This is a genomic window from Bacillus sp. CPT56D-587-MTF (genome assembly GCF_058792335.1).
The window spans coordinates 4,462,732-4,520,402 of sequence record NZ_JBYTEF010000001.1; the positions used below are offsets into that span (position 1 = coordinate 4,462,732).

At 36.4% G+C, this 57,671-nt stretch carries 49 protein-coding genes and 2 pseudogenes (1 of these 51 running past the window's edge); 18 read left to right on the forward strand and 33 right to left on the reverse strand.

Going from position 1 to position 57,671, the window contains the following annotated elements; all coding sequences use genetic code 11:
* Positions 1–36 precede the first annotated feature (36 nt).
* The 8 genes from AC3WVZ_RS23060 to AC3WVZ_RS23095 all read right to left on the reverse strand — a co-directional run bounded on the left by AC3WVZ_RS23060 (position 37) and on the right by AC3WVZ_RS23095 (position 7,654).
* Positions 37–1,941, reverse strand: a complete 1,905-nt coding sequence (locus AC3WVZ_RS23060) for an ABC transporter permease (protein ID WP_233935457.1) — start codon at positions 1,939–1,941, stop codon at positions 37–39.
* Positions 1,928–2,698: an ABC transporter ATP-binding protein gene (locus AC3WVZ_RS23065; RefSeq protein ID WP_233935458.1), complete on the reverse strand. Its 771-nt coding sequence runs from the start codon at positions 2,696–2,698 to the stop codon at positions 1,928–1,930. Before AC3WVZ_RS23065 ends, AC3WVZ_RS23060 begins: the two co-directional genes overlap by 14 nt.
* 154 nt (positions 2,699–2,852) lie before the next feature.
* Positions 2,853–3,032 (reverse strand): hypothetical protein, encoded by a 180-nt coding sequence (locus AC3WVZ_RS23070; RefSeq protein ID WP_000924676.1) that lies wholly within the window; start codon positions 3,030–3,032, stop codon positions 2,853–2,855.
* Positions 3,033–3,108: 76 nt separating this feature from the next.
* Positions 3,109–3,456, reverse strand: coding sequence for a YxeA family protein (locus AC3WVZ_RS23075; RefSeq protein WP_000819387.1), 348 nt, complete (start codon positions 3,454–3,456; stop codon positions 3,109–3,111).
* Positions 3,457–3,626: 170 nt separating this feature from the next.
* The gene (locus AC3WVZ_RS23080; protein WP_000418945.1) at positions 3,627–4,226 is read right to left on the reverse strand and encodes a DedA family protein; all 600 of its coding nucleotides are present in this window, start codon (positions 4,224–4,226) and stop codon (positions 3,627–3,629) included.
* A complete protein-coding gene (locus tag AC3WVZ_RS23085) occupies positions 4,226–4,804 on the reverse strand; it encodes a class I SAM-dependent methyltransferase (RefSeq protein WP_001176064.1) in 579 nt (192 codons plus the stop codon). Before AC3WVZ_RS23085 ends, AC3WVZ_RS23080 begins: the two co-directional genes overlap by 1 nt.
* Positions 4,805–4,947: 143 nt before the next feature.
* Entirely contained in the window at positions 4,948–6,897 is a 1,950-nt protein-coding gene (locus tag AC3WVZ_RS23090) for an ABC transporter permease (protein WP_000176150.1), read from the reverse strand.
* A complete protein-coding gene (locus AC3WVZ_RS23095) occupies positions 6,884–7,654 on the reverse strand; it encodes an ABC transporter ATP-binding protein (RefSeq protein ID WP_000859655.1) in 771 nt (256 codons plus the stop codon). The genes AC3WVZ_RS23090 and AC3WVZ_RS23095 overlap by 14 nt, the downstream gene beginning before the upstream one ends.
* Positions 7,655–7,960: 306 nt before the next feature.
* Between AC3WVZ_RS23095 and AC3WVZ_RS23100 the strand changes: the two genes are divergently transcribed.
* Complete coding sequence (locus tag AC3WVZ_RS23100) at positions 7,961–8,833, forward strand: AraC family transcriptional regulator (protein WP_000377716.1); 873 nt, start codon at positions 7,961–7,963, stop codon at positions 8,831–8,833.
* Between the two features lie 136 nt (positions 8,834–8,969).
* On the opposite strand, the pseudogene AC3WVZ_RS23105 reads toward AC3WVZ_RS23100, so the two are convergent.
* The 3 genes and pseudogenes from AC3WVZ_RS23105 to AC3WVZ_RS23115 all read right to left on the reverse strand — a co-directional run.
* Positions 8,970–10,339, reverse strand: a pseudogene (locus AC3WVZ_RS23105) (IS1182-like element ISBth7 family transposase); the annotation flags it as partial.
* A 134-nt stretch (positions 10,340–10,473) separates the two neighbouring features.
* Positions 10,474–11,109: an SdpI family protein gene (locus AC3WVZ_RS23110; protein WP_065381954.1), complete on the reverse strand. Its 636-nt coding sequence runs from the start codon at positions 11,107–11,109 to the stop codon at positions 10,474–10,476.
* On the reverse strand, positions 11,106–11,378 hold the full coding sequence (locus AC3WVZ_RS23115) for an autorepressor SdpR family transcription factor (protein ID WP_001070523.1): 273 nt from the start codon (positions 11,376–11,378) through the stop codon (positions 11,106–11,108). Before AC3WVZ_RS23115 ends, AC3WVZ_RS23110 begins: the two co-directional genes overlap by 4 nt.
* A 209-nt stretch (positions 11,379–11,587) precedes the next feature.
* Here AC3WVZ_RS23115 and AC3WVZ_RS23120 point away from each other — a divergent pair, with 209 nt between their 5' ends.
* The 6 genes from AC3WVZ_RS23120 to AC3WVZ_RS23145 all read left to right on the forward strand — a co-directional run bounded on the left by AC3WVZ_RS23120 (position 11,588) and on the right by AC3WVZ_RS23145 (position 20,152).
* Positions 11,588–12,283 (forward strand): response regulator transcription factor, encoded by a 696-nt coding sequence (locus tag AC3WVZ_RS23120; RefSeq protein ID WP_000276738.1) that lies wholly within the window; start codon positions 11,588–11,590, stop codon positions 12,281–12,283.
* Positions 12,284–12,285: 2 nt separating this feature from the next.
* Positions 12,286–13,308, forward strand: a complete 1,023-nt coding sequence (locus tag AC3WVZ_RS23125; protein ID WP_000765341.1) for a sensor histidine kinase — start codon at positions 12,286–12,288, stop codon at positions 13,306–13,308.
* A gap of 94 nt (positions 13,309–13,402) precedes the next feature.
* Positions 13,403–15,382, forward strand: coding sequence for an ABC transporter permease (locus AC3WVZ_RS23130; RefSeq protein ID WP_000145051.1), 1,980 nt, complete (start codon positions 13,403–13,405; stop codon positions 15,380–15,382).
* Between the two features lie 68 nt (positions 15,383–15,450).
* Positions 15,451–17,406 carry an ABC transporter permease gene (locus AC3WVZ_RS23135; RefSeq protein WP_000145009.1) on the forward strand — a complete coding sequence of 652 codons (1,956 nt, stop codon included), beginning with the start codon at positions 15,451–15,453 and terminating at the stop codon, positions 17,404–17,406.
* Between the two features lie 20 nt (positions 17,407–17,426).
* Positions 17,427–18,179: an ABC transporter ATP-binding protein gene (locus AC3WVZ_RS23140; protein WP_000393250.1), complete on the forward strand. Its 753-nt coding sequence runs from the start codon at positions 17,427–17,429 to the stop codon at positions 18,177–18,179.
* Entirely contained in the window at positions 18,176–20,152 is a 1,977-nt protein-coding gene (locus tag AC3WVZ_RS23145) for an FtsX-like permease family protein (RefSeq protein ID WP_000144951.1), read from the forward strand. Before AC3WVZ_RS23140 ends, AC3WVZ_RS23145 begins: the two co-directional genes overlap by 4 nt.
* A 53-nt stretch (positions 20,153–20,205) precedes the next feature.
* Here the strand turns inward: AC3WVZ_RS23145 and AC3WVZ_RS23150 are convergent, their stop codons facing one another.
* Positions 20,206–20,397, reverse strand: a complete 192-nt coding sequence (locus tag AC3WVZ_RS23150) for a YjcZ family sporulation protein (protein WP_001290392.1) — start codon at positions 20,395–20,397, stop codon at positions 20,206–20,208.
* A 277-nt stretch (positions 20,398–20,674) separates the two neighbouring features.
* Between AC3WVZ_RS23150 and AC3WVZ_RS23155 the strand changes: the two genes are divergently transcribed.
* Both AC3WVZ_RS23155 and AC3WVZ_RS23160 read left to right on the forward strand, forming a co-directional pair.
* Positions 20,675–21,268, forward strand: a complete 594-nt coding sequence (locus AC3WVZ_RS23155; protein WP_000132248.1) for a TetR/AcrR family transcriptional regulator — start codon at positions 20,675–20,677, stop codon at positions 21,266–21,268.
* Between the two features lie 45 nt (positions 21,269–21,313).
* Positions 21,314–21,985, forward strand: a complete 672-nt coding sequence (locus AC3WVZ_RS23160) for a YqeB family protein (protein WP_233935460.1) — start codon at positions 21,314–21,316, stop codon at positions 21,983–21,985.
* 84 nt (positions 21,986–22,069) lie between these two features.
* Here the strand turns inward: AC3WVZ_RS23160 and gntP are convergent, their stop codons facing one another.
* The 15 genes from gntP to AC3WVZ_RS23235 form a co-directional block, all read right to left on the reverse strand.
* Entirely contained in the window at positions 22,070–23,395 is a 1,326-nt protein-coding gene (gene gntP / locus AC3WVZ_RS23165) for a gluconate permease GntP (RefSeq protein ID WP_233935462.1), read from the reverse strand.
* A gap of 48 nt (positions 23,396–23,443) precedes the next feature.
* A complete protein-coding gene (locus AC3WVZ_RS23170; RefSeq protein ID WP_000539278.1) occupies positions 23,444–24,169 on the reverse strand; it encodes a GntR family transcriptional regulator in 726 nt (241 codons plus the stop codon).
* Positions 24,169–25,185: a sugar kinase gene (locus tag AC3WVZ_RS23175; RefSeq protein WP_001227516.1), complete on the reverse strand. Its 1,017-nt coding sequence runs from the start codon at positions 25,183–25,185 to the stop codon at positions 24,169–24,171. Before AC3WVZ_RS23175 ends, AC3WVZ_RS23170 begins: the two co-directional genes overlap by 1 nt.
* Positions 25,178–25,933, reverse strand: coding sequence for a 2-dehydro-3-deoxy-phosphogluconate aldolase (gene dagF / locus AC3WVZ_RS23180; RefSeq protein WP_000181907.1), 756 nt, complete (start codon positions 25,931–25,933; stop codon positions 25,178–25,180). The genes AC3WVZ_RS23175 and dagF overlap by 8 nt, the downstream gene beginning before the upstream one ends.
* A gap of 1 nt (position 25,934) precedes the next feature.
* On the reverse strand, positions 25,935–27,038 hold the full coding sequence (locus AC3WVZ_RS23185; protein ID WP_000510099.1) for a DgaE family pyridoxal phosphate-dependent ammonia lyase: 1,104 nt from the start codon (positions 27,036–27,038) through the stop codon (positions 25,935–25,937).
* Positions 27,016–28,116, reverse strand: coding sequence for an amidohydrolase/deacetylase family metallohydrolase (locus tag AC3WVZ_RS23190; RefSeq protein WP_233935464.1), 1,101 nt, complete (start codon positions 28,114–28,116; stop codon positions 27,016–27,018). The genes AC3WVZ_RS23185 and AC3WVZ_RS23190 overlap by 23 nt, the downstream gene beginning before the upstream one ends.
* A gap of 359 nt (positions 28,117–28,475) precedes the next feature.
* Positions 28,476–29,336, reverse strand: a complete 861-nt coding sequence (locus AC3WVZ_RS23195) for a M15 family metallopeptidase (RefSeq protein WP_233935465.1) — start codon at positions 29,334–29,336, stop codon at positions 28,476–28,478.
* 82 nt (positions 29,337–29,418) lie between these two features.
* Positions 29,419–30,525 (reverse strand): sensor histidine kinase, encoded by a 1,107-nt coding sequence (locus tag AC3WVZ_RS23200; protein ID WP_000002604.1) that lies wholly within the window; start codon positions 30,523–30,525, stop codon positions 29,419–29,421.
* A complete protein-coding gene (locus AC3WVZ_RS23205) occupies positions 30,518–31,216 on the reverse strand; it encodes a response regulator transcription factor (protein ID WP_000822489.1) in 699 nt (232 codons plus the stop codon). The genes AC3WVZ_RS23200 and AC3WVZ_RS23205 overlap by 8 nt, the downstream gene beginning before the upstream one ends.
* A gap of 240 nt (positions 31,217–31,456) precedes the next feature.
* Positions 31,457–32,563: an o-succinylbenzoate synthase gene (menC, locus tag AC3WVZ_RS23210; protein WP_233935466.1), complete on the reverse strand. Its 1,107-nt coding sequence runs from the start codon at positions 32,561–32,563 to the stop codon at positions 31,457–31,459.
* Positions 32,564–34,009, reverse strand: a complete 1,446-nt coding sequence (locus tag AC3WVZ_RS23215) for an o-succinylbenzoate--CoA ligase (protein WP_233936595.1) — start codon at positions 34,007–34,009, stop codon at positions 32,564–32,566.
* Between the two features lie 245 nt (positions 34,010–34,254).
* Positions 34,255–35,073: a 1,4-dihydroxy-2-naphthoyl-CoA synthase gene (menB, locus tag AC3WVZ_RS23220; protein ID WP_000963881.1), complete on the reverse strand. Its 819-nt coding sequence runs from the start codon at positions 35,071–35,073 to the stop codon at positions 34,255–34,257.
* A 68-nt stretch (positions 35,074–35,141) separates the two neighbouring features.
* Positions 35,142–35,954 (reverse strand): 2-succinyl-6-hydroxy-2,4-cyclohexadiene-1-carboxylate synthase, encoded by an 813-nt coding sequence (gene menH, locus AC3WVZ_RS23225; protein ID WP_065382418.1) that lies wholly within the window; start codon positions 35,952–35,954, stop codon positions 35,142–35,144.
* Positions 35,951–37,705, reverse strand: a complete 1,755-nt coding sequence (menD, locus tag AC3WVZ_RS23230; RefSeq protein WP_033696567.1) for a 2-succinyl-5-enolpyruvyl-6-hydroxy-3-cyclohexene-1-carboxylic-acid synthase — start codon at positions 37,703–37,705, stop codon at positions 35,951–35,953. Before menD ends, menH begins: the two co-directional genes overlap by 4 nt.
* The gene (locus tag AC3WVZ_RS23235; protein WP_000616738.1) at positions 37,702–39,096 is read right to left on the reverse strand and encodes an isochorismate synthase; all 1,395 of its coding nucleotides are present in this window, start codon (positions 39,094–39,096) and stop codon (positions 37,702–37,704) included. The genes menD and AC3WVZ_RS23235 overlap by 4 nt, the downstream gene beginning before the upstream one ends.
* Positions 39,097–39,290: 194 nt before the next feature.
* Here AC3WVZ_RS23235 and AC3WVZ_RS23240 point away from each other — a divergent pair, with 194 nt between their 5' ends.
* Positions 39,291–40,244, forward strand: coding sequence for a 1,4-dihydroxy-2-naphthoate polyprenyltransferase (locus tag AC3WVZ_RS23240; RefSeq protein WP_000425766.1), 954 nt, complete (start codon positions 39,291–39,293; stop codon positions 40,242–40,244).
* 109 nt (positions 40,245–40,353) lie between these two features.
* Positions 40,354–41,085, forward strand: a complete 732-nt coding sequence (locus AC3WVZ_RS23245; RefSeq protein ID WP_000957396.1) for a yteA family sporulation protein — start codon at positions 40,354–40,356, stop codon at positions 41,083–41,085.
* A gap of 44 nt (positions 41,086–41,129) precedes the next feature.
* On the opposite strand, the gene cspD is transcribed toward AC3WVZ_RS23245, so the two are convergent.
* Complete coding sequence (gene cspD, locus AC3WVZ_RS23250; protein ID WP_001193054.1) at positions 41,130–41,330, reverse strand: cold-shock protein CspD; 201 nt, start codon at positions 41,328–41,330, stop codon at positions 41,130–41,132.
* A gap of 391 nt (positions 41,331–41,721) precedes the next feature.
* Between cspD and AC3WVZ_RS23255 the strand changes: the two genes are divergently transcribed.
* The 5 genes and pseudogenes from AC3WVZ_RS23255 to AC3WVZ_RS23275 all read left to right on the forward strand — a co-directional run.
* On the forward strand, positions 41,722–42,504 hold the full coding sequence (locus AC3WVZ_RS23255; protein ID WP_001201257.1) for a TIGR00266 family protein: 783 nt from the start codon (positions 41,722–41,724) through the stop codon (positions 42,502–42,504).
* Between the two features lie 214 nt (positions 42,505–42,718).
* A complete protein-coding gene (locus AC3WVZ_RS23260; RefSeq protein WP_000521639.1) occupies positions 42,719–42,868 on the forward strand; it encodes a hypothetical protein in 150 nt (49 codons plus the stop codon).
* 337 nt (positions 42,869–43,205) lie between these two features.
* On the forward strand, positions 43,206–43,928 hold the full coding sequence (locus AC3WVZ_RS23265) for a lipase family protein (protein WP_001260111.1): 723 nt from the start codon (positions 43,206–43,208) through the stop codon (positions 43,926–43,928).
* A gap of 76 nt (positions 43,929–44,004) precedes the next feature.
* A complete protein-coding gene (locus tag AC3WVZ_RS23270) occupies positions 44,005–44,139 on the forward strand; it encodes a hypothetical protein (RefSeq protein WP_000911075.1) in 135 nt (44 codons plus the stop codon).
* Positions 44,140–44,279: 140 nt separating this feature from the next.
* Positions 44,280–45,649: pseudogene (locus AC3WVZ_RS23275) on the forward strand (IS1182-like element ISBth7 family transposase); the annotation flags it as partial.
* A 183-nt stretch (positions 45,650–45,832) separates the two neighbouring features.
* On the opposite strand, the gene glgP reads toward AC3WVZ_RS23275, so the two are convergent.
* From glgP to glgB, 5 genes are all read right to left on the reverse strand, one after another.
* On the reverse strand, positions 45,833–48,241 hold the full coding sequence (gene glgP, locus AC3WVZ_RS23280; protein ID WP_065212165.1) for a glycogen phosphorylase: 2,409 nt from the start codon (positions 48,239–48,241) through the stop codon (positions 45,833–45,835).
* Between the two features lie 18 nt (positions 48,242–48,259).
* Positions 48,260–49,690: a glycogen synthase GlgA gene (glgA, locus tag AC3WVZ_RS23285; RefSeq protein WP_233936596.1), complete on the reverse strand. Its 1,431-nt coding sequence runs from the start codon at positions 49,688–49,690 to the stop codon at positions 48,260–48,262.
* A gap of 113 nt (positions 49,691–49,803) precedes the next feature.
* On the reverse strand, positions 49,804–50,838 hold the full coding sequence (glgD, locus tag AC3WVZ_RS23290; RefSeq protein WP_000504168.1) for a glucose-1-phosphate adenylyltransferase subunit GlgD: 1,035 nt from the start codon (positions 50,836–50,838) through the stop codon (positions 49,804–49,806).
* Between the two features lie 18 nt (positions 50,839–50,856).
* Positions 50,857–51,987, reverse strand: coding sequence for a glucose-1-phosphate adenylyltransferase (glgC, locus tag AC3WVZ_RS23295; protein ID WP_000057619.1), 1,131 nt, complete (start codon positions 51,985–51,987; stop codon positions 50,857–50,859).
* On the reverse strand, positions 51,935–53,872 hold the full coding sequence (gene glgB, locus AC3WVZ_RS23300) for a 1,4-alpha-glucan branching protein GlgB (protein ID WP_233935467.1): 1,938 nt from the start codon (positions 53,870–53,872) through the stop codon (positions 51,935–51,937). Before glgB ends, glgC begins: the two co-directional genes overlap by 53 nt.
* Positions 53,873–54,341: 469 nt before the next feature.
* On the opposite strand from glgB, the gene AC3WVZ_RS23305 reads away from it, so the two are divergent.
* Together AC3WVZ_RS23305 and AC3WVZ_RS23310 are read left to right on the forward strand one after the other, a co-directional pair.
* Entirely contained in the window at positions 54,342–54,947 is a 606-nt protein-coding gene (locus AC3WVZ_RS23305) for a CalY family protein (protein WP_063220423.1), read from the forward strand.
* A 33-nt stretch (positions 54,948–54,980) separates the two neighbouring features.
* Positions 54,981–57,671 carry the 5' portion of a S8 family serine peptidase gene (locus AC3WVZ_RS23310; protein WP_233935468.1) on the forward strand. 1,533 nt of this gene lie beyond the right edge of the window, so the window shows 2,691 of its 4,224 coding nt (coding positions 1–2,691); it begins with the start codon at positions 54,981–54,983; its stop codon lies off the right edge, out of view.

Sequence of the window (57,671 nt, forward strand, 5' to 3'; positions counted from 1 at the left end):
TCTCTTTCGCTTTTTCAAAAACTGTATACCTTATTTTCATTTACTAACAATCCTGAAATAAGAACGAACTGTTAAGCAATAATAACCAATATAAATAACACTATACACCCCGATGCTAATTAGTAACGGAACTGCAATTTCATATGGAATAACTGTCGCTAATCCTTTGAGCGCAAATAAAGTGTGTAATATACCAACTACTAAAGGAATAAAGAAGATAAATCTCATTTGCTTCGCAATGGCTTTTTTCATTTCTGTTTTCGTGACACCGAGTTTTCGAAGAACGATGTAACGTTCACGATCTGCATGTGCTTCTGTTAATTGTTTGAAATAAATAATAGAGCCTGTTGCAAGTAAAAATACAAGTCCTAAGAATATACCACTAAACATCATTAACCCTGACGTTTCAATACCGCTGCGGAATATTGTATAGAAGTCACTGAATTGCTCTCTTCCTTCTGCATCTTCTTCCGATATTACTTTCTTTAATTTCTCCGTTAATACTTTACTATTTCTTTCGTCTTTCACATCAATATTTTTCACAGTATGAGAGCCAATTGTCTTCTTTGCTTGCTCATACACTTCATCCGGAACGACAACTAGAAGTTCATATAAGTTTGTAATGTTTTTTGCTTGTACATCTTTCACTTGTACTGGTGCTACTTCTTCAATTGGGAAGGTAGCTTTTCGATTTTTATATACGCCACTATCTCTCTTACCTTCACTGTACATGCCATCAAATGCATACAATTCGTTCTTCTTTAAACCTAAAGTTTCTTCATTTAAATATTTTGCGATTGTATTAAATGATGATTGTGCGATAAGTTCTGTTGTTCTTGATTGTAATGAAGTGCCATCACTGTATTCTCCTACTACTTTTACCGTCTCTAATTCATATTGATGAATGACTTCATTCTGTCCTTCTTTTAAAATCTCATTTACTTTACGATCTAATTCCATATCTTTCTTTTCATAAGAATAACTAACTGGATGATATTTCTTCGCCTGCATATATGTGTTGTAATACATCGTTACAGAAGTTCCAACCGCCGTTAACGTTACTGCGCTTAATACGGCAATTGTTGCTAACGATTTTGCATTTCCTTTAATGCGGTATAGTAACTGAGACGTCGTAACCATTTTCATTCCGTTATAAAATGCGGATTTTTTATTTCGCACTCTTTTTAATACAAAAACGGTAAAGAACATAAATAATAAATACGTTCCAAGTACTGTCGCTAATAAAATGTAAAATGCAAGGGGCATAAAGTTATCACCGCTCACATTTTTTATAGCCGTTACTGACAAGAAATAACCTGATCCAATTAATAATAAAGAAATGAAAGCCATTATTTTCGAACCTTTTGGCATGACTTCGCCTTCGTTATCTGCACGGAATAGCTCGATTAACTTAAATTGATAAATAACGCGGTATCCTTTAAACGATGTGTATAAAATGATGAGACAAAAAATAACTGTTGTATCTATAACCGCTCCAACTGGTACTTCAAAATGAACATTTACATGTAGCTCTAACATATTTAAAAGTAGCTTTAGGAATCCTTTTGAAAGTAAACTACCTATTACAATTCCGATTACTAACGATGATAAACCCATTAACATGTTTTCATAAAAAAGCATTTTACCTATTTCTTTTTTTCGAATACCAAGTAAAGAATAAACACCTATTTCTTTCTTACGCTTTCGTGTAAAGAAATCATTCGAATATATAATAAATATTGCAACGAAAATAATAAGCATTACACTCGCAAGCTGGAATCCTCGGCCGATGTTATCTCCAGCTTCACTTATTTGTGAATTGTATTGAAGCGCCTTAAACGTAAAATAAATGACGATGCTAAAAATCATGGAAGCAAAGTATATAAAATAATCTTTAAAATTTCGTTTTATATTACGAAGGGCGATGCTAGATAAGCTCATTTGTCGCACCCCCAGAGATTGAAGACATCATATCAATAATTTGTTGGAAGAACTGTTTTCTTGTCATCTCTTTGCGATGTAATTCTTTATATAACTTTCCATCTTTAATAAATACAACTCGTTTACAATAACTTGCCGCAAACGCATCATGCGTTACCATTAAAATCGTTACAAGATCTTTTTCATTTAATGTCTTCATACTTTCTAATAAATCCGTCGCTGACTTCGAATCAAGCGCACCAGTTGGCTCATCTCCAAAAATCATACTTGGATTTGTTACAATCGCTCTTGATGCCGCGCAGCGTTGTTTTTGTCCGCCTGAAGCTTCATACGGATACTGATTTAAAATATGATCTATCCCAAACTTCTTTGCAATCTCCTCAACGCGAGATTCTACTTCTCTCGCCTTCACCTTTGATAAAGCAAGTGGCAATGCAATATTTTCTCGCACTGTTAACGTATCTAATAAGTTATAATCTTGAAAAATAAATCCTAAATGATTACGGCGAAAAAGTGCAAATTCATCATCATTCATCTTCACAATATCTTTTCCATCAATTAAAATCTCACCTTTTGAAGCCGTATCAATAGTAGAAAGTACATTCAAAAGTGTCGTCTTACCAGAACCAGACGGTCCCATAATACCGACAAACTCTCCTTCTTTCACTTGCAGTTGAATATCTTTCAACGCTTCAAACGTATTCCCGCCTGTATCATATATTTTCGAAATCCCTTTCGCTTCTAACATTGTTTTCATCTATTTGTACCTCCTGTTATAATTCGTGATGTTCTCTTTAAGCAACAGAATTCAGTATAGATACATTTTCTTAACAAATAGTGACGGGGTTTCTTAATATTTTCTTAAAAAGAAAAATCCAAAACCACATAAAGTGATTTTGGATTTAATATAGTTAAAATATTAAATTACATTTCGAACAAAAAGGAGCCGAATTCCCTTTTCTAATTTTCGCATCACATTTTGGGCAATATACATATCGCTCTTCTATCATTTGTCGCTCTATCATATGTAAGGATACTATTCTCATACTGCACATAATCCCAATTAATATAAGGCTAACAATGAGTAGCATACCTCTCGCCCTCCCCCTTTATCATTTTACCATAAAACAACAAACCCGATTCTCTCATCTAGAACCGGGTTTATACTTACAATCCTAACTTCACCTTCGCGCCATCAGGAATTATTTCTTCTTCTATTTGTACCTTATCGTGCACAGACTTTCCTCTCGTAATTACATGCCAGTAGGAACCTTTTTGCAATGTATCCACTCCATCAATTGTTATCTCTTTTTCGTTTCCATCCTTATCATATGTGTTCACTGTGTATGCACGGCCTTTATTTCCACCTAAATCTTTTCCATCGTTATCAATTACCGCATAACGATATTCTAATTTAAGAAACGGATTCATGGAATCTACTGTAGCACTCCCATTTAACAAATATGCCGCTCCTGCTATGATGACAAGTAATGATCCTAAAATAAATCTTTTCATCTATATTCCGCCTTTCATTATGTTTTTCTATAAGACCTTTCTAAGTATAGAGAGCATTTCTTAATAAAAACTCGTGCGGTTTCTTAACTTTTTCTTAATGTCACAGGGCTTTGCATCAGCACTTCGATAAATAAAGCCATATTAATAATAAAAGGAGGCTGCCGCCTCCTTTATTTACTCATCACTGTATTTCTTTTTTGTCTGTAAAAATAAAACACACTCACAATCAATGCAATACTCCCGCCAAAATACAAACCATACTCTATCGCAGCTGCTACAATCCTTTCAATATGTTGTCCAAATAAAGAACCGAGCACAAAATAAACGAGTGTCCAAACAAATCCTGTCGTATAAGAATACAATGCATACGTCTTAAATGACATGTTATTCATTCCAACTAAATACGGTACGATATGTCTTACAACTGGTATGAAATAGCTTGTAACTAACGCGTACTGTCCGTATTTATCAACCATTTCTTGTGATTTCATCAAATACTTCGCTTTTTTCTTTTTCACTAATTTATGGAGTACCTTCGTTCCAAAAACCTTCCCTAATATATATCCTAAAGAAAGCCCTGATACAACACCTAAATATGTTAATACGAATGAAGGAACAACACTTAATATACCTACTGAAGATACGAAACCACCACTCATAACAATCATTTCATCTGGAATTGGCATACCGATAATCCCTAACCATAAACAGAAAAATAAAGCCCAATAACCGTATTGTTCAATATAAGATAATAATTCATGTAATTCCATTATGCATATGCTCTCCTTAGTTCTTTTTTGCAACTAAAGACGTAGGCTGGCGGGAAATTGAGCCATACTTTTTCTAGTGTAATTTCAGGGAAGAAATGCTGTATAAACCCTTTTTTCACAAGTGAATATTGAAATGTAATGAACTCACCATTCTCATGTATCGCTTCCATCGCATTATTTAAAATGCGCTTTGAAACTTCTTCTGGTAAAGAAGTGAAAGGCAACCCTGATAAAACGTAATCAATGCATTCTATATTGAGCTCCTCCATATACTTCTTTATATTTTCAGCTGAACCGTGTACAACAATGACATTCTGCTCATCTTTAAACTTTCTTTTTAATTCTTTGAAAAATACTTCATTAATTTCAATAAGAAGAAATATCGTTTCCTTCTTTTTTCTCTTCATAATCTCTTTCGTAAAAACCCCTGTGCCAGGCCCTAACTCTACAATACATTTCGCTTTATTAAAATCAATTACATCGACCATTTTCTTTGCTAATATTTTTGAACTTGGCGCAATTGCACCAGTATGTTTTGGATGCTTTATAAATTCATGTAAAAATGTAATGAGCTGCATGTAAACCTCTCCTCATTCGTTCGATAGTTTTTAACTTGTGTCTAAGTATAACTATCGTTTCTTAATAAAAATTGAGGAAGTTTCTTAAGATTTTATGAAGAATAAAAAAAACAGCTATCGCGTGTAGCGATAGCTGCCCCTTATTACTTCGCACTCACGATCTTATAATAAGAACGAACCGTTAAGAAGTAATATCCAATATAGATGACACCGTATACTCCAATACTAATGAGAAGAGGAATCATAATTTCAAATGGTAATATATTTGATAAACCTTTTAGTGCAAATAAACTGTGTAAAATACCGATTACTAACGGAATAGCGAAGATAAAGCTTACTTGTTTTGCGATAGCTTTCTTCATTTCTTGCTTCGTTACACCAACTTTATGAAGGACAATGTAACGATCACGGTCAGCACTTGCTTCTGTTAATTGTTTAAAGTAAATGATTGAGCCTGTTGCTAATAGGAATACTAATCCTAAGAATAACCCAATAAACATCATTAAGCCTGTCGTTTCAAGCCCCATTTGGAATCCTGTATAGAAATCGTTAAATGGTTTTAAAACTTCTGATTCTCCAGCTGGCATAATGCTTGCTAATTTTGCTGTTAACTCTTTACTATTTCGCTCACCTTTTACATCAATATTTTTTACAGTACGCGTTTCGTTTACTTGTTTCACTTGCTCATATGTTTTATCAGGAACGATTACAAATAGTTCATTTAAATTTGTAAGGCTTCTATTATTTACACCTTTAATTTTTAATTCTTTTGACTCATTTCCAACAGGGAATACAGCTGTATTTCCTGTATAAAGAGGACCAAAATCAAGTTTCTCAATATATAAGCTATCATATACGAAAGCTTCATTCGCACTCAAATTTACAGGTTCTACATCTAAATGTTTCACATGTTTATTAAAGCTTGATTGAGAAATAAGCTGGTACTGATTCGTAACATTATAGTGTGTGTTCAGAACTTGATCAGCTCTTTCACCTTTAAATGTTCCTTTCACAGGAATCATTTCAACTTCTGATTCATATGTGACTGGGTGATTATTCTTCTCTCCAGCAAGTATTTCATTTACTTTTTTATCTAATGCTGCATCTTTTTTCTCATAGGAATAACTATACGGCGCAGCAACTTTTGATTGCGTAAATGTATTGTAATACATCGTAACTGACGTACCAACCGCTGTTAATGTAACTGCACTTAAAATAGCGATTGTCGCCAATGATTTCGCATTTCCTTTAATACGATATAGTAACTGCGATGTCGTTACCATATTCATACCATTATAAAATGCTGACTTATTATTTCTTGCACGTTTCAATACAAATACTGTGAAGAACATGAACAGTAAATAAGTCCCTGCTACTGTCGCTAATAAAATATATAATGCAACGACCATAAAGTCTGCATACATAACTGCTTTCATGTACATTAGCGCTAAAAAATAACCTGAACCGATTAAGAAAACTGAAATTAATGCCATGATGACAGATCCTTTTGGCATTGCTTCTCCTTCACGTTCTGCACGGAAAAGTTCAATTAACTTAAAGCGATAAATTAAACGATATCCTTGAAGTGATGTATATAAAATAATCACAAAGAAAATAATTGCTGTATCAATAATAGCAGCCATCGGTACTTCAAAATGAACATTTAAATTTAATCCCATCATATTTACTAATAACTCAAGGAATAATTTCGAAAGGACACTACCAATCGCAATCCCGATTACTAATGACATTAATCCCATTAACATATTTTCATAAAAGAGCATTTTACCAATTTGTCTTTTACGAATACCTAATAACGAATATAAGCCAACTTCTTTTTTACGTTTACGTGTAAAGAATCCGTTCGAATATATAATGAACACCGCTACGAAAATGATAAGCATCACACTGGAAACTTGGAACGCTCCGCTAATCTTTTTAGAAGCTTCTGCTGCTTTTTCCATTTGTGAATTATATTGCAGTGCTTTAAATGTAAAATAAATAACGATACTAAAAATCATAGATGCGAAATATACAAAGTAGTCTTTAAAGTTCCGCTGTATGTTGCGGAGGGCAATGCTAGATAAGGTCATCAGCCATACCTCCAGAAATAGAAGACATTACGTCAACAATTTTTTGGAAGAACTGTTTACGCGTCGATTCACCGCGGTGCAATTCTTTATATAGTTCACCATCTTTAATGAAAATAACTCGTTTACAATAACTTGCTGCAAATGCATCATGCGTTACCATTAAAATTGTTGAGTTATCATATTCATTTAATGACTTCATACTTTCAAGTAAATCTGTTGCAGATTTAGAATCAAGCGCTCCAGTTGGCTCATCCCCGAAAATCATACTTGGATTCGTAACGATTGCACGTGATGCTGCGCAGCGCTGCTTCTGTCCACCAGATACTTGATATGGGAACTGACTTAAAATATGATCAATGCCAAATTTCTTTGAGATTTCAAGAACGCGGCGATCAATCTCACTCGCTTTCACCTTTGATAACGCAAGTGGTAAAGCAATATTCTCTTTCACTGTTAATGTATCTAATAAGTTATAATCTTGGAAAATGAAGCCTAAATGATCGCGGCGGAATAATGCTAACTTATCATCATTCATTTTCACAATATCTTTTCCATCAATTAAAATTTCACCGTTCGTCGCATTATCAATTGTAGAAAGAACATTTAGTAAAGTCGTCTTACCAGAACCAGAAGGTCCCATAATTCCAACGAACTCACCTTCTTTTACTTGTAAGTTAATACCTTTTAACGCTGCAAATTTATTACCACCCGTGTCATATACTTTTTCAATATTTTTTGCTTCTAATACTGTTTTCATCTCGACATCCCTCATTTCTTCTATTCTCTATTTTCAACTATATACACTCTCTACTCTTGCCACTATCGATGTTTCTTACACAAACATGACAGTTATGTAAGGCACATAAGTAAAGAAATCAAAAAGTTAACGTAATGAATTAAAGTACTTTGTTACTATAACATTGGGATATCATACCATCCATTCATTCTCCTTACAGGAACATTACAATTTTGTAAGGTAAAAAATGCACCTACAAAGTTGTGCACGAAATGTCGGATGGAGCTATTTCGTTCCTGCTATTCTATGTACAGAGGAGGTCATAATATGGATTCACTTAAAAATATGAATGCTGCAATGCGCTATATTGAAGATAACCTTACGAATGAAATTGATTTTAAAGAAGTTGCGAGGCTAGCTCTTTGTTCTGAGTATCACTTTAAAAGAATGTTTTCGTTTTTAGCAGGTATATCACTATCTGATTATATTCGCTGTAGACGTCTTACTCTCGCTGCCTTTGAACTAAAAAACAGCAATGTAAAAGTCATTGATATCGCTATAAAATATGGATACAACTCACCAGATTCATTCGCTCGTGCATTTCAAAACTTGCACGGTATAACACCTTCAGAAGCCCGAAATAGTAGCCATTCTTTGAAGGCTTATTCACCAATGACCTTCCAATTATCCATTCAAGGAGGAAATGAAATGAATTATCGAATTGAAGAAAAAGAGCCATTTCGAATTATAGGTATTACAAAACGAGTACCAATCGTTTTTAACGGTGTAAATGAAGAAATTGCTTCTATGTGGAAAAGTTTAAACCCAGAGTCTATTCAAACATTAAAATCCCTTTCGAACATTGAACCTACTGGAATTATTAGTGCTTCTACTAATTTTTCTGAAGGAAGAATGGAGGAAAAAGGAGAACTTGATCACTATATTGGAGTAGCCACAACAAAGGATTGTCCAGAGCAATTCGCGCAACTTGAAGTCGCAGCTTCAACATGGGCTATATTTGAAGCTGTCGGTCTATTTCCTGATGCATTACAAAATGTGTGGGGGCGTATTTATTCTGAATGGTTCCCTTCTTCGAACTATGAACTAGCGGAAGGACCGGAAATATTGTGGAATGAACAGAAAGATATATCTTCTCCAAACTTTAAAAGTGAAATTTGGATACCGGTTTTGAAGAAGTGATAAAAAAAACAAAGCTGCTCTTCCCTAAAAGGAAAAGCAGCTTTCAGAGTGTTGGGAAACCCTTTAGGGTTCCCAACACTCTGGAATCTTTTTTGATTTTAGCGAATAAAAACAACATAAAATAATAGAATTTTAAAAAATAGCCCTCCACCTGACCCTTTTTGGTCAGGTGGAGGGCTATTTTTTTCATGTTTTGACAAGCTGCGGTGAGATAAGCTTGCATTTGGACAGACTTCAGCCCTCGAAACCGGGCATAGCGGTAGCCATGTAGTTCTTTGGCGTCTGCAAAGCTTCGCTCTATAGTGGAACAGCGTACTTTATACAACCTTTTCCCTGTAGCTGTTAGCTTGTTTTTTCTAGCAATATCCTTATATTTCTCCCACACATGATGAGTGATAACTTTTTGTTTTTGTTTCTTTGAAAAGCACACCTCACGTAACGGACAAACAGCGCAGTCTTCTGGATTCGATTTGTATTGACGGTATCCTTCACGATCAGTTGTTACATATTCTAGAATACATCCCATCGGACAAGCGAAAACATTCATTTCTTCTACATATTTAAATTGGCTTTTCGGTACTTCTTTATTCCGTTTTCCAAATCGGCGATACCCCATCACCATAAATATATTCCGTTCTGATAGTTTCTTACAGATATATCCTGTAAAATAGCCAGCATCAAGGGCAACAGCTTCTACTTTGAAGTCGAATTTATCAATCTGAGCTTGGAGGCGTGCTAAATACGGCTCGGAATCTGCCATATTTCCAGCCGTTACATAGGTATCTGTAATAATATTGTACTTCGCATCAGTCGTACGATGATCCAAGAAATGAAAACCATTTGGTTTTCCATCTCTCATTAAAAATCCACTATCTGGATCCGTTGTACTTATACGAGTTTTTTTGGTAGGGGTATCACTTTCCTTTCTAGGTTTTAATTCTTTTTTCCATGTACCTCACGATCTTCGATTACCGCAGCTTCTAGCTCGTCTATATAAAACTTTGCTTTTTCTTTTTTATATTTATGTACAAATTTATTTTTATTGGCATTGGCCTTAATATGTGTAGAATCTGTCATCAGTGCACGTCCTCCTACCATCCGGTGCTCCGTCGCTTGTCTCACAATCTCATCAAAAATTTCTTCGAAAATATTTGTATGAATAAAACGAGTACGACGATTCCAACTGATTGTAGAGTGATCCGGAATAGTATCCGATAGAGAAAACCCTAAAAACCAACGGTAGGCAATATTCGTTTTAATTTCCTTTTCCAATTGACGCTCAGAACGAATACCGTAAAAATATCCAATAAACATCATCTTAAATAAAACAATAGGATGAATGGACGGGCGTCCATTGTTTTCACAGTAATAAGGGCGTAACTTCTCTTCAATAAAATCAAAACTAATTGTCGCTTCAATTGCACGAAGGAAATGTTCTTGTGGAACCAACTCTTCTACAGAAACAGATACACGCTCATCACGATGATTTTTTAAAGCACCCATCATAAAAAATCTCTCCTTTTCCTCTTTTTTATCAGTGTTGACACATAAAAAGAGGTTCAGACACAAAAACAGGCTGTGGAGAAGACTTTCTCCACAGCCTGAAAGCTGCTCTTCCCTAAAAGGAAAAGCAGCTTTATTTACATTTTTAGTTCTTTTTTATAAGCAATATATGAATATCCCATCGTTAATCCTACTGCACCAATAATAATTCCAACCATTACGAAAGATTTCCACGCCACTGGTGCAAAAACACTTAAAATCATAATGATCCCCAATGCAACAAACACCTTTCCGCTAAAACGGTGCGTTTTTCTCCACACTTCTTCGTTACTTAATGTCCACGGTGTTTTTATACCTACAAAGTAGTTTGGTTTACATTGTGGTAAATAGTTTCCGATGGCTATAAATAAAATACCCACTAATAATTCCGGCACGCGATTAATGAATAAATTGTATCCTAATCCACTTGTAATAATATCTATATTCCCTACAAATAGTAGCAGTAGTATCCCGTTATTCATCATCATAAAAGCTTTAGAAAACTTCTCGTAGTTCGCTTTCTTTGGATCAATCTTTGGTAACACGTTTAGAAAAATATATAAAACAATCATAATTCCAACCATAGAAAGCATTCCATACAATTTAGAAGAATATCCATCTACTTTACCGCCGCTCCAATGCGTTGCAATTGTATCCGGTAAATGTGGCCAAGCAAACGCCCAAGCTAAACAAGTTATAACAATTAATAAGATTGCAAAAAGATGCTTTTTCATTTCCCCTCTTCCCCCTTATTCGTAAATGTAAACACCCAAGTCAATAAATCTTGAAAGACCGTTGTGTTTAAAGAGTACATAACGAATTGCCCTTTCTTTTCATCTTGAATAAGTTCAGCATTTTTAAGTGCATTTAAGTGGTGTGAAATACTTGGTTTTGTCATATTGAAATGTTCAGCAATCTCACCAGCGGTTAGATCGCCTTCTTTTAATAAGTCTAAAATTTTTCGCCTTGTTGGATCTGCTAATGCTTTGAATGCTTGATTCAATGTCTTTCTTCCTTTCGATAATTAGACATTTAGATATTTATCTAAATATTAAACCAATTACTGTTATTTGTCAATTTCATCCAGCGCCCTTTTTACTTTTCTCACTTTTAACCTATACTGTTTACTAGCTTATCTTTCAACATAATGAAAAGACTTGAAACACATGATACACTATAGCTACAATTGTTTTTTTGAGGAGGAATATACATATGTATAAAATTTTAATCGTTGAAGACGATCCAAATATTTCATCATTACTGCAATCTCACATTCAGAAGTACGGTTATGAGGCTGTGGTAGCGGAGAATTTCGATGATATTATGGAATCGTTTAACGCAGTGAAACCACATCTTGTTTTACTTGATGTAAACTTACCGAAATTCGATGGTTTCTACTGGTGCCGTCAAATTCGTCATGAATCTACTTGTCCAATTATTTTCATTTCAGCGCGTGCTGGTGAGATGGAACAAATTATGGCAATTGAAAGCGGTGCGGATGATTACATTACAAAACCATTCCACTACGACGTTGTAATGGCAAAAATTAAAGGACAATTACGCCGTATTTACGGTGATTATGCACCAAATATTTCTGAACGTATCGTTGAAGTAGAAGGTTTAAAACTATTCCCTGAACGTCCAGAAATTCATTTTGGATCTGAACAAGTTCTTTTAACGAAGAAAGAGGCAATTTTAGCAGAAATGTTATTATCTAAATTCCCTCGTACAGCGAGCCGTGAAGATTTATTAGCTGCGCTTTGGGATGACGAAAGTTTCGTTGAGGAAAATACATTAAACGTAAACATTACACGTCTTCGTAAAAAGTTTAATGAGCTTGGCATTGAGAACTCTATTGAAACAGTACGTGGACTTGGATATCGCTTTAACGCAACTTGGAGTGAATAAGCATGAAGCTATTTTTACGTGATCATTTTGCATTTTTTCTACTGTACGTATTAAACTTCGGTATCATTTTCGTTCTTTATGATGCAGTAGACGGATTTCAAAATAATAAATTTTACTTCGTCGTTTTAAGTTTATACTTATTTATTTGTTTCCTCGCTTATCGTTACGTTCGCAATCGTAGAATGTACCATAGATTAAGTGAGCAACCAGAAAAAATGGAAGATGCGTTTATTGAAAGAGCAACTGCTCCGATGCCTCACGGTGTCAATGAACTCGTACGTACGCAGTACCGTCTATTCCAAAAAGAACTACAATCGTATGAAGTAAAACAACAAGAACATCAATTATTCATTAACCATTGGGTACATCAAATGAAGACACCTGTTTCTGTTATGCAGCTTATGGTGCTAGAAATGGAAGACGAGCATTTAATTCCAAAGTTTAAAAAAGAATTAGAGCGTCTAAACCAAGGACTTGATATGGCTTTATACATGGCTAGGTTAAATAACTTCCATGAAGATTTCCATGTCGAGACGATTTCATTAAAAGATACGGTAACAAAAAATATTAACGGATTAAAAGAACTATTCATTCGTAATGGTGTCTTCCCTGTTTTAGAAGTCCATTCTGATTTAAAAGTTGCTTCTGATGCGAAATGGCTAAAATTTATCATCTATCAGTTAATGACAAATGCTGTTCGTTACTCTGGGGAACGCGGAAAGAAAGTATTCTTATCTGCTTACCGAAACGGAAAAGATATTATTTTAGAAGTTCGCGATGAAGGTGTTGGTATTCCACAAGAAGATATTCGAAGAGTATTTGAACCATTTTACACTGGGAAAAACGGTCGCGCATTCGGAGAATCTACTGGTATGGGCCTTTATATTGTAAGTAAAATTTGTGATTATTTAGGTCACTCTGTCAAACTAGATTCTGAAGTTGGTAAAGGAACGACGATTAAAATCATCTTCCACAACGCTGCAAATAATCAAGCAGAACATACGGAGAAGGTGACCGAAGCATGATCGTAACATATGCAAGCAAAATGTATGAGAACTCACTCTCATACATTTTTTGCAATACAACTACTTCTATATCTTCTAGCCGGAGGTATAATCTATGACATTTTGGCAATTTGCATTTAAAAACGTCACGCGCAACTCAAGAGCTTATTTTGCTTACTTTGTAAGTAGCTCCTTTTCCATTGCTGTGTTCTTTTCGTTTGCTGTTTACTTATTCCATCCGAAATTACAAAACTTTGACATGACCTCTGAAATTTCAGGATTAATGATATTTTCAGAAGTAGTAATTGTATTTTTCTCTTTCTTCTTTTTACTATATTCCATTGGTACTTTTTTAAAAGTTAGAAAAAAACAATTTGGTATTTTGACCATTTTAGGAATATCGAGAAAACAATTACATCGTCTTATTTTTATGGAGAATATGTTAATCGGGATTTTATCTATCTTTTTCGGCATGCAGTTTGGAGTTGTTTTTTCTCAATTTTTCTTATTAGTAACAGCCAAACTTACCCATGTTCCAGGAATATATTTATACGGGCCTACTAACGCGTTTATTTTAACAACCATTGTTTTCCTTAGTCTTTTTATCATTGTATCTGCATTCACACCAATGCTTATTCGTACAAAAAAAGCAGTACACCTTTTAAAAACAAATGGTGGAAAACAAAAAGAAAGAAAACCATCCATACTTGTTTCATTATTTGGTGCGATTTGTTTATTTGGTGGTTATGCGTTAGCTGGAAATCCTAAATATTTCGTATCAGTAAGCCCGCAAATCGGTGTTATATATATGGTTTCAAGTATTTTCGTCATTCCAACGCTCGTTACAATCGGAACATATTTTTTCTTTTCTCAAATTAGTTTCTTACTTATTTATATTTTAAAGAAAAGAAGAAAGTTTTATATGAAACGGATTAATATGCTTTGGATTTCGGATTTAGCGAGCCGTATTCGAACGAATATTAATATGCTGTTTATTGTAGCGATGCTATCTACAATTGCTTTCACAATGATTACGTTTCTATATGGATTCGGGAAATTTATTAAGCTAGAGGTGAATAGAACTTCTCCTTTTCCAATTTCTTATTTTTCTTATGATGCGAACCCTTTTGTTACAGAGCATTTAAATTGGCTTGAGCAACAATTACAAAAAGAGCATTTCCCCTATCAAAAAATAAAAGCTGATATATATGAAACACCACTAAAAGAAGATAAAGATATAGCTATTTATAATGACGTATACGCAATTAAGCAAAGTGACTATAACAAACTTGCAGATTCTTTACGAATGAAACAACTATTTATGGATGATAACGAAGCATATGTGCTAACAGGGACATCTTATAACACCATATTCAACGAATTTGAGCAAAGCTACAAAAGAGATTACATTACACTCTCTAGTACAAATACGAAATTACGAGTGAAAGGCTATGAGCATGTGAATGCAATTCCATCTGGCTTTTCATATCAAACGATAGTTTTGCCTGATGTTATCGTAAATAACTTACCTAGCACCGTAAAGCATATATCAGCATACAATTACAAAATTCAAAACTGGGAACAGACATATGAAATTGCTGATAATTTTATAGAAAAAGTGCAAAAAGATCGAAATAAATCCCAGTATGAAGGACCTCTTATTCGTTCCTTTGAATCAGCAGGATCGTTATACAAAATAACATCAGGCAGTGCTGCATTTTTCCTAATTGGGACCTTTTTAGGAGTTATTTTCTTCATTGGAGCTGGTAGCGTTCTTTACTTTAGAATGTATACGGATTTGACGAACGAACAAGAGAAATATATAACGATTTCTAAAATCGGTGTAACAGATACAGAGATGAAACGATCTGCAACCATTCAACTTAGTATTTTATTTTTCATTCCGTACATTATGGCATCCATTCATACAATGTTTGCAACAAAAATGCTACAAGATGTAATTGGTTTATCTCTGTTCAAAGAGGTTTCAGCCGTTCTTATTATTTTTGGATTCGTTGAAATCGTGTTTTTCATATTCATTCGTTCACTTTATATGCAAAAATTATCACAATACACGAGTGGACAAAATATTTAAAACAAAATTGATGAAAAGAGTATTTCTTATGCTCTTCTCATCTTCACCCTATCAGGAGGTTCAGGTGAATGACATTTTGGCAGTTTGCATTTAAAAACGTGACGCGGAACGCCAGAGCTTATTTCGCCTATTTTGTAAGCAGTGCGTTCTCCATCGCAATCTTTTTCTCATTTGCAGTTTATTTATTTCATCCTAAATTGCATATGACAGACGTGAATTATTCTCTGAACATATTAATGACAATTTCAGAAGTTGTCATTGTGTTCTTTTCATTTTTCTTTTTACTGTATTCAATCGGGACCTTTTTAAAAGTACGAAAAAAACAGTTCGGGATTTTAACAGTACTTGGCATATCTCAAAAACAATTAAAGCGACTCATATTTATAGAAAATATGTTAATTGGTGCTCTTTCTATATTTTTTGGCATTCAACTTGGAGTTGTCTTTTCACAGTTCTTTTTATTAGTTACCGCCAAAATTACACACGTACCTGGTTTATATTTATATCCGCCTACAAGTGCTATCGTTTTAACTATCATCATCTTTCTTGGGCTCTTCATTCTCGTATCATCTTTTACACCGATGCTCATTCGTACGAGAAAAGCCGTACGTCTTTTAAAAGAAGGAACACAACAAAAAGAAAGAAAAGCATCCGTGCTCATCTCTCTATTTGGTGCGACGTGTTTAATATGTGGATATGCGTTAGCCGCAAATCCGTTGTATTTTATGTCGCTAGGTGACATCATTGGGCTTTTATACGCCGTCTCTAGTATATTTGTCATCCCATCGCTTATTGCAGCTGGAACATACTTTTTCTTTTCACAAATTAGTTTTTTACTTATTCGTATTTTAAAAACGCGAAGAACGTTTTATATGAAACGAATTAATATGCTTTGGATTTCGGATTTAGCAGCGCGCATTCGGACAAACATTAACATGCTCTTTATTGTAGCGATGCTATCAACACTCGCTTTTACAATGATTACATTCTTATACGGTTTTGGGAAATTTACAAAGTTTGATGCAATTAGACAAAACCCTTTCCCGTTTACGTATTTATCGCATACTGAAAATACATTAGCTGATGAACATTTAAACTGGTTAGAGCAGAAATTTAATGAAGGGCACTTTACTTATACAAAATTTAAAACGGATATATATGAGGTATCTTCAGCTGAAGATAACACGCAGCTCTATTACGCAATTAAACAAAGTGACTATAATGTACTTGCTAAAGCATTAAATTTGGAAAAACTCACGGTAAATAAGAATGAATCTTATATTCTTATGAAAGACTTAGATGATCAAGTTATTGGAACACTTCACAATGAAGAAAAGAAAAATACTCTTACACTTACTCAAAACAATTTACAACTACAAGTGAAAGAATATAAAAGTTATAGCCCATTCCCAAACAGCTTAATATACCAATTACTCATACTATCTGATGAAAATGTAGAAGCCTTATCCACAGTTTCCAAACAAATGAGTGTATATAACTTCAAAGTTACAGATTGGGAAAAAGCACATAATATCGGTTCATCGTTTATAACAAAAATCCATAACGATAATGCAGCTATTCAAGCAGAGCACCCACCTTTCCATGCAAGTGAAGCGAGCGATTCTCTATATAAGAAAAAACTAAATGTTGCCTCATTCTTCTTAATTGGTACTTTCTTAGGTGTTATTTTCTTTATCGGTGCTGGTAGTGTTCTTTACTTCCGAATGTATACAGATTTAACAAATGAGCAAGAAAAATATATAACGATTACGAAAATTGGCTTAACTGAGACTGAAATGAAACGTTCAGCGACAATTCAGCTTGCGATTCTTTTCTTCGTGCCTTACATTATGGCATCAATCCATACGATGTTTGCGACAAAGATGCTACAAGAAATATTACATCTCTCGTTCTTCGCTGAAATTACAGTCGTACTTATGATTTTTGGAACAGTTGAAATTTTATTTTTCCTTTTAATTCGTTCCTTTTATATGCAAAAATTATCACAACACATTAAGTTTTAAAAAGTAGAAAGGTGATTACTATGGAAGAAGTATTACACATAAAAAACGTCTCAAAAGTATATGAGGGAAAAGTCCCTCATACTGCTTTAAAAAATATAAATTTACACGTGGATAAAGGTGAATTCGTTGCCATTATGGGACCATCTGGTAGCGGGAAATCTACATTTTTAAACGTTATCTCTACAATCGATTCTCCGACTTCTGGTGATGTCGTGATTAACGGAAAAAAACCGCACACATTTCGTAGAGAGAAGTTAGCTATTTTCCGCCGCCAAGAGTTAGGATTTGTTTTCCAAAACTTTAACCTACTAGATACACTAACAATCGGTGAAAATATCGTACTACCTTTAACATTAGATAATGTTCCATTAAAAGAAATGGATGAAAAGCTTGATAACATTTCAAAAAAGCTTGGAATTGATCATATTTTGGACAAGCGTATTTTTGAAGTTTCCGGGGGACAAGCACAGCGTACCGCAGTAGCACGTGCTGTCATTCATCATCCTTCACTTCTACTTGCCGATGAACCGACAGGAAACTTAGATTCAAAAGCGGCAATTGACGTAATGGAGCTATTTACGAAATTAAATAAAGAAGAAGATGCAACGATTTTAATGGTTACCCATGATCCGTTTGCAGCAAGTTATTGTAACCGTGTTATTTTCATTAAAGATGGAGAGCTTTACAATGAACTACACCGCGGATTGTACCGTGAGAAATTTTATCAAGAAATATTAGATGTTTTAGCATTATTAGGAGGAAGACGTGGATGACATTTTGGCAATTCGCATTTAAAAATGTCTCACGTAATTCGAAAGCATATTTCGCCTACTTTGTAAGTAGTGCGTTTTCTATCATGGTTTTCTTTTCATTTACTGTATACGCGTATCACCCGCGGTTACAAAGTGTACAAAGTTTCCAAGAACGTGATCCTCTAATGAACTTAGCTAGTACAGCACAGCTTGTGATTGTTATGTTCTCGTTCTTCTTTCTCTTATATTCAATTGGAACATTTTTAAATGTACGGAAGCAGCAATTCGGGATACTCACCATTCTCGGTATCTCACAGAGACAATTAAAGAGACTGTTATTTACTGAAAATATGATAATCGGGATATTGTCTATCTTTATCGGCATTCAAGGTGGACTTGTATTTTCTAACTTTTTCTTATTAGTCACTTCGAAATTAACAAACGCGAAAGGTCTCTATTTATATTGGCCAACAGAAGCGATTATCGTTACAACCGTAACGTTTATCATCTTATTTTTAATCGTTTCTACATTTACACCAATGTTTATTCGTACTCGAAAAACAACGAAGCTTATTAAGGGCGTTAACAAAGAGAAGAGCGAAAAAAAACCATCTATACTGATTTCACTATTTGCTTTAACTTGTTTAGGACTATGCTATTATATTGCTGGTTATCCGCAAGGCTACATAACGGAAAAAAATGCACAAAATGGATCTGTATTCTTAATTATGCTATCTATTTTACCGCTTGTAGTAGTTGGGACGTATTTATTTTTTTCACAAACATTTCTTCTCTTTATCTATATTTTAAAGAAACGAAGAAAGTTTTATTTAAAACAAATAAATATGTTATGGATTTCAGATTTAGTTTCTCGTACACGCAGTAATATTAATGTACTCTTTATTGTTTCTATGCTATCTGCACTTGCATTTACAATTATTATCGGGTTATTTGCTGCAAACAATAATACGAAAGCACCCATACTAGAACGATATCCAATACCATTCACCTATACATCAGAAGGTGTTAATGCATTTGAACAAAAGCATATTACTACGATTGAAACTGAACTTACAAATGCTAATTTTCAATATGACAAATATAAATTTACCGTTTTAAAAGATACAGCTTCAAAAGAATCAATTGCCATTATGAAAATGAGTGATTATAACGCAATAGCACAGCAATTAAACAGACCAAAAATCACTCTCGATTCTTCACAAGTTTATAATATTTCTCGCTATTCACCAGTGTTATTAAATCTCGTGTCTAACCCATTTGCGAAGCAGAACACGATTACACTTGGCTCTAATAAAAAGGAATTTCAAATTAAAGGTTTTATTAATAGAGGAATTGAGCCTCCCTTTGCATTACCTCACTTAATTGTGATGCAAGATGAAGTAATTGAAAATATGATTCCTCATATTGAAACAATTACAGTCTATAACTACTTCGTGGAAAATTGGGAAAATGCAATTGTCCCAACAAAAAATATATTAAAAAGCTTAAATCATGATGCAGAAACCTTGTATGAAGCACATAAAAATGAAGAAGATTTCATTAAACCATTTTATATTTATACAGCTACGGATGAACTCGTTCATAGTAAAGGAAATGCAGTCGCTCAATTCTTTATTTGGGCATTTCTCGGCTTTATTTTCTTTATCGGAGCAGCTAGTGTTTTATATTTCCGTATGTATAATGACTTAACAACTGAAAGACAAAAGTATATTACGATTACAAAGCTTGGCTTAACTGAATCAGAAATGTTTCGCTCTGCAACGATTCAATTAGGAATTTTATTTTTCGTTCCTTATGTCGTTGCTGGTGTTCACACATTATTTGCAGTTAAGTTTTTACAAAGCATGTTTTCTTTCTCCTTATTAAAAGAGACATGTATCGTACTCACCTTTTTCGGGATTATCGAGATCATTTTCTTCTTCTTAATCCGTTCTCTTTACATTAATAAATTATCACAGCATATAAAAATATGAATAAAATAGCCTTGTGCAATATGCACAAGGCTATTTTCAATAGTTTTTAATAATTAGCAGCAATATCCGCCGTAGCCGCCAGCATAACCGCCGTAACCACCATAACCACAACCGCCGCCTCCGCCGAAGCAGCTAGCACCGATGATAATTAATAAAATAAACAATACGATTAGAAGCGCAAAACCGCCTCCGCAACCATGTCTGCGGTTACAATCATCATGTCTGTGTTCACACTTTTCGCTCATTACCCTATTCCTCCTTTAGTATCATTCATAACAAGTTCACCTTGCTCTAAATGAGGGGATTCCATTTATATTATGTTTTCAGGGCGAATAAGAAGCTTGGCTTACCTAAAAACGGGCTTGTTTTAGGAATTGGGCTTTATTAAAAAGCGAATGAGCCTTATCCAGATGTAAGCATAAAACATTTGACATACTCTTAATTTCTTACTAATATTTAATTGAATGACCAATCAATTTTTTGATTATACATTCAAATCATATAAATTAGGAGTTGAATAGCGTGACTGATTCTTTTATTGCAGAGGCTAGGCGTGAACAAATTATTCTTGCATGTATTGATACATTAGAAGAGGTTGGATATAACAACTTAAGCTTAACGAAGGTAGCAAAAAAGGCTAAGATTAGTACCGGACTTATTTCTTATCATTTTAATGATAAGCTTTACCTTATGAATCGCACATTACAATTTTTAGTTGCCAAGCAACATGAATTTATTAGTAATCGAGTGCTATTAGCTCAATCTGAAATAAATAAACTAGAGGCTTTTATTGAAGCGCATTTGGCTTATCAAGAAACTCATTACAAAAATAATATTGCCTTAATTGAGATTGTCTTTAATGCAAGAAATGAAGAGAACGTTCCTTATTACAGAATCGAAGACGACGAAGAGGAGGATGCTCTTAGAACGATGTTATTAGATATTTTGAAGACTGGTCAACAAAATGGCGTGTTTTCCGATTCTTTCCAAACCGACACATTAGCTTCATTTATTTTAGGAGCAATCGAAGAAAGAATGCTGAAGGCAAATTCATCTATATCCATAGAAAATTACTCAGATGAGCTCATAAAAATGGTGAAGAAACTCACTGTTTAAAACATGCCTTGATTAAAAAAATATATATGAAAGGATGAACTACACATGAAAAAGGCATCTGTCATTGGATTAGGTTTTTTAGAAAAATTACTTGCTATAGTAAGCCCAATCCTTTTAGGAATTATTGGATATTTTTCACCTAAATTAATAGAGATTATAAAAAAGATTCCTCTCTTTTCTGATTCAAAAATTATAGAACTTTTAAATTTTATTAATCCCTTCTGGCTTCCTATTATCCTCATGCTAATTGGTGTTATTGCAGGAATTTTATTTTCTTTAATTATTTATAGTGAAGCTTTAAAAATGAACATTACTTCGGAAAGCATTCACGTGAATAAGGACGATCAAAAGAAACAAATCACCAGATTAAATGTAAAAGCCGTTTTTGTAGATAAGCGTCAAGTGGTTATCATTGATCAAGAAGACCGAGAATGGTTACGTGAAACATCTGACATTACCCCAAGCAAAATTAAAGATACTTTCTTAATGCACGGCTTCCCCTGGGTGGAACAAGATTCTTATAAACATGAGTATAGCTTATGGAAATTAGAGGATGAGCGATTTAATAAAAGCATAAATACTATTTTGTATGAAAGACGCAATGCCCTTCGAGAAGGAAACTCTAAAAAAAAGAAGCATTTACGCAAAGATTTGAATGAGCTAGGAGTCTTTGTCAAAGACGATGGAGAAGATCAGTATGTCCGTTCCATTAAGTAATAGAAAGCACAAAAAACGAATAAAACCTACAGAGAAATTACATTTCCTCTGTAGGTTTTATTCGTTTAAATCTGATCTCCTCTCCTAAAGAAACATATTCAACAAAAGAGCAAAACCAAATGCAATAAATGATAACAATGTCTCGAGTACCGTCCACGTTTTAAACGTTTCCTTCACCGTCAAACCTAAATACTCTTTTACAAGCCAGAACCCTGCATCATTTACGTGAGAAAACATTAATGAACCTGCACCGGTTGCAATAACGAGAAGCTCTAAATTCACACCAGACATGTGCTGAATAACTGGTGAAACAATCCCTGCTGCTGTCGTTAATGCTACTGTAGCTGAACCTGTTGCAATTCGAATTAAACCAGCTACCATGAAAGCTAATACGATTGGTGATAACGAAATATGTTCTGCCATTTGTGCAATAGCTGTTCCAACGCCGCTTTCAATTAATATTTGTTTAAATCCACCGCCTGCACCAATTATTAAAATAATAGAACCGACAGGCAATAAACTTTCATCTGTTAATTTTTTAATCATCTTTTTATTAATACCTTGTTTGATACCAAGTAAATAAAATGCTGCGAAACATGAAATAAGTAAGGCGATTACTGGACTTCCTATAAACACGAAAAATTCAGTCAATTTTTTCGGTAATGAAATATATGGTGCAACTACTGATAAAATCATCAATACAACTGGTAGTAAAATAATAAAGAATGAAACTTTACGACTTGGCAAATCAGTTGAGACAGTCGTAACCCGAATAAGCTCTGGTTCATTTTCAGGTATCACCCTTTTATGTACCCACTTTGCAAATATCGGTCCTGCGATAATGGCTGTTGGTAACGCGATAATTAATGAATATAAAAGTACCTTTCCTAAGTTCGCGTTATAAATACCGATTGCTGTCATCGCCCCTGGATGCGGAGGCACGAGCCCGTGAACAATAGATAATCCTGCAATGACAGGTAACGCAATTAATAATATATTTTGCTTCGTCGTTTTTCGAATGGAAATAACAAGTGGTAATAAAATGACGATCCCCACTTCAAAAAACACTGGAATCCCTATAACAAATCCTGCAAATAACATAGCCCAAGGTAGTTTCTTTACACCGAAAAATCGAATAAAGAAATCTGCCACTTGCATGCCGGCCCCTGAATCGGACATCATTTTCCCTAAAATTGTTCCGAGAGCTAAAATACCAACTAAATGCCCTAGTACACTACCAACACCAGTTTCATAGGCAGTCACTATTTTCGTTAAGTTCAGTCCAGACATGATAGCTAAAAACAAACTCGCAACTATTAAACTAATAAATGCATGCCATTTCCACCATGATACCCCTAAAATAACAATCGCAATTGCAAGTAACGTGACGATTAATAAGTATATATCCATCTCCCATTCTCCTTACTTTATAAAAAAAGAGGGAAAATCCCCTCTTTTTTATACGTCATAATTCACTACATAATGCTGCATTTCTGTATTGTAGTAGCCTTCGCTATATTCAATTACTTCGCCAACTTCATCGTAAGAATAACGCATGCGTTTTAATAGCGCTGTCCCCTCTTTTTCACCTAGCGCTTCTGCAACGAAACTAGGCGCGAGTCCAACAGCGAATTCATCTCTGAAGTTTTCTAAATGAATACCTCGGTCTTCAACTAAATCATAAAGCGATTGCAAGTCAAAATCCGATAAATCTGAACTTGCCATTCCTGCTGAGAAATAGTGCGTATAATGAATGTACGGTGCATCATTTAACGTATATAAACGTTCAATACGAAAACTCTCCTTACCGAATAATCGAAATGGCACTGTTCCTTCTTCATTCTGCACAATTTCTGCTTTTAGCAATTTCTTCTGTACTTTATATCCTTCTTCCACTAACACTTCAGTAAATTTCTTACCCTTTGACAGTTTTGTCGCAGAAGTATTGCGGATGACTTTCGTTCCTTTACCGCTTTTCTTTTCCAAATATCCTTCTTGAGCGAGTTCTTTAATCGCATTTCGCACTGTAATTTTACTCACTTTGAACTCTTCTTCTAACTGCGGTTCGGAAGGGATATTCGTATGAATCGCATATACACCATGCAATATTCGATCACGAATAATATTTTTTATTTGCAAATATAATGGTCCTTTTTTTCTCGTTACGTTCACCGTTACACCCACTACCTTTCTACATCACCTACTGATGCCGTCATTGCCCGAAGTATATCCTTCTCTGATGACATTGGCGTATCACCGACGATTGTATGTGCTAGCATTCCAGCTGCTGACGCAAATGAAACAGCTTTCTCTGGTGCGAACTCTTTTATCTCGCCATGAATAATTCCGCTCGTATAAGCATCTCCAGCACCTATTCTATCATATACAGAAAACGTAAGTGTTTTTGCAAAAGTGAACGTTCCATCTTTACATATAAACCCGCGAAGCGAATGTGTATTATCACTGTTAATAGAGCGATGAGTACCAGCGATTGTAGCGATATGATACGTTTCAGCTACCTTTGGAATAAGATCAACAAGTTGCGCCTCTCGCTCCGTTTCTTCGGTTTTTATTCCTAAAACAAACATTGCATCTTTTTCGTTCATCATAACGATATCAGCAAGTCCCAGCATTTCTTCATAATGCGGTTTTGCCTGTTCATATCCGTCTTCTCCCCAAAGTGATGGACGATAATTACAATCAAAAACGACGGTTCCTCCGTTTTCTTTAACTGCTCTCGCTAAAGACTTCATATGATGGCGCACCGTATCATTCATCGCAAGTGTAATACCGCAAAAATGAACGATATCAATTTCCTTAGCAATTTCTTCAAATTGGTATATCTCTTCAGACGCCGTATTGAAGCTACTTTCTAGTCGATTCGAATACGTAACGCGGCTTGCACGTGCACCGAATCCATTTTCTAAAAAATACATACCTACATATTTACCACCTCTTGAAACAAGAGAAGTTTGAATTCCTAACTTTTGAATGTAAGATACAGCTGCATCTCCAACCGAATTTTCCGGTAAAGTTGAAATAAGAAGCCCTTCATGCCCTAAGTGAGAAAGTGCCGCTACAACGTTCACACCTGTACCTGAAAATGAGTAATTTAACGTGTTAGCTTGCGACAACAATTCATATCCAGGTACTTGCAGGCGCATCATTACTTCGCCGAACGCTGCAATTTTCTTACGCATATTGATCAACTAGCTTCTTCACGACTGCTAATAATTCACGCACATCTTCTACTTTCGTGTTACCAGTTTCTTTATCAATAATAGAAGAGTACACGTGCGGGATAACTTGCTCTACATTTGCCTCAAGCGCAATACGTACAATTGTTTCGAAGTTTTCTTTATCAATTCCGCCTGTTGGCTCTAATGCGAATCCTTCTTCCGCACAAGCTTTCGCAACTGCGCGATATTCTTCTTCATGGGCTAGCCCTTTCATCGGGAAGTACTTCAATGAATTTCCGCCCATATCACGTACAAGTGCAATCGCTGTTTTAATTGGAACGATTGCTTTTTCTTCTCCAGCCGCACTAATTGGGCCAGTAGAAATATTTACGTAACCTACTTTTCCTGTTGGCGATACTAAACTATTAATCCAGCTATCTTTTTCGCCAAGATTTGCACGTGTCGCTCCAACTGAAGGAAACACTTGGTTAATATGGCTACCAGGATAATGCTTCGCAATTTCAGCCACAACTGCCGCTTGGCGATTATCTCCTGCGCCTAGTCCGATTGATACAGCGTCATCAATTTCTTTTCCATATGCTTTCATAGCTGTAACAGCTTCTTCTACTGTTGGATAGTCTTTTGATAACACTCCCACTACTACATAACCTTCTGCTGCTTCAAAAATATCTTTCGCATTTTCTATATTGTTTGCCAATACATTTAATGCTACGCGGCCTTTATAAAAACGTTTTTGAATGTTTGTCATTTTAGTTTCCCCCTACAATTTCTCTCATTTTTTCTTCAATTACATGTATGTCATCACCTTGAAGTGGACGTGGATCGATATCAAAGAACCCTTGTCTTACTCCGTAATCACGTGTGTAAATTGCAATTTCCCCGTCGCGTAATGCAGCCACAACGTCTTTTGCCGATTTATTTAACTCTTTTTCGTTAATATGAATACGTGCTCTAAAGATTGCTCTTCCAGCTTCATCTTGAACGATCGTTACATTTACACCATTTAATTCTTTTAGCGGCATAAGTACTTGTAGCAATTCTTTTTCTTGCTCGCTCTTATCTTCTTTTACTCCGTACTCATCAAGTGCTTGAAGTAAACCAAAAGTTGTTTCTTTCCCAACTTTCATGCTTCTTCCGATACAATGTAATTGCACTTTCAGCCATTCAATATACTTTCTTTTACCGCCCACAATACCAGAAGTAGGTCCTTCAATTGCCTTTGAACCGCTATAAATAGCAAGATCTGAATACTTCACATATTTTTGAATGTCTTCTTCAGCTGCTGCATCCACGATAAGCGGTACTTTATTTCGCTGCGCAACTTCCCATGCTTCTTCAACAGAAATCATATTTTTTTGCACTGCATGATGTGATTTCACATACAGAATCGCTGCTGTATTTTCACCAATTGCATCTTCAATATGCTCTGCTTTCCCTTCATTTGCATAGCCAACTTCTACAAGTTTACCGCCGCCTAAGTAAATCATCGTTTCAACAGGAGCACCGTATTGAACGTTATGACCTTTTAACATAATCACTTCGTTTTTCGCGATTACTTCTTGATGAAGTCTTTCACTTTTACGGCGATTTCCTTCTGTAACGATACCAGCGATAGAAAGCGCAATTCCGCTCGATGCTGAATTCACAACGACCGCTGCCTCTGAATCTAGAATTCTCGCAATATGGTCTCCTGCTTTATCTACTAAATCAGCAATTTCCACATAATTTTGTCCACCATGTTTCATCGCATCCATTACCGTATCTGTAGGAGCAGATACACCTAAAATACTCATTCTACCGCTCGCATTAATTACTCTTTTTAATCCGTACTTAGCATTCAATGAATGACCCATTAATTACAACCCCTTTCGTATCAATCCTTCTTTCAGCAATGCGCTGATCCCCTTCTGAATCAATTAACGTAACCTTCTCATCTTTAACCGTAAATAAAGTTAAGTTTGCAATATCTCCTTCTTGAATACGGCCAAGCTCTGGTTTCTTAAGCCACTCTGCCGCATTTTTCGTAACCGCATCAATCACTTCTTCTAGCGGATAACCTAAGTAAAGGAATTTCGAAAGAACATGAGCCATACTATACACTGGACCGTGTATACGATTCTTTCGGTAAATATCTGTACTAATTGTATGAAAGGCAATACCGTGACGCTTCGCCGCCTCTGCTACTTTAAAAGAAAAACTAGCATTACCATGACCAACATCTAAATGTACGCCGCGATTCACTGCATCTAGTAACACAGGTAGCGGTTTTCCTTCTTCATCAAATAAATTATTTTCTTTCCCGTTTAAGTAATGTGTAATAACATCATCTTTTTCTAAAAGAGGTACAACTTCCTCAATGCGAGGAGGCGCTGAACCGATATGTACCATAATCGGTAATGATGTTTCACGGGATAAAGAGCGCGCTACATGCAGCGGTTCAATTCCACTATCACAAACGACGCTTTTACTCATTCTCGCCTTTAACCCAACGATTACATCTTTATACTTTTCTACTACTTCTATTACTTTCTCTTTATCTATCCATTCCATATTGGATAATTCATCAATTCGTTTCAAACCGATGCGAGAAATATTTAAAAAGGCAAATAAATTTGTCTTTGCCTGTTCTCTACTTTTTACTAAATCTGCAATGCGATCAGCTCCGCAGCTACCCGCATCAACAATTGTCGTTACCCCTTGCTTAACGCCAATTTCATCCACTTCATCGCCATACGGATCAAACTCTGGAAAAGCATGAACGTGTAAATCAATCCAGCCACTCGATACGTAAGTACCAGAGCAATCAAGAATCCTTCCACCCTCGCCAGCACCAGCTTTCGTCACCTGTGCGATTTTATTATTTTCAATTACAATGTCAATCTCTTCCCCGTTCACACGTTTCACATTACGTAGTACGAATCGTTCTGTCATTGTACTTCCACCCTTTTCTATAAGAAGCCATAAGAATACGCTTACATTAAAGTTTCATTTTTATATCTCTTTCACACGTTTAGCGTAACACAAAAAAAGGGAGAAGTAAATATAACGTTATAATGTTTAAAAGCGAATAAAAAGATGCTCCTCCAAAATGCTAATAGTATAGGAAATTATATCAACGATTTTTTGAATATATCTATCATAACTTACAATATATCAACGATTTTTCAATTATATCTATCATAACTTATAATATATTAACGATTCGACAAAGAATATCGATTTACCGACAAAAAACGTCACTTCCTTTCTTATATAAGAAAAGGCTGTCCCAAATGGCACAGCTTTTTTCTCTATTCCTGAACCGTCACAATAACCCCATCCATATTGTTCCCGGAAATTTCATACTGCTTGTTTGCTGGAACGTTCACTTTCATATTCTCAGAAACTTTATAATAAGAAACAGTATATTTCTTACCTTCAACTTCAGTTGAAATCTCTTTTTCCTCTTTTAAAAACTCTAAATATTCCTCTAGTGTGAAATTCTTTTTTTGCATAATTGCGCTATGAGGTAAGCCTACATAACGTATATGCCATGGCTCATATTGAATGCCTGTAATGTTACTTTTATTTTTCGGATAACGTAATACAAAGCCATGCTTCCATACGTTCTCTTCAATCCATTTTCCTTCAGGCGCTTTCTCCATTTTCTTTTGAGTAGACCCAATGTCCAGTGATAATCCTAAGTTATGTTCACTGTATCCTGCTGGAAGTGCATAATCAGATCCCATTCTCTCATATAGCTGTTTTTGCTCTTGGAAATCTCTATAGCCACTACTAATCAAAAAATGGTTAACACTTTCTTTTCCAGCCGCATCGACAACGTTCAAAAACTTTTTCACAACATCCTTTGATAAACGAAGATTTCTATCAAATATTACATAGCCTCTCACTAATTCACTATTATGATTTACATTTATAATATCAGACCTAATACTATCTTTTTTTACTGGGTAATCCCTGTTAACTAATAATAAATCGCCCTTATAAATTTGTTCCTTCGTAATCTCTTTCCCATCGGTGTTTGCCGCCTTTACTAGCTCATCTTTCCCGACAATTTTAACGTCGATTTCCTTTTGAAATAACGGTGATATATAAACGCCTACACATACTGTGCATACTATAAAAAAAGAAATAAATACCCACTTTTTCATTTCTAGTTCCTCCTTAACGTAACTTACGTATAGAATAGAAAAAACTATTAAAATAAAAAGTGGGGTAAAGTTTAAATTTTTATTAAATTGTTACATTCTCGTCTTTTGGCAATCGTACTTCAAATATCGTTCTAACTACATTGCTCTCAGCAGAAATCGTACCGTTATGTTGCTCGACAATATTTTTCGCAATAAATAGTCCAAGGCCTGTCCCGCCACGGTTCTCAGTTCTTGCTTTATCACCTGTATAGAACATATCAAAAAGATACGGTAAATCTTCTTCCGGGATGCTATCTCCGTAATTCATAATTTGTACGACAACTTCTCCATTATCAACATACCCATTCATATCAACAAATTGTCCATCATAGCCGTAACGAACGGCATTTGTTAACAAGTTTTCAAATACTCTAGCTAACAATTTTCCATCACCGTGCATCGGTAAATGAGGAGCCACATTCAATCTAGCTTCTAAATGATGTTTTTCTAATAACGGATACAATTCCTCCTCTAACTGTATAAGCAACTCACTTATATCAATCGGCTTTTTATCCAGATTTAGCATGCCATAATTCATACGTGTAATTTCAAATAGCTCATCAATTAAACTTTCCAGTCTTTGCGATTTTGTATATGCAATTGTGGAGAAATGTTTAATTTGTTCTTTTGTTAAATTTTCATCTTTAAGAATTAAATCTAAATATCCTAACACGGATGTTAATGGTGTTCTTAAATCATGAGCTAAATTCACAACAAGCTGATCTTTACTACTTTCAGCAAAGTCTCCTCTTTCAACAGCTTCTTTTAACTTTTCACTTGCAACATTTATTTCACGCGCGATATTTCCAAACTCATCATTTGATGAAACTTGAACTTTATTCGTAAAGTTACCGTTCGCAAGATGATGAATCCCATTAGAAATTTCATCAAAGTATTTTAAATACGGTTTTGTCAAAAAGAAGAAAAAGATAATAGATAACGGAATAAAGAAAATTAAAAAGAAATTAATGTCTCCAAATTCCCTTACCATTGACCTAAATTGTGCTAAAGGCTCTTCGTAGCGAACCATCGTTTTATAATACAGCTGCAATCCTTTATAAATTATATAAGTTACAGTTGCTGCAAGTACCATACTTAACGCAAATAAGGCAATCATTTTAAACCGAAAACTTTTCATCATATTAGCCATTAAAAGTATAACCTACTCCCCACACTGTTTTTATTAATTTATCCTTTCTTTTATCTTCTCCAAGTTTCTTCCGCAACGTACGAATATGTACCATTACTGTATTTCCACCTTCATAATAATCGTCTGCCCATACGTGCTGAAAAATATTTTCTACATTGTACACTTTCTTCGGATGACTCGCTAATAAATATAAAATATCAAACTCTTTCGGCGTTAATTCAATTTGCTCACCATATACATCAACCGTCCTACGCTCGGGATTAATTACGACTCCGCCTAGTTCTAAAGCTGATTTACTCTCCGCTACTTTCGGTTGATTTAACGTAAAAAACCTACGCAGTTGTGCATTTACACGTGCAACTAATTCAATCGGTGTGAAAGGCTTCGTCATATAATCATCCGCGCCTAGTACAAGACCTGTCACCTTATCAAAGTCCGAAGTTTTCGCGCTTAAAAAAATAATCGGCATATGATGTTTCGTGCGAATTTGACGCGTCACCTCATACCCATCCATTTTCGGCATCATAATATCTAAAATTACCAAGTCGATTGGCTGCGTTTCAATAATATGAATTGCCTCTTCTCCATCAGCTGCTTTCACGACGTGGTACCCTTCTTTTTCTAAATGTATCTCAATTAAATCAGCAATTTCTGCCTCATCATCCGCTATTAAAATTGAAATGCGCTTCATTTTACTCCCCCTTTTTCATTCCATTTTTATACGCTCGATTGTAAACTAGTCTATCCAATTTGTACAATACAAAAAGGCTACTCGTTAGAGTAACCTTGGTAAATAAAATTATATCAGCGATTTTCCAATTATATCGACCGTAACTCAAATTATATCAGCAATTATTGAAATATATCGACTTACCGACAATGAACGACAAAATCCTCTCGCTATTTGCGGGCATCCTAATGAAACTTCCATTTACCGCTCAAACACAATCCGCTGCTTCGTAATTTCTTCCAATCTTCCGCGATCTACTTCATACTCAGCATCAACGCTTTGCGGCACCATCACTTTCCCGCCCTCAAGCATCACTTCCGGCCAAATAATATCCTGCTCCCAATGTCTACTAGAAGCAGATATATCTCCTGGAATCGTAAAGTTAGGCAATGACGCAAGAGCAACATTTTGCGCTCGTGAAATCCCCATCTCTACCATACCACCGCACCAAACGGGTACGTTATGTTCCATACAATAATTATGGATTTGGATTGATTCTGTTAATCCGCCCACTCGCCCTGGTTTAATGTTCACAATTTGGCAGCTGCCAAGCGTAATCGCAACGCGTGCATCTTCTAAACTATGAATACTTTCATCTAAACAAATCGGCGTTTCAATTTTCTTTTGCAATTCTGCGTGATCAAGAAAATCGTAATCCGCTAACGGTTGTTCAATCATCATTAATTGGAATTCATCTAGTCGTTTTAGCCTCTCCGTATCCCCTAATGTATATGCTGAGTTTGCATCAGCCATTAACGGGATACCTGGGAACTCTTTACGAATCTCTTTCAATAATTCGTAATCATGCTCTGGCTTTATTTTCACTTTAAAACGCTCGTATCCTTCTTCCGCGTACTTCTCGATTTGTTTTAACATAACTGGAATCGTATTAAGGCCAATTACAACGCCGACTTCAATTTCAGACTTCGTTCCGCCAAGCAATGTCGCTAGCGATTTCTTTTGACGCTTCGCATATAAATCCCAAACAGCCCCCTCTATTCCGGCTTTTGCCATTCGGTTTCTTTTTATATGTTGAAATAGACCCGGTACCTCATTCGGATGAGAAATTTCAGCCTTTAATAAATCAGGTATTAAAAAGTCTTGCAGTACATGCAGCGCTGTCTTCACCGTTTCTTCCGTATACCACAGTTCAGAGAATGCAACGACTTCCCCAAATCCAATGTACCCGTCCGTATCCTCTAATTCAATAACGATACTCTCACGCTTTTCGTAAGTCCCGTAGCTTGTAGCAAACGGGATTACGAGTGGCATTTCCGTTATATACAGTGTCGCTTTTTTTATTTCCACCTACATCTCCTCCACTAATTGTCTTAACTCTCGTCTTAACAATTTTTTCGAAGCGTTACGTGGTAATTCCTCTAAGAAACATGCTTTCTTCGGCACTTTATATTTCGCTAATTTCTCCTCGCAAAAATGAAGAATTTCTTCTTCTGTTACCGCCCCGCTTTTCACAACAAAAGCAGCTGGTACTTGTCCCCATTTGTCGTCAGACATACCGACAACGCCAGCTTCCGCTACTGCCGGATGGGAGAGTAACACTTCTTCAATTTGAGCTGGGTATATATTCTCTCCGCCAGAAATAATTAAATCACTGCGGCGATCTAATACGTATAAAAACCCTTCTTCGTCTAAATAACCGAGGTCGCCAGTATGAAGCCATCCGTTTTGAATAGTCTCTCGTGTCGCATCTTCACGGTTAAAGTAACCGCCTGTTACGTTCGGTCCTTTTACTACGATCTCGCCTTCTACTAACGGCGGTACTACTACGCCATCTTTTTCAATACGAAGTTGGCACTGAAATAGTGGTTTTCCAGCTGATCCTACTTTCGTTAACATGTAATCTGCGGATAACGTACAAATTTGCGAAGATGTTTCTGTCATACCGTACGTTTGATATACAGGAATTCCTTTTTCTACACATGCTTCTAATAGTGGTTTTGGCGCTGGTCCTCCGCCAAGTAACATGCATCGTAAAGAAGATGGATATGTCTCTGCCCCAAGTCGCTCTAATAAATCAGTTAACATTTTAGAAACGACAGAAATAATTGTTACTCCTCTCGTTTGAAGTGCTTTATGAATAAAATCAGCATCATATTTCGGAACAAGTAAAATACGCATGCCATACATAATGTTTTTCATTAAAAGAGATAGCCCGCCAACATGGAACATCGGCATGCAGGCTAACCAACAATCATCATCACGAAGTCCTAAATTAAACGACGAACCGACTGCGCTTGCCCAATGATTGCCGTACGTTAAAATAACGCCTTTCGGTTTGCCTGTCGTCCCAGACGTATAAATAATTGTCATCGCTTCTTCTAAAGAAAACTCTTCTTGTATAGAGGCTTCCTCTTTTGGTCCATTCATCACTTCGGCTAATGAATAAACAGGAACATCTTTAGCATCAAAATCTTGATCCGTTACTAAACAAACAACTTCAGCATCATCCATTTGCCAAAGTAGCTCTTCTCTTGAAAGACGCGTATTTAAAAGCACAGCTACTGCACCTACATAAGATAGGGCGTGAATAACTGTAATCATCTCCATACTATTTTTCATCAGAACAGCCACCTTTTGCCCTCGCTCCACTCCAACATGCGTGAGGTGTTCACAAACAGATACTACTTTTTCATGCAGCTCCATAAAAGTAACTTTCTCTTCCTCTATTTCAATTGCAGTGCGATCTGGTGTTAAAAATGCACGTTGCATTAACCAATTTGGCATCGTCTCCATCATTCATTCTCCTTTCATGAAAGAAAGAGACTTGATATGATATCAAGTCTCTTAGTTGTTTTGTTTCCGGTTTGGTCTTATCCAGCTACGCCTCCTAGCCCCTTCCGTCTAAGAACCTTCCGCACGAGAAAGTAAAAAACACTTTCTGTGCGAAAGAACCTTAGCCTACGAGGCAAAAAGCGCCTCTACGTCAGGAGTTCCAACGCCCTCTTGTTCTAAGCAAGCCGCTTCCGCTTTTGGTTTGATCACGGGAAACGAGGGAATTGACCGAAGTCCGGACTGCGTTTTTCTTTGAATGCGTCGCGACCTTCTTTTGCTTCGTCAGTTGTGTAGTACAATAACGTTGCATCTCCAGCTAGTTGTTGAATACCAGCTAGACCGTCTGTGTCTGCGTTGAATGCAGCTTTTAGGAAACGAAGTGCCATTGGGCTGTTTGCTAAAATTTCTTGTGCCCATTGTACTGTTTCTGCTTCAAGCTCTTCTAATGGTACTACAGTGTTTACTAAGCCCATATCAAGTGCTTCTTGAGCGTTGTATTGACGGCATAGGTACCAAATTTCGCGAGCTTTCTTGTGGCCTACCATACGAGCTAAGTAACCAGCTCCGTATCCACCGTCAAAGCTTCCTACTTTAGGACCTGTTTGTCCGAATACAGCGTTGTCTGCAGCGATTGTTAAGTCACATACGATATGAAGTACGTGTCCACCACCGATTGCATAACCTGCTACCATTGCGATAACTGGTTTAGGAATTGCGCGAATTAGACGTTGTAAGTCTAATACGTTTAGACGTGGGATTTGGTCATCACCTACATATCCGCCATGACCGCGAACTTTTTGGTCGCCGCCAGAACAGAATGCACGTCCACCTTCACCTGTTAAAATGATAACGCCAACATTTGCATCATCACGAGCTTGTGCAAAAGCGTCGATTAACTCCATTACCGTTTTTGGGCGGAATGCGTTATGTACTTCAGGACGGTTAATCGAAATCTTTGCGATACCATTGTATGTTGAATAAATAATATCTTCGTAATTGCCTTCTTTTACCCATTCAATAGCCATTACAACTACCTCCTTGTATATTTCTGATTTCACCTATAAGCGTGGCTTCCTTCTTGCTGAAAAAAGTATCACTGCATAGTTTTTAGAAATCCCTTTACTATTGTATCAAACTTTTCCGGTTGTTCCACATGAATTGCATGGCCAGCACCATGAATTTTGACAAATTTCGCATCAGACATGCATTTTTCAATATTTTTTAATATACGAAAGAACTTTTCATCATACTCTCCGTTCATTAAAAGAACAGGTATTTTTAAGTTTTTCAGCTCATCCCACCATGAAGGCTGAGCCCCCGTTCCCATGCCCCGCAAGCTATTTGCGAGCCCTTTTGGGTTGTTAGCAAGTCGTTCTTTTCGCACCGCTTCTTGTACGTTTTTTGCTAAACGTTTTTGCGTTTCAAAAAGCGGAATATTTTCCCACATGGATACAAAACTTTCTATGTCTTCTCGCTCAATTTTATCGGCAAGTCGATCATCTTTTTCACGACGTTCTTTTCTATCTGCTTCGTTTTCGAACCCAGCTGTACAATTTTCTAATAAAAGAGAGTGTACATAATCTGGATATAGACATGCCATCGTAATCGCCAATCTACCGCCCATTGAATAGCCAAGTATATGTGCTTTTTCAATATGAAGGTAATCTAATAGTTCTTTCATTTGCAATGCCACATTTCGGATATCATAATGCGCAACATCTTCAGGACTCTCCGTCTTTCCGTGCCCAACAAGATCAACTACAATAACTTGAAACTGCTCACTCCATGAAGAGATAAAAGAACGCCACGTTTCCATGCTTCCCGTAAAACCATGAAGAAGTAGAAGTGGTTCCCCGCTTCCGACTACTTCATATTCATACGATACACCTTGCAGCGTTACTTTCATTTTGATTCACCTTGTAAAGATGTAGTAATTACGTCCATCGTTTTTGCCCATAATGTACGGTGCAATGTTAAGTTCTCATCACGATTCGTACAAATTTCCACAACGTGTAAACCTTCTGTCGTCGTTCCTTTTCGAACTTCTTCTCGGAATTGCTCCCAACCATTTACACGGCTAAATGAACCGCCGTACATTTTGACAACATGCTCATAATCAAGTCCAATTGGTGTTCCAAATAATGATTCAAAATGTTCCTTTTTCTCATACTGTGGTAAGAATGAGAAAATACCCCCACCATCATTATTTACAACGACAATTGTTATATTTAATTCATGTAATTTCGCTGCTAACAGTCCATTTAAATCGTGATAAAATGATAAATCACCAATTACTAATACAAGTGGGTCGCAAATAACGCTTGCTCCTAGAGCTGTCGAAATGATTCCATCAATACCATTTACACCACGGTTTGCCATCACATGGATGTTTTTATCCGATGTGAAGAAGAATGAGTCTGTATCACGAATTGGCATACTATTGCTCGCAAATAACGTTGCGTCTTCTGGTAATACGCGCACAATATCTGTAATAACCTTTCCTTCAAATGCAGTTTCATATGTTTCCATTTCACGAAGCGTTTCCTTCGTTTTTTCGTTTATATGTTGCCACATTAGGGACCAATCATTCTTTTTCATAACTGGCATTTTTTCTATTAATGCCTTGCAGAATTCAATGTCACTTGCTTGCACAACTTCTGTCGCAACAAGAGCTGGATCTCTCCATTGTCCTGATTCATCGACAACGATATGAACTGCTTTTGTTTGTTTTTTTATGAACTGCGTTAATGATTTAGAAACAGGCATACCACCAAAGCGAATTAAAACGTCCGGTTTCCATGTTTCTTTTAACTTTTCATTTCGTAAAAATGTATCATAACAGTCAATTACCATCGTTTTATCGTGGTGTCCGCTACGAATATTAGAAAGTGGGTCTGCTAATATAGGATAGCCAGTTTTTTCAGCTAGTTGCGTTGCAAACATTGCAATTTCTGCATGACTATCATCTCCACAAATAATAAGCCCCTTTTCCATATGTGAAAGGCGCCCTACAAGAGAATCTACATATTCACTCGGCATCACCGCGTTTCCTTGCTGAACTACTCCTGTATATTCACTACGTCCTTTATCCCATAAGCTTTCTAGTGAGAAATCAGGGATAAGTGGCTCGCGAACTGGAAAATTAAGATGAACAGGACCCTGCGGCGCTAAACAAGCATTTGCTACTATACGCTGCGTCGTCATACGAGCGTAATGATACATCGCTTCACTTGCTTCTGGCAGTGCCATCTCTGTAAATTGTTTCACAAAAGTACCGTATAAATTAAATTGATTCATTGCTTGTGGTGCACCAACATCCCTTAATTCATGCGGTCTATCCGCTGTTAAGACGATAAGTGGGACCCTTGAATGAAAAGCTTCACATACAGCTGGATAATAGTTCGCTGCTGCTGTTCCTGACGTACATAATAATGCTACTGGGCGTTTTTTTGCTTTCGCAATACCGAGCGCGAAAAATCCTGCTGATCTTTCATCCACATGTAAATATGTGTTCATTCCTTCGTGTTGTTCCATTAGTAAAGCAATCGGCGTTGACCGTGAGCCTGGACTAATGACAACATCACATACATCTAGACGCGTCAGTTCATCCACGAACGCGCCTAAATAATATGATAATGCTTCTATATGATTGTTCATTTCATTAATTCCTCCAAAGCACCAAGCATCGGTCTAAACTTCAAACTTGTTTCTTCATATTCAAGCTGCGGGATTGAATCAATTACAATACCACAACCGGCAAATAAGGATGCTTTCTCGCCGTTTAATAATCCGCAGCGCAGCGCAACCGCAAATTCACCATTTCCTTCATCATCTATCCAGCCAATCGGTGCACCATACAACCCTCTGTCTAACAATTCAACATCACGGATCAGTTTCATCGCTTCCAAACGAGGTGTCCCGCCAAGAGCTGGTGTTGGATGTAATTCTTCTACCATTGTTAAAAGACTCGCATCGCCTTTTGCTTCTACAGGCGTATATAAGTGAATTAAGTTTTTCGTTGTTAATAAACCTGGGCTTTCCGGAATATTAACGTATTCGCAATGTTCATTTAGTACCGAGCGGATCATGTTAACAACATACCCATGTTCAGCTAAATTCTTTTCATCATGAAGAAGCGCATTACTATTTCGCTTACTTTCTTCTATAGAATGACCATGACCGATTGAACCCGCAAGACACATCGATGTAAATTTCTCATCTTCTTTGCGAATTAATCTCTCAGGCGTCGCTCCTAAGAAGCATGCTCCTTTATAATCAAAAGAAAATACGTAACAATCCGGTTGACCAATGCGAAGTGCTTCTAAAACAAGAGCAGAATCAATCGAATGATTCATCTCTACTTTTAGTTCCCTCGCCAATACAACCTTCTGCACGTTACCCTGCTTCATCTCATCTTGTACTTTTTCAATTGCTTTCATCCAGCCTTTCGGATCCACTTCTACTTTAGAAATAACAGTCAATTTCGATCCGTTTAGCGCACATTTACTCTCTCCCAAAATCTTCTCTTCTAAAGAAATCATTTCGTTAGAAAGAGTTTCTGCACAATCTGTTGCTGAAACAAATGTATTCATCGTTAACCATGCTTTTTCATTTTTTACAGTTAATAAAAATGCTGGTAGTGAAAATGTCGTATCTTTAAATTCTTTCCATAGGTCCGTTTTCTCTTTTTCTGGATCAAATGAAAAACCACCAAATAAAAGCGGACCCGTTCCAAATTCATATTCATCTCTTTGGACAAATGCATTCTCTTTTACTTTCTCCCACTCGTCGCGAGCGGTTTGAAAGCGCTTATGAGAAGAATTTGCTATAGTGAAAACAGAGCCAATTCCTGCAAATATTACATGCTGAGCCGGGTCTGCAAAATAACATCTATTTTCGAATGAAATCCTTTTTCCTGCTGCATAGAACAGAAGCGGATCCACCCAGTCTATTTGTTTTACAAAACTAACCAATGTTTTTTCGTTAGTTGCACGCTTGATAGCTGCAATAAGAACTTCTTGCAAGCCTTTTTGTTTCGTTTGAATCACAATTGTCTCCCCCCTATGGGCGAAAAATAGTCATAATTACGCTTGATTTTAAGATACACCTCAAACGAAAGGCCTGTCAACGTTTAGCATTTCTGAGAAATTCACCTTCTCTTCCTAGAAAATAAACGTTGACACTAAATGATGCTTTTTCTACACTTAGTTGTGTACAATATGTGACCAAAGGAGGATTCAACATGGAAATGAACGTCAAAACGAATTCCTCTCCTACGGCGCCAAAGCCAAGTAAGCAAACAGGCTGGCGCATCTGGTGGAGTTTACTACGTCCCCATACATTAACAGCCGCTTTCGTACCTGTTTTCATCGGAACAGCATATTCGATGCAGGTCGGAGGTATAAATCAAATACATCTTCCTCTTTTCCTTATGATGCTTCTTGCTTGTCTTCTCATTCAAGCAGCAACAAACATGTTTAATGAATACTTTGATTATAAAAGAGGACTCGATCACGAAGGTTCAGTTGGTATCGGCGGCGCTATCGTTCGCGATGGCATTCAGCCAAAAACAGTGCTTAACTTAGCATTTGGATTTTTCGGCATCGCAATACTATTAGGTGTTTATATTTGTATAAATTCTAGCTGGTGGCTTGCTGCAATCGGTCTTGTTTGTATGGCCGTTGCTTACCTTTATACAGGTGGCCCACTTCCAATTGCATATACACCATTTGGAGAGTTGACAGCCGGATTATTTATGGGTGTCATTATTATTGGGATTTCATTCTTTATTCAAACTGGAACTGTAACATCAGAAGTCATTTTACTATCTATTCCAAGCTCCATTTTAATTGGTGCCATTTTACTAGCCAATAATATTCGTGACTTGGATGGCGATAAAGAAAACGGTCGTAAAACGCTAGCAATTCTCGTTGGACGCGAGCGAGCGGTTGGTGTACTTGCTTCGATGTTCATCGTTTCCTACATTTGGACAATTGCTTTAATTATCGTGGGCATCGTATCACCATGGATGCTTATCGTATTTTTAAGTGCGCCGAAAGCATTTAAAGCGACGAAAGGCTTTATCGGCAAAAGCATTCCGATGGAAATGGTACCTGCGATGATTGCAACAGCAAAAACAAATACAATCTTCGGTTTCCTAATGGGAATCGGATTATTACTTGGATACTTTCTATAAAAGGAGCTGCTTATGCGGCTCCTTTTTCATATCTAAAATTCATCTCATAATTCCTACTCTCAACGCTCATACTATGTAAAGAAACTGAATTGTAGGAAGGTGGACGACTATGTTAACTCCACAACAAGTAGGTCAATTTAAATCCATTTTAGAAAAACAAAAACAAGAACTAGAGCAAACGATACAAACTCATGAAAATACAGATCGTGCTTCTGAACGTGACTCAGTAGGAGAACTGTCTAGCTATGACAACCATCCAGGTGATATGGCTACAGAGCTATATGAACGGGAAAAAGACTTCGGGCTTATTGAACTTTGGCATAAACAGCTTGAGGACACGAAACATGCCTTGCAAAAAATAGAAGCGGGTACGTACGGCATTTGCGAAGTGTCTGGCGAAGAGATTCCATTTGAAAGATTGGAAGCAATGCCGACTGCTACAACATGCATCCAGCACGCGACAAATAAGTTAAATATGAATACACGACCAGTTGAAGAAGAAGTGTTGTCTCCTTCTTTCCACAAGCATGATGAGGACAATTCTGTTGAGTACGATGCGGAAGATGCGTGGCAAGATGTCGCAAATTATGGAACATCTGAAACGCCGTCTGATTTAGAAAGACAAGATTCAAAAAACTATAATGGCATGTATGTAAATAGTGAAGAAAACGTAGGCTACGTGGAGGATTTTGAAAACTTTATCGGTACGGATATGTACGGGAAAAACCCACAAGTTTTCGCTACAGAAGAGCATGAAGAATATGAACAAATGCTTGATGATTTTGAAGAACGTACCTTCAAAGGTGAATTATCTTCAAATGAATCTAGTTCCAAAGAATAAAAAAAAGCATTCCGAAAATCGGAATGCTTTTTATCGCTAGCTAATTAGTTTTTTGTAACGTTAGCAGCTTGTGGTCCACGGTTACCTTCAACGATTTCGAAAGAAACTTCTTGACCTTCTTCTAAAGTTTTGAATCCGTCACCTTGGATAGCTGAGAAGTGAACGAATACATCGTCTCCACCTTCAACTTCGATGAAACCGAAACCTTTTTCGCTGTTGAACCATTTAACTTTACCTGTTTGCATGTCATGTACCTCCTAAATAAAAATGAAACTATGAATCCACATGAAAAGGTGGATATAAAGGACATGAATGTATAACAAGCTTACAGCCTTTAATTCAACGTGCTTTATTTCCGTACCACATTATGTAGCTCAATAGTGATTTCACTATATCACGCTATATCCAAAACGTCAAATGAGAACACTTTCATTCCACCATTTTTTTATAATTTTAATATAATGTTGAATTTCCATATTCATATATTATCCCGCCATTTGTGGACAGCTTGATTGGCGGGAGCTGATAATCAGTTTTGGCTGGTTCCACTTTATTTGAAAATTAACAAAACTAAAGTATTCTAATCCTATTAAATTCTGTACAATATAAGTATCTATTACATACGAGGTGAAAAAAATGAGAGCACACGAAATCGAGTATAAGTTATATGGCGATGATATGCAGTTTGTTGAAATTGAGTTAGATCCAGAAGAGAGCGTGATTGCAGAAGCTGGCGCAATGATGATGATGGAAGATTACATAGAAATGGAAACAATCTTCGGTGATGGTTCTGGCCCATCTGGAGGTTTATTCGGAAAATTAATGGGCGCTGGTAAACGTCTCGTTACAGGCGAAAGTATGTTTATGACTGTATTTACAAATACAGGTCACGGCAAGCGCCACGTCTCATTTGCTGCTCCTTATCCTGGTAAAATTATTCCTGTAGATTTAACAGAGTATCAAGGAAAAGTAGTTTGTCAAAAAGATGCCTTTCTTTGTGCCGCAAAAGGTGTTTCCATCGGAATTGAATTTACGAAAAAAATAGGAACTGGTTTCTTCGGTGGTGAAGGTTTCATCATGCAGAAACTTGAAGGTGATGGCCTTGCTTTCATGCACGCAGGTGGAACTGTATATAAACGTGAATTAAAACCTGGTGAGAAACTTCGCATTGATACAGGTTGTCTCGTTGCTATGACAAAAGACATTAACTATGATGTCGAGTTCGTTGGTAAAGTAAAAACAGCTCTATTTGGCGGCGAGGGTTTATTCTTCGCAACATTAGAAGGTCCTGGAACAGTTTGGATTCAGTCCTTAACACTTAGCCGCTTAGCAGCACGTCTTACAAGCCCAGCAGCGCAAAGTACTGGCGAAGGTAGTGTATTAGGTGGACTTGGTCGTTTATTAGATGGGAAAGAGTAAACTGTGCCCTTATGTAGGCATGGCCATCAACTAATAAAATAATAAAATTAAAACACCCTTGCTTGCAGTAATGCAGTGAAAGGGTGTTTTAATTTACGTCTACAAACGAGAAAAAGCAGTTAAAATAAAGTAATAAGGTTTACTTCAGGAAAATAAGGTATATTATATTTGTTGAATAGATTCTCTTTAGAGACAAGAAAAGTAGGTGAACAAAGTGGGAAAATATCAATTGGATTCCAAAAGTCAGGTAGCTGTGGCAAAGTTCCATGAAAAACAGAAACCTGCCAAATTTGATAAAAAGCAACAACTTGAAAAATTGCGTACGGAGTATTTGAAAAAGAAGCAAAAACAAACAGATAAATAATACGTTTTGTTTTTCAAATTTTTCTGTATATAGTGTAAACAAACACAAGAAAATAGGTAAGTTATTCATCGTTCAAATATATACAGGCTATTTTTTCAAACCTCTTACTTATGCAACTAACGCATGCGTCAGTTCATTAAGAATAACTAAAAAAGCCGATTCCTTGAGATGAAAAAGAGTAAACAGTGCCCTTATCAGGCACTGTTTTATTTTGACCTTATAATTTCCTCCACTGATTTAGATAAGCGATACAAGCTATTCCCCACCTCCAAAAGAATGAATCAAGTTCCTCACTGCATATATTAAACTATACTTTTTCTTAAGGAGGGCTTCCTTAATGCGTACTCCTTTATCCTTTGATAAAGACACTGCCATACTGTTAGCTTCTTGTTGTGAGTTAACGTATGAACAATATAAACAAAATGGCATTTTCGAAATACCAGATGGTTTTCAATATGTACAAGGGTTTCAAGGAAAGGCCATTCAAACAACAGAATGGTTCGGATTTATATTAGAATCTGAGGATACAATTATTGTTGCCTTCAGAGGCACTCAAACAGATCCAGATTGGATTATTGATTCTCTCGTCAATCAAAAACCTTATCCTTATGCTTTAAATGGCGGAAATGTCCATAACGGTTTTCTCTCTATTTATGAGTCTTGTCGTGATTCTATTATGGATATGCTCGTATCATTGCCAGCACATAAAAAACTGCTAGCTACTGGGCATAGTCTAGGTGGCGCGCTTGCCACATTACACATATTAGATGCACGTATAAATACTGCCTTCGCACAGTATGGACTTTATACATTCGCTTCTCCAAAAGTAGGAGATATCGCTTTTCGAAATTATTATAAACTACAAGTAGCTAGTAGCTTTCGTTTCGTCAACTTGTTCGATGTCGTCCCACTTCTCCCTCCCCGAAACATAAATTTTAATGATCATGATTGGGAGTATGCACACGTCCATCACAACATGACATTTACAAAAAACACAAAATCCATTACAAATAATCATTCCATTACAACATACAAAACATGTCTGACTTCTCATTTTTAACCAGTAAACAATTGGAAATAAAATATTCGTATACTATAATAATGTATGAAGTTATTTTTGGATGAGGGGACCTTACATGTTAAAATTTATCTTCGCACTTTTTCTTATTGTAATTTTTACGGTTACAGGTTTCTTTACATTTTCATACTTTGCGACAGGAGAGTATGATGGGGCAGGTATCATATATACCACTGTTCCATTTCTTTCTTAAGCAAAATAAATAAAACGAGCTTAATTTTATTAAGCTCGTTTTCAGGCTGTGGAGAAAGTCTTCTCCACAGCCTGTTTTTGTGTCTGAACCTCTTTTTATGTGTCAACACTGATAAAAAAGAGGAAAAGGAGAGATTTTTTATGATGGGTGCTTTAAAAAATCATCGTGATGAGCGTGTATCTGTTTCTGTAGAAGAGTTGGTTCCACAAGATCATTTCCTTCGTGCAATTGAAGCGACAATTAGTTTTGATTTTATTGAAGAGAAGTTACGCCCTTATTACTGTGAAAACAATGGACGCCCGTCCATTCATCCTATTGTTTTATTTAAGATGATGTTTATTGGATATTTTTACGGTATTCGTTCTGAGCGTCAATTGGAAAAGGAAATTAAAACGAATATTGCCTACCGTTGGTTTTTAGGGTTTTCTCTATCGGATACTATTCCGGATCACTCTACAATCAGTTGGAATCGTCGTACTCGTTTTATTCATACAAATATTTTCGAAGAAATTTTTGATGAGATTGTGAGACAAGCGACGGAGCACCGGATGGTAGGAGGACGTGCACTGATGACAGATTCTACACATATTAAGGCCAATGCCAATAAAAATAAATTTGTACATAAATATAAAAAAGAAAAAGCAAAGTTTTATATAGACGAGCTAGAAGCTGCGGTAATCGAAGATCGTGAGGTACATGGAAAAAAGAATTAAAACCTAGAAAGGAAAGTGATACCCCTACCAAAAAAACTCGTATAAGTACAACGGATCCAGATAGTGGATTTTTAATGAGAGATGGAAAACCAAATGGTTTTCATTTCTTGGATCATCGTACGACTGATGCGAAGTACAATATTATTACAGATACCTATGTAACGGCTGGAAATATGGCAGATTCCGAGCCGTATTTAGCACGCCTCCAAGCTCAGATTGATAAATTCGACTTCAAAGTAGAAGCTGTTGCCCTTGATGCTGGCTATTTTACAGGATATATCTGTAAGAAACTATCAGAACGGAATATATTTATGGTGATGGGGTATCGCCGATTTGGAAAACGGAATAAAGAAGTACCGAAAAGCCAATTTAAATATGTAGAAGAAATGAATGTTTTCGCTTGTCCGATGGGATGTATTCTAGAATATGTAACAACTGATCGTGAAGGATACCGTCAATACAAATCGAATCCAGAAGACTGCGCTGTTTGTCCGTTACGTGAGGTGTGCTTTTCAAAGAAACAAAAACAAAAAGTTATCACTCATCATGTGTGGGAGAAATATAAGGATATTGCTAGAAAAAACAAGCTAACAGCTACAGGGAAAAGGTTGTATAAAGTACGCTGTTCCACTATAGAGCGAAGCTTTGCAGACGCCAAAGAACTACATGGCTACCGCTATGCCCGGTTTCGAGGGCTGAAGTCTGTCCAAATGCAAGCTTATCTCACCGCAGCTTGTCAAAACATGAAAAAAATAGCCCTCCACCTGACCAAAAAGGGTCAGGTGGAGGGCTATTTTTTAAAATTCTATTATTTTATGTTGTTTTTATTCGCTAAAATCAAAAAAGATTCCAGAGTGTTGGGAACCCTAAAGGGTTTCCCAACACTCTGAAAACGAGCTTAATTTTATTAAGCTCGTTTTATTTATTAATATCCATTTTGTTGGTAAATCGATAATATATCTCCCAATATAGCAACCTCTTTAAAACTGTTTAACTGCATTACCGATACCCCAAATTTCATTACTGTACTGCAAAATCGTTCGATCGCTCGCAAAATGACCAGACTGTGCAATATTTAAAATAGACATTTCTAGCCACTTCGTTCGGTTCTCATAAGCTCTACCAACAGCTTCTTGTCTTTCAGCATACGGACCAAAATCTCGCAGAACGAAATATTCATCGTTTTGAATAACGAGAGAATCGTAAATTGCTTCAAATTCAGCTCCCGATTGTGCAAAGAAACCATTTGTTAATTGATCAACTATTTTTTTAATGTGCCTATTGTGGTGATAATAATCACTTGCACGATACCCACCATTTTGATAGTAATGAAGAACCTCTTCGGCCGTTAAACCGAAAATAAAACAGTTATCCTCACCGACCCGGTCTTTTATTTCAACGTTAGCACCGTCTAGCGTTCCGAGTGTAATCGCACCATTCATCATAAATTTCATATTACCTGTTCCCGATGCTTCTTTACTCGCCGTTGAAATTTGTTCACTTACATCCGCTGCTGGGAATATATCTTCAGCTAAAGAAACTCGATAGTTTTCTAGAAAGATAACTTTCATATATTGACTGACATACGGGTCATTATTTACTTTTCTTGCGAGTTCATTTATTAATTTAATAATTTTTTTCGCGTAATAATAGCCAGGTGATGCTTTCGCTCCAAAAATAAAAGTACGCGGATAAAATGTAAAACTAGCATCCTCTTTCAAACGGTTATACAAATATAAAATATGAAGAACATTTAATAATTGTCGTTTATAAGCATGTAATCTTTTCACTTGCACATCAAAAATAGAATTTGGATCAATGGTAATCCCCATTGTATTATGAATACGCTCCGCTAAAATCTCTTTACGCTCTTGTTTTACCTCTGCAAATTTCTCTTGGAAACTCGCATCATATTGAACTAATTGTAGCTCTTGAAGCTTAATCGGTTCTTTCTTCCACTCCGTTCCAATCGCCTCTGAAATGAGATTTGTTAACTGTGGATTTGCTTTCATAAGCCAGCGCCTATGAGCAATTCCATTCGTCTTATTATTAAACTTATCTGGATAAAATTCATAAAACAATCGCATTTCCCGCTGCTTTAATATTTCCGTATGAATTTTTGCTACACCGTTTACGCTATGGCTACCGACAATCGCTAAATGAGCCATTTTCACAAGGTCATGTGCAATAATCGCCATTGCTTCAATACGATCCCACTCATACGGATACTGTTCCCACAGTTCATGACAGAAACGTTCATTAATCTCTTCAATAATCATATAAATTCTCGGTAATAACGGTTTAAAAATGTGAATTGGCCACTTTTCGAGCGCTTCTGATAACGTCGTATGATTCGTATAAGAAATCGTCTGCGTCGTTATGTGCCAAGCTTCTTCCCATGCTAACTTTTCTTCGTCTAGTAAAATACGCATCAGTTCCGGAATTGCTAAAACCGGATGTGTATCGTTAATGTGGATCGCAATTTTTTCATGTAGTTGACGAAGGTCACCATATCTTTCTCTATGCATTCGAACGATATTTTGCAAACTTGCTGATACGAGGAAATACTGTTGTTTTAAACGAAGTATTTTTCCCTCATCATGCGTATCATCTGGATATAAAAACTCCGATACAGCCTCTGTTTCACGCTTATATTTCAAAATATCTTTGCAGTTTTGCGGGAAAGGAACTGGTTCAGCATTCCAAAGTCTAAGTGTATTTACAGTACTCGTCTCATAGCCAACTACCGGCACATCATATGGCACGGCCATAATGACTTCTGCATTTGTATGCCTAAACTCTAAACGCCCGTCAATTTCTAGCGGTTCAACACTGCCGAAATAACTTACTTCTACAGCTTGATCATACCTTCTTACTTCCCATACGTTTTCATGAAGAAGCCACTGTTCTGGAAATTCAACTTGATAACCATCAACAATTTTCTGATCAAACAAACCATGTTTATAACGAATTCCACAGCCGTGTCCTGGTAAGTTTAAAGATGCGAGTGAATCGAGAAAACAGGCTGCTAAGCGTCCAAGCCCACCATTACCAAGGCCTGCATCTGCTTCCACTTCTTCTAACTCTTGTAACGAAATCCCTAGTTCAGATAACCCCTGCTCGCATACATCTCGAATACCTAAATTCAAGATGTTACTTCCAAGCAAACGTCCAAGCAAAAACTCAATAGACAAGTAATACATTTGCTTTTGCTCTCCGGATCGATAACTCTCGTTCGTTGCAATCCATTGACTATTCATATACTCACGTACCATATGGCCGAGTGTATTATATTGATCACGAGTTGTAGAATCTTTAAAACTTTTACCATACATCGTCTCTAACTTTTCTAGAAAAGTTGATTTAAAACTTTCAACATGAGTAAACATTTTTTCACCACCTACATGTTATTCCATGAGACTTTTATACAATTCCTTATAAGCAAGAGCCGATTGCTCCCAGCTATAATCTTCAGTCATCGCTTGTTTTACAAGCTGCTCCCACACTGGTTTATCATGATAGAATTCAATTGCACGATGAATCGTATGCAGCATGTCATGTGCATTAAAATTCGTGAAACTGAAACCATTTCCTTCTCCAGTTTCTTCATCATAAGAATGTACCGTGTCGTTTAACCCACCTGTTTCTCTTACAATTGGAATCGTACCGTATGCTAATGCGATAAGTTGTCCAAGTCCACACGGTTCAAACAGCGATGGCATTAAAAACAAATCGCTTCCCGCATACACTTGGTGAGCTAATTCTTCATTAAATCCGATATAAACTTTTACCTTCTCCGGATACTCATATGCCATCCACTCAAAGAATTGCTCATATTCCGAATCACCTGAACCTAAAATAATACATTGTACATCTTCTTCCATTATTTCGCGGAATACAGTACGTACTAAATCAAGACCTTTTTGCTTCGTTAATCTCGTTACCATTGAAATAATGGGTGTATCCTCTTTTTCTGGCAAACCAAAATAACGCTGCAAGGCGCGTTTATTTTCACTCTTTTCATATAATGAATCTGCATCATACTGGGCCTTAATATACGAATCCGTTTCTGGATTATATACGCTCGTATCAATACCATTTACAATGCCGCTAAGCTTATCATTATATTTTCGCAGTAATCCATCTAACTTCTCACCGAAAAATTCATATTGAATTTCTTCCTTATACGTCGGGCTCACCGCTGTAATTTGATCCGAAGCAATAATACCGCCTTTCATAAAGTTTACGTTTCCATAAAACTCTAGCTGCTCACTATGAAAATATTCATCACCAAGCTCTAACAAGTCGTACATCACTTCAGGAGGAAATACTCCTTGGAACTGCAAGTTATGAATTGTATATACCGTTTTAATACGCTCATATAACGGGTTATCTTGATACTTTTCACGAAGTAAGAAATTAACCATAGCCGTATGCCAATCGTGGCTATGAAGAACATCCACTTCAAAATCAAGGTGCGGAATACACTCTAACACCACTTTTGAGAAATAAGAAAAACGCTCTCCGTCATCGTAATGACCATACAGAGAATCTCTCTTAAAATAATATTCATTATCTATTAAGTAATACGTAATTCCGTCTTGCTCACCTTTTAAAATTCCACAATATTGATTTCTCCACCCAAGAGGGACGTTAATTACTTTATGTAACGTACATCCATCTCTTAACTTTTGCGGAATGAGACTATAATTCGGAAGTATAATACGAACGTCCACTCCTAATTTTTTTAGCTCTTTTGGGAGCGCACCCGCTACATCAGCTAATCCTCCCGATTTCACAAACGGTACACATTCTGATACTGCAAATAAAATATTCACTTGTTGTCCCACTGCGCGAAAAGTTTTTATTACTCCTCTTGCAGCTTCCTCCCTTCGAGTTTTCATTTAAATTAAAACTTTAATCAGTGGAGGAAAAAGCCCCCACTGATTCTTTAGGAATAACTATTAATCGTACTGTTTTGTACGCTTCCTTTTTCTACAACATACGGCTCATCGGCGCTTCCTTTTAATACGACACCGTCGCCAATTTTCACGTCTTTATCAATAATAACACCGTCTATTATACAGTTATCTCCAATTTGGCTCTTTTGCATAATAATACTGTTACGAATAATTGAACCTTTTCCAATTTTAACCGAACGGGAAACAACACTGTTTTCGACTTCCCCTTCAATAATACTGCCATTTGCAATCATTGTATTTTTCACGACTGCACCCTTTAAATAACGAGTTGGTGGCTCATCTTTTACTTTCGTAAAGATCGGTGCTTCTTTCTTAAATAATTGCTTCCAAATAGCAGGTTGCAAAATTTCTAAGCTATGTTTATAGTAACTTTCAATCGAGTCAATAATTGCTACATATCCAGTATGTTCATATGTAGCAATGTGTAATGATTTCCCGCGCTTTTCTCTCACTACATCAAATAAACTGTATTGTTCCACACCTTTATATGACTCAAATAAGTCTAACAATAATTGTTTCTTTAACACGTATGTTTGAAGCGAAACCCCTTCATGGCAAACTTCTGTAATATCAGCTGCCGTATGTATATGTCGCTCTAACACCGCTTGAAAATTTAATGCTGTTACGAGATGGCTATTCGTAATAACAACGTACTCTTCTCTGCTTCTTAGAAAATAATCAATATGTCTTCTAAAGTGTGCAAAAGACCCAAATTCATCTTGGTCACATTGGCAGTTTGGCGGGAATAAAAATAGTCCGTCTCGTTTTCTATCTAAATCCCACTGTTTTCCTGAACCAACATGGTCCATTAACGAACGATTTTTATGGCTTGTAAAAACTGCCACACTATGAATACTAGAATTCACCATATTTGAAAGCATGAAATCAATGAGTCGATAACGGCCCCCAAACGGTAACGCCGCTAGTGAACGATGCCCTGTTACTTTCTTTAAGGAAGGAAAACTTCCCGTTGCATTAATAATTCCTAACATTTTTTCTCCCATTCATTTCATCCCCCTTTTCTATTTCCCTTCAGCAATTAATACTACATCGTCAACATTCTTTTCTGGACGAATGATTGTTCCATCTTCGATAACCATTTCTGATCCAACAATCGCTCTTTCAATCACAACATTTTTACCAATCTTAGCCCCTGGCATAACGACAGAATCAATCACCATACTTCCTTCTTCCACCGTCACTCCTTGGAATAACACAGAATGCTTCACGTCCCCTTCAATGACGCATCCTTCGTTAATAAGCGATTCTTCTACTTTCGCCTTTTCAGCAATATATTGAGGCGGTTCGTTTGGATTGACAGAGTAAATACGCCAATTACGATCGTTTAAATTCAGTGATGTTTCATCGCGAAGCAAATCCATATTCGCTTCCCATAAGCTCTTCACCGTTCCAACATCTTTCCAATATCCTTCAAACGGATACGCCATTAACTTCTTCCCTTCATCCAATAAAAGCGGAAGTACGTCTTTTCCGAAATCGTTACTAGATTCAGGGTTTCTTGCATCCATCTCTAAATACTCTTTCAAAATTGACCAATTAAAAATATAGATTCCCATTGATGCAAGATTACTTCTTGGAAATTGTGGTTTCTCTTCAAACTCAACAATCTCCATTTCTTCATTTGTATTCATAATGCCAAAGCGACTCGCTTCATCCCAAGGTACTTCAATAACAGAAATGGATACGTCCGATTCTTTCTCAATATGGTAATCTAGCATCTTACTGTAATCCATTTTATAAATATGGTCGCCTGATAAAATAAGAACATACTCTGGTTCATATTGACTTAAATAGTTTAAGTTTTGATAAATGGCACTTGCCGTACCTGTGTACCACTTCACACCTGAAGACTCCGCATAAGGAGGTAATACTGTGACTCCACCGCTTACTCGGTCTAAATCCCATGCATTGCCGATTCCGATATAATTATGAAGTTCTAGTGGTTGATATTGCGTTAAAATCCCAACCGTTTCAATACCAGAATTTGCGCAGTTACTTAGCGTAAAATCAATAATGCGATATTTACCACCAAATGGAACAGCTGGCTTGGCTAAATTTTTTGTTAATGCACTTAATCGACTACCTTTTCCCCCTGCTAGTAACATTGCTACGCACTTTTGTTTTTGAGCCATCTTGTTTTTTGCTCCCCTTTCTCGTCTTCACTGGTCGTAATATGGATACGCCAAATGGTGGAATTGTAATCTCTACATGTGCTGCTTGATTATGGTACAGTTCTAGAATCGTCTTAAGACGTTTCTTATTCACTTGCCCCGAACCGCCATATTGCTGTGCATCACTGTTTAAAATCTCGTTATAATACTCGAAATCTGGTACACCTACTTTATAGTTTTCATATGTAGCTTTCGTAAAATTACATACGATAACTAACGCATCCTCTTGTTTATCCCCTTGGCGGATAAACGAGAAAATACTTTGCTCGTTATTATTAGCATCAATCCACTGAAAACCTTCAGGCGAATGATCCAGCTGCCAAAGTGGTTTTGAGCGCTTATACAATGCTATGAGCTCTTTAAAGTAATCATGCATATAACGATGCATTTCAAAATCATGTAAATTCCAATCTAAATCTTCAAGGTCTTTCCACTCATCAAACTGTCCGAATTCCCCTCCCATGAAAAGTAATTTCTTTCCTGGGTGAGTAAAGAAATATCCATATAATAAACGAAGCTGAGCAAACTTATCCCAGTAATCACCTGGCATTTTATTTAATAACGACTTTTTCCCATGAACGACTTCATCATGAGAAAGCGGTAATATGAAGTTTTCAGAGTACGCATATAGCAAAGAAAACGTCATTTTCTCATGAATGTGTTTCCTATATTCAGGCGCACACTCCATATATTTCAGCACGTCATTCATCCAGCCCATGTTCCATTTGTAATTGAATCCAAGCCCACCTTCATACGTTGGAGTTGTTACAAGTGGCCAAGCTGTTGAATCTTCTGCCGTCATAAGAAAATCTTCATCCTCTGCAAACACTGCTTCATTCAACTCTCTTAAAAATGAAACAGCATGCTCATTACTTTGCTCTTGTCCTTCTTTATTCCAGTACAACATGTTCGCAACTGCATCTACTCTGAAACCATCAATATGGAAATATCTCATCCAAAATAACGCATTTGAAATTAAGAAATTACGTACCTCTCTCTTTCCTAAATCAAAATTGACAGTTCCCCATACTGGATTTTCTTGTACATCTTTATCTTTATATTCATAGGTCGGTGTGCCATCAAACAAATATAAACCGTGAGCATCTTTACAAAAATGCCCCGGCACCCAATCTAAAATGACACCGATTCCATATTTATGACATTCGTCGACAAAATACATTAAATCATGCGGTGTACCAAATCTACTCGTCGCTGCATAATATCCCGTTCCTTGATATCCCCAAGAACGATCATATGGATGCTCAACAAGCGGCATAATTTCAATATGTGTAAATTGATGTTCCACCACATATGGAATGAGTTCTTCTACCATTTCCCTGTAAGAATACAGTGTTCCATCTTCTTTCTTTTTCCAAGAACCAAAATGCAATTCATAAACTGTCATCGCTTCTTTATAAATCGATTTTTTCTTTTTCTTACGAGTCCAGTTTTTATCATTCCATTCATATCCCTTTATATCAAAAACTACAGATGCCGTATTCGGTCTTACTTCTGCATATACAGCATACGGATCTGCCTTTAAAATGACGTCACCAGCCAACGTTTCAATCGCATATTTATATATTTCTCCTTCTTCAATATGCGGTATAAACAAGGACCAAATGCCTTCTTCTGTCACTTGTAGCATTTTATGTTGCTCATAATCCCACTCATTAAAATCTCCAACAACACTCATTGCTTTCGCATGAGGAGCCCACACTGTAAATCGTACCCCTTGAATCTCATCTTCCGTCACAACATGTGCGCCAAAGATGTTATAACTTTCATAGTACTTTTCTGTATGAAACTCATCTCGTTTCACTTCTTCACAATTTATTACACTCAATATGCTCACCTCACTTAGATGACAGAATTTTTTATACTTTAACTATTTCTGCGAAAAACTGCAATATCCTTGTTAATTTATAAAAAATATTCGTTTTTTTCTTAAAAACGTTAGTTTTTCTTCACATTTCCGTGTAAAATATCGAATTTTGACGAATATTCATTGAAAACGCTTTATTATCCTTCTATATTTTTATCAATTATTTTTTCTCAACCTTTATTTTATTATGTTTATCCTATTTTTCATGCTATTTTCCACTCAAAATCAAAACAAAATAATCTGTCATAAAAAAATGTTTCTCAATATTTTTTGTCACAATTTTATTGAAATGCGAAATTCATAAGCATATACTTGTTCTCAATAAAGAACATTGTTCTTTCGTAACTACAATTCATAGCGGACTACTATGTTTACTTATTTATCCTTGTTGCGAACGGTTGCTATACAAATTTAACTAGGAGGCTTTCTTATGTCATTAAAACAAAAAGTAGGAATGGGAGTTATCACCGCTTCACTTGGCTTATCCCTTACATTCGGCGGTGTATTCGCCTATTTCAGTGATTCAGAAACATCAAGTAACTCATTTCAAGCTGGAACACTAGATCTTTCTATTAATCCAAGTGTAATCGTTAATGTGAAAGATTTAAAACCAGGTGATTTTATTGAAAGGAACTTCAAGCTTGAAAATAAAGGTACATTGGATATCGCAAAAGTAGCACTTGAAACATCATATGAAGTTACAGATGCAAAGCAAAATAATGACGGTGAAGATTTAGGTGATCACATTATCGTCAAGTTTCTAGTAAATGATGGACAGCCATCTAATCCAAACGATGATCATGAGATTGTGTGGGAAACAAAACTATCACAATTAAAAACTATGAAACCTGAAGATGTCGCTACGTCCCTAGAACGTCATAACTTAATAGATGGTATTAAATCTGGTGAAACAGATTACTTACACGTCCTCTTCTCATTTGAAGATAACGACCAAGATCAAAATAAATTTCAAGGTGATTCCCTGCAGCTAAACTGGACATTCCATACTGAGCAAACGGCTGGCGTGGAGAAATAATTTTTAAAAATATAAATTACCGGAGGCCTATAAATGAAAAAGAAAAATCGTTTTGTTACCGGAATTGTAACAGCTGGCGTTTTGTTTTCAACTGCTATTCCGTTCAATGTACTTGCTGAAAGTCCTATTAACCAAATTGAATCTTCAAATGCTCATTCTATATTATCTAAGCTTTCTAAAGAACAACGCCTGGCATTACAAACGGTAGATGCCAACCCTGGTTTTACAATTTCACCAGATATTAATACGAGTAGTTCTGAGCCTGTAAATATCATCGTAGAATTTCAAACTGCTCCAGTAAAGATTAATGAATTAAAACAAAAAGAAAAAGGATTACAGTCTGCTCCTGAAAATATAAAAGCACGTATTGATCAAGAACATGAAGAATTCGAAAAAGGACTAAAACGTCTTTATCAATTCAGCCCATCAGTAAAATCAGGAAACTTCCATTCTGTACAAATTAAACGTTCTTATAAGCATGCGATAAATGGTGTTGCGATGACATTACCAGCAAATACAGTAGAAGAATTGTTACGAATTGGCGTTGTAAAACGTATTTGGAAAGATTACGAAGTGAAATTAAATTTACCAAAACAAGCTGAGCAAAAAGCGCCTCAAAAACTAACAGATAGCATCCCGCAAATTGGAGTAGATAAGTTACATAGTGAGGGCATTACCGGAAAAGGAATTAAAGTTGGTGTATTAGATACAGGTATTGATTACAATCATCCTGACTTAAAAGACGTATATAAAGGCTATCGCGCGAAACCTGGTGAGGACTCTAGCAAAGTAGACCTAAACTCAGTAAAGGGTTGGGACTTTATTAATAATGATGCAGATCCAATGGAAACTACTTACTCAGAATGGCAACAATCTGGTGCTCCTGAATTTGATAACCGTGGTTCTTCCTTCTACACAGCCCACGGCACTCACGTAGCAGGTATCGTTTCTGCCCAAAAGAAGAACCAATCTGATTCAGCAGTAAAAGGTGTTGCACCTGACATTGAACTGTATAACTATCGTGTACTCGGTCCATACGGAAGTGGAGATAGTTCAGGTATTATCGCTGCAATTGATAAATCCATTTCTGACGGTATGAACGTTATTAACTTATCGTTAGGTGATGATAGCAACAATCCACTCGATCCAACATCTATCGCTGTTAATAATGCAATGCTTTCAGGCGTTGTTACAGTCGTTGCTGCTGGTAACTCTGGACCAAATCCATCAACACTCGGATCACCAGGTGCTTCACCATTTGCAATTACGGTTGGAGCAAGTGATAGCTCTATTTCCTTACCGAAACTATCAGGTCATGCTGGACAATTACAATTTCCTAACCTAATTCTATTCGGCAAAAACTTCACTGATAAAATAGAAGATTTCAAGGGACAAACTTTACCTATTGAATATGTAGGAATTGGTACGCCTGACGAGTTTAGTAAAAAAGATGTAAAAGGAAAAATCGCTCTCGTTGCACGCGGTACACTGTCATTTGATGAAAAAATTGCTAATGCAAAACAAGCAGGTGCAAAAGCCGTTATTATTTATAACAATGTGGATGGAGAAATTCCTTTCTACGTTGGCGAAAGTACAAAATACATTCCAGCATTCCGCCTAACGAAAGAAGAAGGTGAAAAACTAAAAGCTCAAATCGAACAAGGTAGCACCTCCTTAACTCTCGATGAAATTAATTACATTCAAACAGAAGGCGATCATCTTGCAGACTTTAGCTCACGCGGTCCTGTTACAGCAAATGATGATATTAAGCCTGATATTACAGCGCCTGGTGTCGCTATCCTTTCAACAGTTCCTGAATATATTAACGACCCGCAAGAGGGTGAAAACTACGCTGTTTCCTATGAGCGTATGCAAGGAACATCTATGGCTTCTCCTCATATCGCTGGCGTTGCTGCTCTAATTTTACAAGAACACCCAGACTACTCTCCGTTCGATGTAAAAGCGTCTCTTATGAACACAGCTAATGATTTAAAAGAAAAATATTCCGTATATGAAGTTGGAGCTGGGCGAGTAGATGCTTACAACGCCGTTCGTACAGAAACAAGCTTTAAAGTATTAGATACGACACAAACTGTTGTAAATGATGAAGTAATTGAAGTACCCGAAGAAACTGGATCTATTGCATTCGGTAAGTTTTATCAAAAAGACGGTGAAGCTCTTGAACAAAAACGAAATATAAAAGTAACTAATCATAATAAACAAGAGAAAAAAGAATTTAAAACAGAAATTTCTTATACACCAGCATCGTCTACTATTAACGATGCTGTCGCAAACGGTGTAAAAATCTCTGCTCCAGAAACAATTACTCTTGATGCTGGCAAAACAGGTGAAATTGAAGCAAAAATTAATGTTCCAGCCGGTGTGAAACAAGGCCGATATGAAGGGTACATTCATATTACGAACACAAAAAATAAAGAAGAAACATATCAAATCCCATTCTCTATTCGTGTATCAGAGCCTGGTATTGAAAATGCAATACTATCAAGAAAAGCAATTTCAACTGATACATCTAAATTCAATCCATACGGTGAATCGTATGTTCACGGAGCATTCCAATTAAACAGCGAACTTGAAACGTTAGATCTTATCGTAAAAGATTCCAAAACAAATAAAGCTCTTGGCTTCATTGGAACATTAAACACGAGTGGCCTAAAAACTGATGTGTATTACTACTTAGATTCATTCTTTAATGGAAAAGTGTAT

Coding starts and splice junctions, on each gene's coding strand:
- AC3WVZ_RS23270 (WP_000911075.1), top strand. CDS start 44,005: ATGTTAAAATTTATCTTCGCACTTTTTCTTATTGTAATTTTTACGGTT.
- AC3WVZ_RS23175 (WP_001227516.1), bottom strand. CDS start 25,185: ATGCGTAAGAAAATTGCAGCGTTCGGCGAAGTAATGATGCGCCTGCAA.
- menD (WP_033696567.1), bottom strand. CDS start 37,705: ATGAACAATCATATAGAAGCATTATCATATTATTTAGGCGCGTTCGTG.
- AC3WVZ_RS23070 (WP_000924676.1), bottom strand. CDS start 3,032: ATGCTACTCATTGTTAGCCTTATATTAATTGGGATTATGTGCAGTATG.
- AC3WVZ_RS23100 (WP_000377716.1), top strand. CDS start 7,961: ATGGATTCACTTAAAAATATGAATGCTGCAATGCGCTATATTGAAGAT.
- AC3WVZ_RS23075 (WP_000819387.1), bottom strand. CDS start 3,456: ATGAAAAGATTTATTTTAGGATCATTACTTGTCATCATAGCAGGAGCG.
- AC3WVZ_RS23125 (WP_000765341.1), top strand. CDS start 12,286: ATGAAGCTATTTTTACGTGATCATTTTGCATTTTTTCTACTGTACGTA.
- glgP (WP_065212165.1), bottom strand. CDS start 48,241: ATGTTTACTCATGTTGAAAGTTTTAAATCAACTTTTCTAGAAAAGTTA.
- AC3WVZ_RS23080 (WP_000418945.1), bottom strand. CDS start 4,226: ATGGAATTACATGAATTATTATCTTATATTGAACAATACGGTTATTGG.
- AC3WVZ_RS23120 (WP_000276738.1), top strand. CDS start 11,588: ATGTATAAAATTTTAATCGTTGAAGACGATCCAAATATTTCATCATTA.
- glgD (WP_000504168.1), bottom strand. CDS start 50,838: ATGGGAGAAAAAATGTTAGGAATTATTAATGCAACGGGAAGTTTTCCT.
- AC3WVZ_RS23190 (WP_233935464.1), bottom strand. CDS start 28,116: ATGACAGAACGATTCGTACTACGTAATGTGAAACGTGTGAACGGGGAA.
- glgC (WP_000057619.1), bottom strand. CDS start 51,987: ATGGCTCAAAAACAAAAGTGCGTAGCAATGTTACTAGCAGGGGGAAAA.
- menH (WP_065382418.1), bottom strand. CDS start 35,954: ATGAAAGTAACGCTGCAAGGTGTATCGTATGAATATGAAGTAGTCGGA.
- AC3WVZ_RS23135 (WP_000145009.1), top strand. CDS start 15,451: ATGACATTTTGGCAGTTTGCATTTAAAAACGTGACGCGGAACGCCAGA.
- AC3WVZ_RS23085 (WP_001176064.1), bottom strand. CDS start 4,804: ATGCAGCTCATTACATTTTTACATGAATTTATAAAGCATCCAAAACAT.
- AC3WVZ_RS23140 (WP_000393250.1), top strand. CDS start 17,427: ATGGAAGAAGTATTACACATAAAAAACGTCTCAAAAGTATATGAGGGA.
- AC3WVZ_RS23145 (WP_000144951.1), top strand. CDS start 18,176: ATGACATTTTGGCAATTCGCATTTAAAAATGTCTCACGTAATTCGAAA.
- dagF (WP_000181907.1), bottom strand. CDS start 25,933: ATGACAAACATTCAAAAACGTTTTTATAAAGGCCGCGTAGCATTAAAT.
- AC3WVZ_RS23185 (WP_000510099.1), bottom strand. CDS start 27,038: ATGGGTCATTCATTGAATGCTAAGTACGGATTAAAAAGAGTAATTAAT.
- menB (WP_000963881.1), bottom strand. CDS start 35,073: ATGGCTATTGAATGGGTAAAAGAAGGCAATTACGAAGATATTATTTAT.
- AC3WVZ_RS23195 (WP_233935465.1), bottom strand. CDS start 29,336: ATGAAAAAGTGGGTATTTATTTCTTTTTTTATAGTATGCACAGTATGT.
- AC3WVZ_RS23095 (WP_000859655.1), bottom strand. CDS start 7,654: ATGAAAACAGTATTAGAAGCAAAAAATATTGAAAAAGTATATGACACG.
- AC3WVZ_RS23060 (WP_233935457.1), bottom strand. CDS start 1,941: ATGAGCTTATCTAGCATCGCCCTTCGTAATATAAAACGAAATTTTAAA.
- AC3WVZ_RS23130 (WP_000145051.1), top strand. CDS start 13,403: ATGACATTTTGGCAATTTGCATTTAAAAACGTCACGCGCAACTCAAGA.
- cspD (WP_001193054.1), bottom strand. CDS start 41,330: ATGCAAACAGGTAAAGTTAAATGGTTCAACAGCGAAAAAGGTTTCGGT.
- AC3WVZ_RS23110 (WP_065381954.1), bottom strand. CDS start 11,109: ATGAAAAAGCATCTTTTTGCAATCTTATTAATTGTTATAACTTGTTTA.
- AC3WVZ_RS23150 (WP_001290392.1), bottom strand. CDS start 20,397: ATGAGCGAAAAGTGTGAACACAGACATGATGATTGTAACCGCAGACAT.
- AC3WVZ_RS23245 (WP_000957396.1), top strand. CDS start 40,354: ATGTTAACTCCACAACAAGTAGGTCAATTTAAATCCATTTTAGAAAAA.
- AC3WVZ_RS23255 (WP_001201257.1), top strand. CDS start 41,722: ATGAGAGCACACGAAATCGAGTATAAGTTATATGGCGATGATATGCAG.
- gntP (WP_233935462.1), bottom strand. CDS start 23,395: ATGGATATATACTTATTAATCGTCACGTTACTTGCAATTGCGATTGTT.
- AC3WVZ_RS23160 (WP_233935460.1), top strand. CDS start 21,314: ATGAAAAAGGCATCTGTCATTGGATTAGGTTTTTTAGAAAAATTACTT.
- AC3WVZ_RS23240 (WP_000425766.1), top strand. CDS start 39,291: ATGGAAATGAACGTCAAAACGAATTCCTCTCCTACGGCGCCAAAGCCA.
- AC3WVZ_RS23205 (WP_000822489.1), bottom strand. CDS start 31,216: ATGAAGCGCATTTCAATTTTAATAGCGGATGATGAGGCAGAAATTGCT.
- AC3WVZ_RS23305 (WP_063220423.1), top strand. CDS start 54,342: ATGTCATTAAAACAAAAAGTAGGAATGGGAGTTATCACCGCTTCACTT.
- AC3WVZ_RS23200 (WP_000002604.1), bottom strand. CDS start 30,525: ATGGCTAATATGATGAAAAGTTTTCGGTTTAAAATGATTGCCTTATTT.
- AC3WVZ_RS23065 (WP_233935458.1), bottom strand. CDS start 2,698: ATGAAAACAATGTTAGAAGCGAAAGGGATTTCGAAAATATATGATACA.
- AC3WVZ_RS23090 (WP_000176150.1), bottom strand. CDS start 6,897: ATGACCTTATCTAGCATTGCCCTCCGCAACATACAGCGGAACTTTAAA.
- AC3WVZ_RS23215 (WP_233936595.1), bottom strand. CDS start 34,009: ATGGAGACGATGCCAAATTGGTTAATGCAACGTGCATTTTTAACACCA.
- AC3WVZ_RS23265 (WP_001260111.1), top strand. CDS start 43,206: ATGCGTACTCCTTTATCCTTTGATAAAGACACTGCCATACTGTTAGCT.